General features: G+C 63.5%; 44 protein-coding genes (1 of these 44 running past the window's edge). 24 read left to right on the top strand and 20 right to left on the bottom strand.

The genetic code is table 11. The annotated features are described in order from the left end of the window. Positions 1-512, bottom strand: the 5' portion of a protein-coding gene (locus ACIP1G_RS14440) for an acyltransferase (RefSeq protein ID WP_400738035.1). Its footprint begins 376 nt before the window's first position; 512 of the gene's 888 nt are visible here — the first part of the coding sequence; the start codon lies at positions 510-512; the stop codon falls past the left edge of the window. A 182-nt stretch (positions 513-694) separates the two neighbouring features. On the opposite strand from ACIP1G_RS14440, the gene ACIP1G_RS14435 reads away from it, so the two are divergent. The 4 genes from ACIP1G_RS14435 to creD all read left to right on the top strand — a co-directional run bounded on the left by ACIP1G_RS14435 (position 695) and on the right by creD (position 5,031). Beyond that, positions 695-1,195 carry an ATP-dependent zinc protease gene (locus tag ACIP1G_RS14435; RefSeq protein WP_400738032.1) on the top strand — a complete coding sequence of 167 codons (501 nt, stop codon included), beginning with the start codon at positions 695-697 and terminating at the stop codon, positions 1,193-1,195. Positions 1,196-1,381: 186 nt separating this feature from the next. Next, complete coding sequence (gene creB / locus ACIP1G_RS14430) at positions 1,382-2,062, top strand: two-component system response regulator CreB (protein ID WP_400738029.1); 681 nt, start codon at positions 1,382-1,384, stop codon at positions 2,060-2,062. Continuing rightward, positions 2,062-3,495: a two-component system sensor histidine kinase CreC gene (creC, locus tag ACIP1G_RS14425; protein ID WP_400738026.1), complete on the top strand. Its 1,434-nt coding sequence runs from the start codon at positions 2,062-2,064 to the stop codon at positions 3,493-3,495. The genes creB and creC overlap by 1 nt, the downstream gene beginning before the upstream one ends. 207 nt (positions 3,496-3,702) lie before the next feature. After that, on the top strand, positions 3,703-5,031 hold the full coding sequence (gene creD / locus ACIP1G_RS14420) for a cell envelope integrity protein CreD (RefSeq protein WP_400738023.1): 1,329 nt from the start codon (positions 3,703-3,705) through the stop codon (positions 5,029-5,031). A gap of 148 nt (positions 5,032-5,179) precedes the next feature. Here the strand turns inward: creD and ACIP1G_RS14415 are convergent, their stop codons facing one another. From ACIP1G_RS14415 to aceE, 5 genes are all read right to left on the bottom strand, one after another. Further along, positions 5,180-5,803, bottom strand: a complete 624-nt coding sequence (locus tag ACIP1G_RS14415; RefSeq protein ID WP_400738020.1) for a glutathione S-transferase — start codon at positions 5,801-5,803, stop codon at positions 5,180-5,182. A 3-nt stretch (positions 5,804-5,806) separates the two neighbouring features. After that, positions 5,807-6,475 (bottom strand): peptide-methionine (S)-S-oxide reductase MsrA, encoded by a 669-nt coding sequence (gene msrA / locus ACIP1G_RS14410; protein ID WP_400738017.1) that lies wholly within the window; start codon positions 6,473-6,475, stop codon positions 5,807-5,809. A gap of 164 nt (positions 6,476-6,639) precedes the next feature. Further along, positions 6,640-9,330: a putative bifunctional diguanylate cyclase/phosphodiesterase gene (locus tag ACIP1G_RS14405; protein WP_400738014.1), complete on the bottom strand. Its 2,691-nt coding sequence runs from the start codon at positions 9,328-9,330 to the stop codon at positions 6,640-6,642. A 376-nt stretch (positions 9,331-9,706) separates the two neighbouring features. Beyond that, positions 9,707-11,347: a dihydrolipoyllysine-residue acetyltransferase gene (gene aceF, locus ACIP1G_RS14400; RefSeq protein WP_400738011.1), complete on the bottom strand. Its 1,641-nt coding sequence runs from the start codon at positions 11,345-11,347 to the stop codon at positions 9,707-9,709. A 13-nt stretch (positions 11,348-11,360) separates the two neighbouring features. Then, a complete protein-coding gene (gene aceE / locus ACIP1G_RS14395; RefSeq protein WP_400738008.1) occupies positions 11,361-14,006 on the bottom strand; it encodes a pyruvate dehydrogenase (acetyl-transferring), homodimeric type in 2,646 nt (881 codons plus the stop codon). 383 nt (positions 14,007-14,389) lie between these two features. Here aceE and glnE point away from each other — a divergent pair, with 383 nt between their 5' ends. The 8 genes from glnE to ACIP1G_RS14355 all read left to right on the top strand — a co-directional run bounded on the left by glnE (position 14,390) and on the right by ACIP1G_RS14355 (position 24,506). Then, a complete protein-coding gene (gene glnE / locus ACIP1G_RS14390) occupies positions 14,390-17,323 on the top strand; it encodes a bifunctional [glutamate--ammonia ligase]-adenylyl-L-tyrosine phosphorylase/[glutamate--ammonia-ligase] adenylyltransferase (protein ID WP_400738005.1) in 2,934 nt (977 codons plus the stop codon). Positions 17,324-17,545: 222 nt separating this feature from the next. Beyond that, on the top strand, positions 17,546-18,595 hold the full coding sequence (gene waaF / locus ACIP1G_RS14385; protein ID WP_400738002.1) for a lipopolysaccharide heptosyltransferase II: 1,050 nt from the start codon (positions 17,546-17,548) through the stop codon (positions 18,593-18,595). After that, positions 18,596-19,654: a lipopolysaccharide heptosyltransferase I gene (gene waaC / locus ACIP1G_RS14380; protein ID WP_400737999.1), complete on the top strand. Its 1,059-nt coding sequence runs from the start codon at positions 18,596-18,598 to the stop codon at positions 19,652-19,654. It begins immediately after the preceding gene. Beyond that, on the top strand, positions 19,654-20,778 hold the full coding sequence (locus ACIP1G_RS14375; RefSeq protein ID WP_400737996.1) for a glycosyltransferase family 4 protein: 1,125 nt from the start codon (positions 19,654-19,656) through the stop codon (positions 20,776-20,778). Before waaC ends, ACIP1G_RS14375 begins: the two co-directional genes overlap by 1 nt. Beyond that, on the top strand, positions 20,775-21,581 hold the full coding sequence (gene rfaP / locus ACIP1G_RS14370; protein WP_400737994.1) for a lipopolysaccharide core heptose(I) kinase RfaP: 807 nt from the start codon (positions 20,775-20,777) through the stop codon (positions 21,579-21,581). The genes ACIP1G_RS14375 and rfaP overlap by 4 nt, the downstream gene beginning before the upstream one ends. Next, positions 21,581-22,315, top strand: a complete 735-nt coding sequence (locus ACIP1G_RS14365; RefSeq protein ID WP_400737991.1) for a lipopolysaccharide kinase InaA family protein — start codon at positions 21,581-21,583, stop codon at positions 22,313-22,315. The genes rfaP and ACIP1G_RS14365 overlap by 1 nt, the downstream gene beginning before the upstream one ends. Then, positions 22,312-23,064 (top strand): lipopolysaccharide kinase InaA family protein, encoded by a 753-nt coding sequence (locus ACIP1G_RS14360; RefSeq protein ID WP_400737988.1) that lies wholly within the window; start codon positions 22,312-22,314, stop codon positions 23,062-23,064. The genes ACIP1G_RS14365 and ACIP1G_RS14360 overlap by 4 nt, the downstream gene beginning before the upstream one ends. Then, positions 23,064-24,506 (top strand): lipopolysaccharide kinase InaA family protein, encoded by a 1,443-nt coding sequence (locus ACIP1G_RS14355; protein ID WP_400737985.1) that lies wholly within the window; start codon positions 23,064-23,066, stop codon positions 24,504-24,506. The genes ACIP1G_RS14360 and ACIP1G_RS14355 overlap by 1 nt, the downstream gene beginning before the upstream one ends. On the opposite strand, the gene ACIP1G_RS14350 is transcribed toward ACIP1G_RS14355, so the two are convergent. From ACIP1G_RS14350 to ACIP1G_RS14315, 8 genes are all read right to left on the bottom strand, one after another. Beyond that, a complete protein-coding gene (locus ACIP1G_RS14350; RefSeq protein ID WP_400737983.1) occupies positions 24,467-27,493 on the bottom strand; it encodes a hypothetical protein in 3,027 nt (1,008 codons plus the stop codon). The genes ACIP1G_RS14355 and ACIP1G_RS14350 overlap by 40 nt on opposite strands. Before the next feature lie 70 nt (positions 27,494-27,563). Next, positions 27,564-27,740, bottom strand: a complete 177-nt coding sequence (locus tag ACIP1G_RS14345; RefSeq protein WP_400737981.1) for a hypothetical protein — start codon at positions 27,738-27,740, stop codon at positions 27,564-27,566. Beyond that, positions 27,737-28,849 (bottom strand): PepSY-associated TM helix domain-containing protein, encoded by a 1,113-nt coding sequence (locus ACIP1G_RS14340; protein WP_400737979.1) that lies wholly within the window; start codon positions 28,847-28,849, stop codon positions 27,737-27,739. Before ACIP1G_RS14340 ends, ACIP1G_RS14345 begins: the two co-directional genes overlap by 4 nt. Positions 28,850-28,990: 141 nt before the next feature. After that, positions 28,991-31,423, bottom strand: coding sequence for a TonB-dependent siderophore receptor (locus ACIP1G_RS14335; protein ID WP_400737976.1), 2,433 nt, complete (start codon positions 31,421-31,423; stop codon positions 28,991-28,993). Positions 31,424-31,624: 201 nt separating this feature from the next. Continuing rightward, a complete protein-coding gene (locus ACIP1G_RS14330) occupies positions 31,625-32,581 on the bottom strand; it encodes a FecR domain-containing protein (protein WP_400737974.1) in 957 nt (318 codons plus the stop codon). After that, complete coding sequence (locus tag ACIP1G_RS14325) at positions 32,578-33,123, bottom strand: RNA polymerase sigma factor (RefSeq protein ID WP_400737971.1); 546 nt, start codon at positions 33,121-33,123, stop codon at positions 32,578-32,580. The genes ACIP1G_RS14330 and ACIP1G_RS14325 overlap by 4 nt, the downstream gene beginning before the upstream one ends. Positions 33,124-33,381: 258 nt before the next feature. Next, positions 33,382-34,092, bottom strand: coding sequence for a PolC-type DNA polymerase III (locus ACIP1G_RS14320; protein ID WP_400737968.1), 711 nt, complete (start codon positions 34,090-34,092; stop codon positions 33,382-33,384). Further along, on the bottom strand, positions 34,089-36,026 hold the full coding sequence (locus ACIP1G_RS14315) for a DUF294 nucleotidyltransferase-like domain-containing protein (RefSeq protein WP_400737965.1): 1,938 nt from the start codon (positions 36,024-36,026) through the stop codon (positions 34,089-34,091). Before ACIP1G_RS14315 ends, ACIP1G_RS14320 begins: the two co-directional genes overlap by 4 nt. A 116-nt stretch (positions 36,027-36,142) precedes the next feature. Here ACIP1G_RS14315 and ACIP1G_RS14310 point away from each other — a divergent pair, with 116 nt between their 5' ends. After that, a complete protein-coding gene (locus tag ACIP1G_RS14310) occupies positions 36,143-36,682 on the top strand; it encodes a response regulator (RefSeq protein ID WP_400737964.1) in 540 nt (179 codons plus the stop codon). Positions 36,683-36,810: 128 nt separating this feature from the next. Here ACIP1G_RS14310 and ACIP1G_RS14305 read toward each other — a convergent pair whose 3' ends face one another. Beyond that, positions 36,811-38,988 (bottom strand): malate synthase G, encoded by a 2,178-nt coding sequence (locus tag ACIP1G_RS14305; protein ID WP_400737962.1) that lies wholly within the window; start codon positions 38,986-38,988, stop codon positions 36,811-36,813. A 451-nt stretch (positions 38,989-39,439) separates the two neighbouring features. Here ACIP1G_RS14305 and ACIP1G_RS14300 point away from each other — a divergent pair, with 451 nt between their 5' ends. After that, on the top strand, positions 39,440-39,958 hold the full coding sequence (locus ACIP1G_RS14300; RefSeq protein ID WP_400737960.1) for a glycine cleavage system protein R: 519 nt from the start codon (positions 39,440-39,442) through the stop codon (positions 39,956-39,958). A gap of 333 nt (positions 39,959-40,291) precedes the next feature. Here the strand turns inward: ACIP1G_RS14300 and rarD are convergent, their stop codons facing one another. From rarD to ACIP1G_RS14280, 4 genes are all read right to left on the bottom strand, one after another. Continuing rightward, positions 40,292-41,179, bottom strand: coding sequence for an EamA family transporter RarD (rarD, locus tag ACIP1G_RS14295; RefSeq protein ID WP_400737957.1), 888 nt, complete (start codon positions 41,177-41,179; stop codon positions 40,292-40,294). Positions 41,180-41,243: 64 nt separating this feature from the next. After that, entirely contained in the window at positions 41,244-42,218 is a 975-nt protein-coding gene (locus tag ACIP1G_RS14290) for a serine/threonine protein kinase (protein WP_400737955.1), read from the bottom strand. A 163-nt stretch (positions 42,219-42,381) separates the two neighbouring features. Further along, entirely contained in the window at positions 42,382-43,146 is a 765-nt protein-coding gene (locus ACIP1G_RS14285; protein WP_400737952.1) for a TOBE domain-containing protein, read from the bottom strand. Positions 43,147-43,317: 171 nt separating this feature from the next. Beyond that, entirely contained in the window at positions 43,318-44,049 is a 732-nt protein-coding gene (locus tag ACIP1G_RS14280) for a ComF family protein (protein WP_400737949.1), read from the bottom strand. Positions 44,050-44,138: 89 nt separating this feature from the next. On the opposite strand from ACIP1G_RS14280, the gene bioB reads away from it, so the two are divergent. The 9 genes from bioB (at position 44,139) to ACIP1G_RS14235 (ending at position 54,673) form a co-directional block, all read left to right on the top strand. Next, complete coding sequence (bioB, locus tag ACIP1G_RS14275; protein WP_400737946.1) at positions 44,139-45,197, top strand: biotin synthase BioB; 1,059 nt, start codon at positions 44,139-44,141, stop codon at positions 45,195-45,197. Position 45,198: 1 nt separating this feature from the next. After that, on the top strand, positions 45,199-46,371 hold the full coding sequence (gene bioF, locus ACIP1G_RS14270) for an 8-amino-7-oxononanoate synthase (RefSeq protein ID WP_400737943.1): 1,173 nt from the start codon (positions 45,199-45,201) through the stop codon (positions 46,369-46,371). Then, positions 46,364-47,095, top strand: a complete 732-nt coding sequence (locus tag ACIP1G_RS14265; RefSeq protein ID WP_400737941.1) for an alpha/beta fold hydrolase — start codon at positions 46,364-46,366, stop codon at positions 47,093-47,095. Before bioF ends, ACIP1G_RS14265 begins: the two co-directional genes overlap by 8 nt. Continuing rightward, positions 47,088-47,906 (top strand): malonyl-ACP O-methyltransferase BioC, encoded by an 819-nt coding sequence (bioC, locus tag ACIP1G_RS14260; RefSeq protein WP_400737938.1) that lies wholly within the window; start codon positions 47,088-47,090, stop codon positions 47,904-47,906. Before ACIP1G_RS14265 ends, bioC begins: the two co-directional genes overlap by 8 nt. A 10-nt stretch (positions 47,907-47,916) precedes the next feature. Further along, positions 47,917-48,597, top strand: a complete 681-nt coding sequence (bioD, locus tag ACIP1G_RS14255) for a dethiobiotin synthase (RefSeq protein WP_400737935.1) — start codon at positions 47,917-47,919, stop codon at positions 48,595-48,597. Positions 48,598-48,809: 212 nt separating this feature from the next. Then, positions 48,810-49,106, top strand: coding sequence for a pyrroloquinoline quinone biosynthesis protein PqqE (locus ACIP1G_RS14250; protein WP_400737932.1), 297 nt, complete (start codon positions 48,810-48,812; stop codon positions 49,104-49,106). A 290-nt stretch (positions 49,107-49,396) separates the two neighbouring features. Beyond that, complete coding sequence (locus ACIP1G_RS14245) at positions 49,397-51,202, top strand: phenylacyl-CoA dehydrogenase (RefSeq protein WP_400737930.1); 1,806 nt, start codon at positions 49,397-49,399, stop codon at positions 51,200-51,202. Positions 51,203-51,486: 284 nt separating this feature from the next. After that, positions 51,487-52,770: a diguanylate cyclase gene (locus tag ACIP1G_RS14240; RefSeq protein WP_400737927.1), complete on the top strand. Its 1,284-nt coding sequence runs from the start codon at positions 51,487-51,489 to the stop codon at positions 52,768-52,770. A gap of 124 nt (positions 52,771-52,894) precedes the next feature. Then, positions 52,895-54,673 carry an acyl-CoA dehydrogenase C-terminal domain-containing protein gene (locus ACIP1G_RS14235; RefSeq protein ID WP_400737925.1) on the top strand — a complete coding sequence of 593 codons (1,779 nt, stop codon included), beginning with the start codon at positions 52,895-52,897 and terminating at the stop codon, positions 54,671-54,673. A gap of 360 nt (positions 54,674-55,033) precedes the next feature. On the opposite strand, the gene ACIP1G_RS14230 is transcribed toward ACIP1G_RS14235, so the two are convergent. Continuing rightward, complete coding sequence (locus ACIP1G_RS14230) at positions 55,034-55,957, bottom strand: LysR family transcriptional regulator (protein ID WP_400737922.1); 924 nt, start codon at positions 55,955-55,957, stop codon at positions 55,034-55,036. Between the two features lie 210 nt (positions 55,958-56,167). Between ACIP1G_RS14230 and ACIP1G_RS14225 the strand changes: the two genes are divergently transcribed. Continuing rightward, positions 56,168-57,448: an aspartate aminotransferase family protein gene (locus ACIP1G_RS14225; RefSeq protein ID WP_400737919.1), complete on the top strand. Its 1,281-nt coding sequence runs from the start codon at positions 56,168-56,170 to the stop codon at positions 57,446-57,448. The last annotated feature ends 223 nt before the right edge of the window (positions 57,449-57,671 follow it).

The following is a 57,671-nucleotide window of genomic DNA, read 5'->3' as shown; positions in this document are numbered from 1 at the left end:
GTCACCGGCTGGCGCTTGAACAGCTCGCAGGCCGCCTTGGTGATTTCCAGGTCCTTGCCCTTCAGCTCCGGGTGCTTCTCCAGAAACGCCTTGCTGTAGCGCTTCATGAACGGGTAATCCAGCCCCCACCAGGCCAGCCCCAGCAGCGGCACCCAGATCAGCTCTTTCTTCAGGAAGAATTTGAAGAACGGCGTGCGGCGGTTGAGGCTTTCGATCAGTGCCGGAATGTCGACCCAGGTCTGGTGGTTGCTCACGGCCAGGTAGGAGGTGTCCTTGCGCAGGTTCTCCACGCCGCGGATGTCCCACTGGGTGGGGATGCACAAGGCGAAGATCGCTTTGTCGATTTCCGACCACGCCTCGGCCACCCACATTACCGCTGCAGAGGCATAGTCTCGCCACCGGCCCGGCAACACCAGCTTGAGCAGGGCGAAGACCAGCAGCGGGCAGATCATCACCACAGTGTTGAGCAGCAGCAGGGTGGTTGTAAGAATGCCGGTCAGCAGGCGACGCATAAAGAGACTCTTGTTGTGGGAGATAAACGGTTGGCAATGATAAGCAGCGCCGTGGCCTACGCCAAATATCCGATGCCCGACGGCGGGGACAAATGTTTCACATTATGTTGGTTAGGCTTGTTTCATCGAACCTATCCTGCCAGTGCAGTCTAAGCACTGACCCTTCTCAAGGAAGCCTGCTTGTGAAATCTCTGTTTGCCATATTGTCGCTGTTGGCATTGCCGGTAATGGCCGCCGAACCCACGATCTACGGTCGGTACGAGAACATCGCCCTGCCCGAACTGGGCGAAACCCTGAAAGCCAAGATGGACACCGGTGCCTTTACTGCGTCGCTGTCGGCCAAGGACATCGAGCTGTTCACCCGTGATGGTGACGAGTGGGTGCGCTTCCGCCTGGCGACCAAGGATTCGGATGGCAAGGTGTACGAGCACAAGGTCTCGCGCATCAGCAAGATCAAGGGCCGTGCCGATGAAGAGGAGGAAGGCGATGCACCGGAAATCTCCAAGCGCCCGGTGGTCGACCTGGAGCTGTGCCTGGGTGACGTGAAGCGCACCGTGGAAGTGAACCTCGTGGACCGCAGCAGCTTCAACTACCCTCTGCTGATCGGCTCCAAGGCGCTGCGCGAGTTCAAGGCGGCAGTGAACCCGGCGAAGAAGTTTACGGCTGGCAAGCCTGGCTGCTGACCCAAAGCCAGACTGGCCCCGCTTTTTGTAGGAGCGGCCTTGCGTCGCGATAGGGCTGCAACGCAGCCCCGGCAATTCATGCGTTATCGTTGAATTCCGAGGGGCCGCTCTGCGGCCCTATCGCGACACAAGGCCGCTCCTACACTATAAGGCGTCGCCATAGAGACCTGCACAGGCCCGGACGCCATGCCCCATATCCTCATCGTCGAAGACGAAGCTGCCATCGCCGACACCCTGGTCTACGCCCTGCAGGCCGACGGCCACAGCACCGAATGGGTGACCTTGGGCAGCGCCGCCCTCGACCAGCAGCGCCAGCGCCCGGCTGACCTGATCATCCTCGACATCGGCCTGCCCGATATCAGCGGCTTCGAGACCTGCCGCCAACTGCGCCGCTTCAGTGAAGTACCGGTGATGTTCCTCAGCGCCCGCGACGGTGAAATCGACCGGGTGGTAGGCCTGGAGATCGGTGCTGACGACTACGTGATAAAACCCTTCAGCCCGCGTGAAGTGGCCGCACGTGTAAGGGCGATTCTCAAGCGCATGGCTCCCAGGGCCGAGCCTGCCAATGAAGCCGCACTGTTCCAGCTCGACACCCTGCGCATGCAGATCACCTACCGCAGCCAGGCCCTGACCCTGACCCGTCACGAATTCCGCCTGCTGCAATGCCTGCTGGAACAGCCGCAGCGGGTGTTCAGCCGCGAACAGCTGCTCGACGCCCTGGGTGTGGCCTCCGACGTGGGCTACGAGCGTACCATCGACAGCCATATCAAGAGCCTGCGCGCCAAGCTGCGCCAGGTGGCCAGCAGCGCCGAGCCAATCCAGACCCACCGCGGCCTCGGTTACAGCTACAACCCGGAGCATGCCTGATGCGCCTGGGTATCCGGATATTCCTGGTGTACTTCCTGTTCGTCGGCCTGGCGGGCTACTTCCTGCTCAACACGGTGCGCGAGCAGATCCGCCCGGTGGTGCGCCAGTCTTCCGAAGAAACGCTGGTGGACACCGCCAACCTGTTGGCCGAGATCCTGCGCGATGACGTCAAGGCCGGCACCCTGAACCAGGGCCGGCTGCCCGAGGTACTCAAGGCCTACGGCTCGCGCAGCCCGGGCGCGCAGATCTGGGGGCTGGCCAAGAACCAGGTCAGCCATCGTATCTATGTCACCGACGCCAAGGGCATTGTGCTGCTGGACTCCAGCGGTGAGGCCCTGGGCAAGGACTATTCGAAGTGGAACGACGTGCTACTGACCCTGCGTGGCCAGTATGGCGCCCGCTCCACCCGCAGCGACCCCAACGATGAAAGCACCTCGGTGATGCACGTTGGCGCCCCCATCCTCGACGACGGCAAGATCATCGGCGTGGTCACTGTGGCCAAGCCCAACAGCTCGCTGCAGCCGTACATCGACCGCTCCGAGCAGCGGTTGCTCATCCTGGGCCTAGGGCTGATCGGTTTGGGCTTGCTGATTGGCGCGGTGCTGTCGTGGTGGTTGGCGCGCTCGCTGCGCAAGTTGGCGGCTTATGCCCAGGCGGTCAGTGAAGGTGAGCGTGCGGAACTGCCGCATTACAAGGGCGGTGAGTTGGCGAACCTGGCACAGGCGGTGGAACGCATGCGCACCCAGCTGGAGGGCAAGGCCTATGTCGAACGCTACGTACATACCTTGACCCACGAGCTGAAGAGCCCGCTGGCGGCCATTCGGGGTGCTTCCGAGTTATTGCAGGACGACATGCCAGCCGAACAGCGCGTGCGCTTTGCCAGCAACATCGAGCGGGAAAGCGACCGCTTGCAGCAGATGATCGAGCGCTTGCTCAACCTGGCCCGGGTGGAGCAGATGCAGGCGTTGGAAGACGAACAGCAAGTGGCGCTGGCGGCGTTGGTGGACGAGTTGCTGCTGGCCCATGCGCCGCGCATTGAAAGCGCCAATTTGCAGGTGCGTCAGCGGGTGCCGGCTGGTATGCGTTTGTTGTGTGATCCGTTTTTGATGCGCCAGGCGCTGGCCAACCTGCTCGACAACGCGCTGGACTTTACCCCGGAGGGTGGCGCGCTGCTGTTCGACCTGGAGCGCGATGGCGAGCGGGTGGCGTTGAGTTTGTTCAACCAGGGGCAGGCAATTCCGGCGTATGCCATTGGCCGGGTGAGCGAGCGGTTCTATTCGCTGCCGCGGCCGGGGAGTGGGCGCAAGAGCACCGGGCTGGGGCTGAATTTTGTGGCGGAGGTGATGCAGCTGCATGGTGGGGCGTTGGCGGTGGATAACGTTGATGGCGGGGTGCGGGTGAGGTTGTGGCTGCCGCTGCGGCGGATCAGCTGAGATAGCCGGGGCTGCTTTGCAGCCCATCGCGACGCAAGGCCGCTCCTACAGGGACCGCGCAATGTCGGGTTTTACGCGGTCCCTGTAGGAGCGGCCTTGCGTCGCGACGGGCCGCAAAGCGGCCCCAAATACACTCAAATCCCACACGGTCTCCACAAAGCCTCCACGCAAGGCGCAGACACTGCGCCCACTGCCACAGGAGGCCCCATGAACAAGACCCTCGGTTTCAAACTCGGCATGATCACCATGCTGATCTTGCTGCTGCTCATCCCGCTACTGCTGATCAACGGCCTGATCGACGAACGCCAGGCCCTGCGCGACAGCGTGCTGCGCGATATCGCCCAGAGCGCCAGCTTCGACCAGCAACTCAGCGGCCCGCTGCTGGTGGTGCCTTACCGCAAGTACCAGCGCCGCTGGATCGACAAAGACGGCGAGCGCACCCAGGAGACCAGCACTATCGCCGGCCACCTGTACTTCCTGCCGGAAACCTTCGACGCCGACCTTGGCGTAGACACCGAACTGCGCGCCCGTGGTATCCACCAGGCCCGGCTGTTCCATGCCAAGGGCCGTATCAGCGGCCGCTTCAAGCTCCCGGAGCGCTGGGGCATCGACAAGGACTTCGACGATTACCGTTTCGACAAACCGTTCCTGGTGGTGGGCATCAGCGATATCCGCGGTATCGAAAACGGCCTTGAACTGAGCATGGACGAGCAAAAGGTACCGTTCGAAGCCGGCACCCAGCTCGACTGGATGCGTGGCGGTGTGCACGCCAGCCTGCCTGGGCTGGATGGCCTGCAGGCGCGGGAGTTCAGCTACGGCTTCGACCTGGCGCTGCAAGGCACCGGTCAGTTGCACGTGGTGCCGGTGGGCCGTACCAGCAGCGTGGACATGCGCGCCAACTGGCCGCACCCGAGCTTTGTTGGCAGCTACTTGCCCAGCCGCCGCGACATCGACGCCCAGGGGTTCACAGCCCATTGGCAGACCTCGTTCTTTGCCACCAACCTTGAAGACGCCCTGCGCCAGTGTGCCGGGGCCGGGCAGTGCGCCGAGTTCAGCGAGCGCAGCTTCGGCGTCAGCTTCGTTGACCCGGTGGACCAGTACCTGAAGAGCGAACGGGCGATCAAGTACGCCTTGCTGTTCATTGCCCTGACCTTTGCCGGCTTCTTCCTGTTCGAAGTGCTGAAGAACCTCAGCGTGCACCCAGTGCAGTACATCCTGGTAGGTGTGGCGCTGGCGTTCTTCTACTTGTTGCTGCTGTCGTTGTCCGAGCACATCGGATTTGGCTTGGCCTATGGGCTTTCGGCTGCGGCGTGTGTGCTGCTGATTGGCTTTTACCTGAGCCACGTGCTGCGCAGGGCTGGGCGTGGGGTCGGGTTCGCGGCGGGGCTGGCGGCGTTGTATGCGCTGCTTTATGGGCTGTTGAGTGCCGAGGACTATGCGCTGCTGATGGGTTCGCTGCTGTGCTTTGGCTTGCTGGGGGTGTTCATGGTGCTGACCCGGCGGCTGGACTGGGCGCGGGTGGGGAGGGCGGCATGAGGGAGGATAAAGAGATCGGGCGGTGGTTGGCCCTCAGGATTGGTTTGCTGTTTCCTGTGATATAGAGGTAAGGCCTTCGCGGGTGAACCCGCTCCTACAAAGACAGTGTTGACCTTTGTAGGAGCGGGTTTACCCGCGAAGAGGCCCTTCAGGCCACCGGAGAAGTGGCGACCATCGACGGCCGCTTGGCCACCTCGGCATACCACGCCGCCAGCCCAGGCTGGCGCTCACGCCAGCCAAACTCCGGCTGACGCAAATCCAGATACCCCAGTGCACAGGCCACGCCAATCGCCGCCAGGTCAAACCCGGACATCAGCTCGGGCAGGTGCTCCTGCTCCAGGTTGGCCAGGCTACGGCGGATCTTCTCGCCCTGCGCCTGCAGCCAACCATCCCAGCGCTTGTCTTCAGGCCGCAGGAAGCTCTCATAGCGGCTCGACACCGCCGCATCCATGATTGCATCCGCCTGCGACACCAAGGTCATGCGCCGCCAGCGCGCCGAGCCTTCGCGTGGCAGCAGCGGCAGGCCGACGTGCTGCAGGTCGAGGTACTCACAGATCACTCGGCTGTCATGCAGCACGGTGCCGTCGTCCAGGCGCAGGGCCGGGATCTTGCCGATCGGGTTGTCCTGGTTGAGCTGCGGGTCGCCGCTCACCGGGCTGATGTTCACCGGCTGCAGCGTTATCCGCTCAAGCTGGCCGGTCTCGTGCAGCACCACCATGACCTTGCGCACGAAAGGCGACAACGGCGAGTGGAACAGGGTCATCGTGCTCATGCGTCAGTTACCTTGCAGGCTCGGTGGCAGGCACACGCCGGTGCCGCCGATACCGCAGTAGCCGTCCGGGTTCTTTGCCAGGTACTGCTGGTGGTAGGCTTCGGCGAAGTACACGGTTGGCGCCTGGTCGATTTCGGTGGTGATCTCGCCGAAGCCAGACTTTTGCAGTTCAGCCTGGTACTCGGCTTTGCTGGCTTGCGCCTCTTTCAGCTGTTCCGGGCTGGTGCAGTAGATAGCCGAGCGGTACTGGGTGCCGATGTCGTTGCCTTGGCGCATGCCCTGGGTCGGGTTGTGCAGTTCCCAGAACATCGCCAGCAGCTCGCGGTAGCTGACCTTGTCCTTGTCGAACACCACCAGCACCACTTCGGTGTGGCCGGTCAGGCCCGAGCAGACTTCTTCGTAGGTAGGGTTTGGTGTGAAGCCGCCGGCGTAGCCGACCACGGTGCTGACCACACCTTCACGCTGCCAGAAGCGGCGCTCGGCGCCCCAGAAGCAACCCAGGCCGAAGATGGCGAAGTCGATGGCGCCCTCGAAGAACGGGCCGAGCAGTGGGGTGCCTTCGAACACGTAGTGGAACTCGGGCAGGCTCATTGGCGTGTCGCGGCCAGGCAGGGCCTGTTCCGCGGTAGGCATGACGTTTTTGTTCACCAGGATTTCCGAACGCAGGACCATGGCCGTTCCTCTGTATGTCTTTGAGATGGGGGCTGGGGCATTCGCGGGTAAACCCGCTCCTACAGGTACACCACGGTCTCGAATACTGTGGTGTACCTGTGAGAGCGGGTTCACCCGCGAAGGGGCCCGTATGGTCTCTATAGTGCCCGAGGTTTAAGTCGCTGTCAGGCCACCGGGCCACGCGGGTAGCGCTTCAACCGCTCAGCCAGTTCGCGCCCGGGGATCGGCCGGTCGAACAGGTACCCCTGGCCCACATCACAGCGGTGCCGGCGCAGGAACGCCAGCTGCTCCGGCGTCTCGATCCCCTCGGCCACTACCTTCAGCTTCAGGTTATGTGCCATGGCCACCACCGCCGAGGTGATTTCCATGTCGTCCTGGTTATCCGGGATTTCGTTGATGAAGCTGCGGTCGATCTTGAGGATGTCGATCGGAAACTTCTTCAGGTAGCTCAACGACGAATAACCGGTACCGAAGTCGTCCATGGCCAGGGTCAGGCCCAGGGCCTTCAGCTCGTCCAGCTGGCGGTGAGTATCTTCGCTGGCTTCCAGCAGCAGGCCTTCGGTCAGTTCCAGCTCCAGCAGGTGCGCAGGCAGGTCTTCTTCTGTGAGGATGGTGCTGATCGACGCCACCAGGTCCGGGTCGGAGAACTGCTTGGGCGACAGGTTGATGGCCACATGCAGGTTGCCCATGCCCGCCTCGCGCAGTTGCTGGCTCATGCGGCACGACTGGCGCACCACCCATTTGCCGATGGGGATGATCAGGCCGGTCTCTTCGGCCACGCTGATGAACTGGTCCGGGCGGATCATGCCGCGCTCGGGGTGGTTCCAGCGCAGCAGCGCTTCCAGGCCCAGCAGGCGGCCGCTGCGCAGGCACAGCTTGGGCTGGTAGAACACTTCCAGCTCGTTCTGGGTCAGGGCGCGGCGCAGGTTGTTCTCGACGAACAGCTTGTAGCTGGCTTCGGCGTTGAGCACTTCGGTAAACACCTGCACCTGGTGCTTGCCGTTGGCCTTGGCCTTGTGCAGTGCCAGGCCGGCGTTTTTCATAAGGCTGGCGGGGTCGGTGCCGTGCAGCGGCGCACAGGCGAGGCCGACCGAGGCGGTGACGTTGATCAGCTGGTTGTCGACGAACATCGGCTTGTCGAGGGTGCGCAGCAACTGCTGGGCAACGCCCTGGCCATCCTCCAGGCTGGTGTCGTCAAGCAGCACGGCGAACTCGTTACTGGCAAACCGCGCCAGGATGCCGCCGGTGTGCAGGCTGTTGCGCAGGCGCCTGGCCAGGCTGATCAGCAGCTTGTCGCCGGTCTGGTGGCCGAGGCTGTCGTTGATGCGCTTGAAATTGTCGATGTCCACCAGCAGCAGGCACATGGTGTTTTCGCCATCCCGGGCAAAGCGTTCGTCCAGGCTGCGGATGAACGCCGGGCGGTTACCCAGGTTGGTCAGGTTGTCGGTGTAGGCCAGGCGTTCGATACGCTGCTGCGCCAGCTTGGTCTGGGTGACGTCTTCGTAGATGCCGATGTAGTGGGTCAGCTCACGGTTGTCGCCGTACACCTTGGAGATCGACAACTGGCCCCAGTAGGGCTCCAGGTTCTTGCGCCGGCTCTTGAACTCGCCCTGCCAGCTGTTGCCCATGGCCAGGCTGGATGGCGAATCGAACAGCAGTTCGCTGAGGTTCTCCAGTGCTGGCAGTTCGCCCAGGTGGCGGCCCTGCACTTCGTCGGTGCTGTACTGGGTGATCGCGGTGAAGCTTGGGTTGACGTACTCCACCCGGCCATCGCGGTTGACCAGCAGAAAGGCGCTGGCGCTTTGCTCGACCGCACGCTGGAACAGGTGCAGGGCGTTGGCTGCGGCGCGCCGGTTGTGGTTGGTAATGACCTGGGCAAACTGGTCGGCCAGCTCGCCGGCAAAGGCTATTTCGTCCGACTGCCAGGCCCGTGGCTGGCAGGTTTGCTCCAGGCACAGCACGCCAACAACCTGGCCATCGACGCGGATACTGGCATCGAGCATGGCCTTGTTTTCTGGGCGCAGGCTTTGTGTCAGGGCGCGGGTGCGTGGGTCGTGGCCGGCGTTGTGGGCGTCGATGGCGCGGCTGGCATGCAGCGCGTCGAGGTAGTCGGGGAAGCGGCTGGCATCGATGGCTTCGGGCTGGCGGTGCTCCTGCGCCTCGCGGTACCATGCGATGATCGGCTCCAGGCGCTGGTCTTCCAGGTGCCAGATGCTGGCGCTGTCGACCTTGTAGATTTCGCAGGCGCTCTGGGTAATCAGCTGGGCGGCTTCGAGCAGCGAGTTGCCGGCGCTGTAGCGCTGGCGGGCCAGACGCAGGATCAGGTCTTGCTGGCCGCGCACCCGCTCCAGGTGCTCAAGTTGTTCCTGCTGCGCGCGCTGGTTCAGTTGCAGGGCCAGTTGCAGGCGGTTGTTGCGCGACTCAAGGTCGCTGGCATCGCCCTCGCCGGTATCTTCGGCCTGGTCGTCGAGAACGCTCAGGTAGCCGCGCAGTAGCTGGCGGTTGTGCTGCTTGAAGGCTTCACCGGTCTCCAGCAGGCGCAGCGACGCGCTTGGCGTGTGCAGGGTGTAGCGCACGCGGTAGTAGCCGCACTGGGCCAATTGCAGCTGGATCTCGTCATGCAGCCGGTAGCGTGCCTCGGGTTCCATCAGGCTGGCGTAGGGCGCGTCTACCAGGGCGCACAGGTCGCCGGCGTGCAAACCGAACTGGCGCTCGCAGGCCGGGTCGAGGTAAAGCATGGCCCAAGTGGCTTCGTTGAGCCTTTCGAAACGCAGCATGCCGAGCCGCGAGGGCACGGGTAACTGCGTGACGACCTCGGCCGCCACACGGCTGGCGGCATCGGGTTGGCTTTTCATCGAAGACTCGCTTGAAGAGGGGACGCGGCCTTGGGGCGGCGGCGGGTTCGGCAAGGTTGCATCATGTCCCGAGGGCTGGCAAGCGGCCATGCGTGATGCTGTGTACGGGTTATCGGCGGTTTGGCCGGAATCTGTAGCTTGGCTGGGGATTTTGGGGCAACTGTGCGGCCTGTGGGAGCGGGTTTACCCGCGAACACCGGCATAGCCGGTGCCATGTACCGAGTTGGAATCTTCGCGGGTGAACCCGCTCCCACAGAGGGCGCAGCCCTCGCAAAATATCCAGGCAAAAAAAGCCCCGCCAATTGGCGGGGTTGAGGTACGAGCGTGGCAGCTCGAAAAGGGTACTGCCCCTCGCAGGGAGGGGCAGTGTGCTGCCTTACAGCAGCATGGTGCGGATATCGCCCAGCACGTCGCCCAGGCGCTTGGTGAAGCGCGCGGCAGCAGCGCCGTTGATCACACGGTGATCGTAGGACAGCGACAGCGGCAGCATCAGCTTCGGCTGGAAAGCCTTGCCATCCCAGACTGGCTGCATGGTCGCCTTGGAGACGCCCAGGATAGCCACTTCCGGCGCGTTGACGATCGGCGTGAAGCCGGTGCCGCCAATGTGGCCGAGGCTGGAGATGGTGAAGCAAGCGCCCTGCATCTCGTCAGCCGACAGCTTCTTGGTGCGGGCTTTTTCAGCCAGCGCCGCCGCTTCGGCAGCCAGTTGCAGCAGGCTCTTCTGGTCGACGTTCTTGATCACAGGGACCAGCAGGCCGTCCGGGGTGTCCACGGCGAAGCCGATGTGCACGTACTTCTTGCGGATGATGGCCTTGCCGCTTGGCGCCAGCGAGCTGTTGAAGTCCGGCAGTTCCTTGAGCAGGAAGGCGCAGGCCTTGAGCAGCAGTGGCAGCACGGTCAGCTTCACGCCAGCCTTCTCGGCCACGGCCTTCTGCGCAACGCGGAAGGCTTCCAGCTCGGTGATGTCGGCGGAGTCGAACTGGGTCACGTGCGGCACGTTCAGCCAGCTGCGGTGCAGGTTGGCAGCACCGACCTGCATCAGGCGGGTGAGGGCCACTTCTTCCACTTCACCGAACTTGCTGAAGTCCACGGCCGGGATCGGCGGGATGCCGGCGCCGCCGGTTGCGCCAGCGGCTGCTGGTGCCTCCTTGGCCTTCTGCATCATCGCCTTGACGTAAACCTGCACGTCTTCTTTCAGGATGCGGCCGTGCGGGCCGGTAGCAGCAACAGCGCCCAGCTCGACACCGAATTCACGGGCCAGCTGACGAACAGCCGGGCCTGCGTGAACCTTGGAGTTGTTGCCGGCAGCCGGTGCGGTAGCAACCGGTGCAGGGGCAGCAGCAGGGGCGGCAGCGGCAGGTGCGGCAGCCGGAGCCGCCTCAGCCTTGGCCGGGGCAGCAGCGGCAGGTGCCGGAGCGGCAGCCGGTGCAGCACCAGCGACTTTCAGCTTGAAGATCAGGTCGCCAGTGCCGACTTCGTCTTCCAGCTTGCACAGGACTTCTTCAACCACGCCGGCAGCCGGCGAAGGGATTTCCATGGAGGCCTTGTCGGACTCCAGGGTAATCAGCGACTGGTCGGCTTCGACGGTGTCGCCGACCTTGACCAGCACTTCGATGATCTTGGCCTTGCCCGACGAGCCGATGTCCGGCACGTGGATGTCCTGCACGCTGGCGGCAGCCGGGGCTGCGGCCGGAGCAGGGGCAGGGGCGGCTTCAGCGGCTGGCGCTGGAGCAGCAGCCGGGGCAGCAGCGGCGGCCGGGGCCTCGGGGGCCGCCGCAGCGGCGCCCTCGGCTTCCAGTACCAGCAGCTCGTCGCCTTCTTTCAGGCGGTCGCCCAGCTTGACCTTGAGTTCCTTGATGACGCCGGCCTTGGGGGCCGGGATCTCCATGGAGGCCTTGTCGGACTCCAGGGTCAGCAGGCTCTGGTCAGCCTCGATACGGTCACCGACCTTGACGAACAGCTCGATGATTTCACCTTCACCGCTGCCGATGTCAGGTACGCGAATGAGTTCGCTCACTTAAAAATACTCCTCAGCAGTCCAGTGGGTTGCGCTTGTCCGGGTCGATACCGAACTTGACGATAGCGTCTGCAACAACCTTTGGTTCGATCTCGCCACGGTCAGCCAGGGCTTCCAGGGCAGCCAGCACCACGAAGTGGCGGTCGACTTCGAAGAAGTGACGCAGCTTCTTGCGGCTGTCGCTGCGACCGTAACCGTCGGTACCCAGGACTTTGAACTCTTTGCTCGGTACCCACTGGCGAATCTGCTCGGCGAACAGCTTCATGTAGTCGGTGGAGGCAATGACCGGGCCTTTGCGGCCAGCCAGGCACTCTTCGACGTAAGTCCGCTGTGGCTTCTGGCCAGGCTTCAGGCGGTTGGCGCGTTCTACGGCCAGGCCGTCGCGGCGCAGTTCGTTGAAGCTGGTGACGCTCCACACGTCGGCACCGACGTTGAACTCTTCACGCAGGATCTTCGCGGCTTCGCGGACTTCGCGCAGGATGGTGCCGGAGCCCATCAGCTGTACGTGGTGCGCGGCTTCGCGGGTGTCTTCTTCCAGCAGGTACATACCCTTGATGATGCCTTCCTCGACACCGGCCGGCATGGCTGGCTGCTGGTAGGATTCGTTCATCACGGTGATGTAGTAGAAGATGTCCTGTTGCTCTTCGGTCATCTTCTTCATGCCGTCCTGGATGATCACCGCCAGCTCGTAGCCGTAGGTTGGATCGTAGGTGCGGCAGTTCGGGATGGTGCCCGCCATCATGTGGCTGTGACCGTCTTCGTGCTGCAGGCCTTCACCGTTGAGGGTGGTACGGCCGGCGGTACCGCCGATCAGGAAGCCACGGGTGCGGCTGTCGCCAGCGGCCCAGGCCAGGTCGCCAATACGCTGGAAGCCGAACATCGAGTAGAAGATGTAGAACGGCAGCATCGGCTGGTTGTGGCAGCTGTACGAGGTACCGGCAGCGATGAACGACGACATGGCGCCGGCTTCGTTGATGCCTTCCTCGAGGATCTGGCCCTTCTTGTCTTCGCGGTAGAACATCACCTGGTCTTTATCGACTGGCTCGTAGAGCTGGCCGACCGACGAGTAGATGCCCAGCTGGCGGAACATGCCTTCCATACCGAAGGTACGGGCTTCGTCCGGGATGATCGGAACGATGCGCTGGCCGATTTCCTTGTCCTTGACCAGCTGCGCCAGAATACGCACGAAGGCCATGGTGGTGGAGATTTCGCGGTCGCCCGAGCCGTCCAGGATCGCTTTCAGCGTTTCCAGTGGCGGGGTCGGAATGCTGAAGCTCTTGGCGCGGCGCTGTGGCACGAAACCACCCAGGGCGTTGCGGCGCTCGGCCAGGTACCTGGCTTCGGCAGAACCTTCTTCCGGCTTGAAGAACGGCAGGTTCTCAAGGTCTGCATCCTTGACCGGGATGTCGAAGCGGTCACGGAAGTGACGCAGGCTGTCGACGTCGACCTTCTTGGTGTTGTGCGCGGTGTTCTTGGCTTCGCCAGCACCGGTACCGTAACCCTTGATGGTCTTGGCCAGGATGACGGTAGGCTGGTCTTTGTGGTTGACCGCCTGGTGGTACGCCGCATAGACCTTGTACGGGTCGTGGCCGCCACGGTTGAGCTTCCAGATCTCGTCGTCGGACAGGTCTTCGACCATGGCCTTGAGTTCTGGGGTGTTGAAGAAGTTTTCACGAACGTACGCGCCGTCTTTGGCTTTGTAGTTCTGATACTCGCCGTCGATGACTTCGTCCATGCGGCGCTGCAGGGCACCGTTGGTGTCCTTGGCCAGCAGAGGGTCCCAGAAGCGGCCCCAGACGACCTTGTTGACGTTCCAGCCACCGCCACGGAACACGCCTTCGAGTTCCTGGATGATCTTGCCGTTGCCGCGAACCGGGCCGTCGAGGCGCTGCAGGTTGCAGTTGATGACGAAGATCAGGTTGTCCAGCTTCTCGCGGCCGGCCAGGGCGATTGCGCCCAGGGATTCCGGCTCGTCGCACTCGCCGTCGCCCATGAAGCACCAGACTTTCTGCTTGCCGGCCGGGATGTAGCCACGGGCTTCCAGGTACTTCATGAAGCGTGCCTGGTAGATGGCCTGGATCGGGCCCAGACCCATCGAAACGGTCGGGAACTGCCAGAAGTCAGGCATCAGCCATGGGTGCGGGTACGAAGACAGGCCGTTGCCGTCCACTTCCTGACGGAAGTTGTTCATCTGGTCTTCGTTGATGCGGCCTTCCATGAAGGCACGGGCATAGACGCCTGGCGAAGCGTGGCCCTGGAAGAAGATCAGGTCGCCGCCGTGTTCTTCGGTCGGGGCCTGGAAGAAGTAGTTGAAGCCGATGTCGTACAGGGTGGCACTGGAGGCGAAGCTGGAGATGTGTCCGCCCAGGTCCGAGTCTTTCAGGTTGGTGCGCATGACCATGGCCAAGGCGTTCCAACGCACCATCGAGCGAATGCGGCGTTCCATGAACAGGTCGCCAGGCATGCGTGCTTCGTGGGTGACAGGGATGGTGTTGCGGTATGGCGTGGTGATCGCATACGGCAGCTGGGAGCCACTACGGGTGGCCAGCTCGCCCATACGGGTCATCAGGTAATGAGCGCGGTCTTCGCCTTCTTTGTCGAGGACCGACTCCAGGGCATCCAGCCATTCCTGGGTTTCGATTGGATCGAGGTCTTGCATGGCTTGCTCCAGGGCGGAAAGGCAACCAGAATCGATTGCCTGAGATTGCGACTGGCCTTATGGGCAGACGTCGTGAATTCTTGGATTACCGGGGTGTCTTCCGGCGCGTTGTAGTTTTACTACATTTGCTTTCGCATTTCATGCTTTTACACGACATGAGTAGTAGTAAAACTACATTTGTGCGACGTTTGGTCGCACCTTGGCTTGTGAGGAAAAACGTTCATGTTGGTTGGCATTGTGTCGCGAACGGGTGGTTCTTGATGTTTGTTGCCAATTATTTGTTTTTTTCAGCTATTTCCAACTTTTGTACGACAGTCCAACCGTGGTCCGGCTTCCCCTTGGCCGCTTTTTCCCCTCTCTTTCACGCCGATCAAGGATAGACCATGCGCCTACCTTTGCCGTCCGACCTGCCCGCCACCCTGCAGCCGCTGATCACTCGCAACCAGCAGTTCATCAGTGATGCGGTGGCCTCCCACCCCGAACTCGACATTAAGGCCTGGAGCCCGCTGCAGCGGCAACAGTTCGATCAGGTTGCTGCCGCCAGCGACTTCGTACTCAGCCTGGCTCAGCGCGAGCCGGCCATGCTGTTCGCCCTGCTGGCCAGTGGCGAGCTGGAGCGGCGTTATGCCCCGGGTGAGCTGCGCAGGCAAATCGCCGCGGCAGCCCAGGCAGCGCAAAGCGAGGACGAGCTGGCGCGCAACCTGCGCCGCGAGCGCAACCGTCAGCAGCTGCGCATTATCTGGCGCGACATCACCCGCCAGGCCGAGCTGGGCGAAACCTGCCGTGACCTGTCCGACCTTGCCGATGGCGCCATCGACGAAGCCTACCAATGGCTGTACCCGCGCCATTGCCAGCAGTTCGGCACGCCCATCGGCAACCGCAGCGGCCAGCCGCAGCACATGGTGGTGCTGGGCATGGGCAAGCTGGGTGCGGTGGAGCTGAACCTGTCGTCGGACATCGACTTGATCTTCGGCTTCCCCGAAGGCGGTGAAACTGAAGGGGTGAAGCGTTCGCTGGACAATCAGGAATTCTTTACCCGCCTGGGCCAGCGGCTGATCAAGGCGCTGGACCCGGTTACCGTCGACGGCTTTGTGTTCCGCGTCGACATGCGCCTGCGCCCTTATGGCTCTGCCGGCTCGCTGGTGCTCAGCTTCAATGCGCTGGAGCAGTACTACCAGGATCAGGGCCGCGACTGGGAACGCTATGCGATGATCAAGGCGCGGGTGGTGGCCGGTGACCAGGCGGCCGGCGCGCAGTTGCAAGAGATGTTGCGCCCGTTCGTGTACCGCCGCTACCTGGACTTTTCCGCGATCGAAGCGCTGCGCACCATGAAGCAGCTGATCCAGCAGGAAGTGCGGCGCAAGGGCATGGCCGACAACATCAAGCTGGGAGCCGGTGGCATCCGCGAGGTGGAGTTCATCGCCCAGGCCTTCCAGCTGATTCACGGCGGGCGCGACCTCAGCTTGCAGCAGCGGCCATTGCTCAAGGTGCTAGCCACGCTGGAGGGCCAGGGTTACCTGCCGCCAGCGGTGGTTGCCGAGCTGCGCGAGGGTTATGAGTTCCTGCGCTACACCGAACACGCCATCCAGGCTATCGCCGACCGCCAGACGCAGATGTTGCCGGAAGGCGAGACCGACCAGGCGCGGGTGGCCTACATGCTCGGCTTTGCCGACTGGCAGAGCTTCCACGACCAGTTGATGTACTGGCGTGGCCGTATCGACTGGCATTTCCGCCAGGTGATCGCCGACCCGGATGATGAAGACGGCGAAGGCGAACTGGTGGTGGGTGGTGAATGGTCGCCGCTGTGGGAGCAGGCGCAGGATGAAGAAGCCGCTGGCCGCCAGCTGCAAGAGGCTGGCTTCAAGCAACCCGCCGAAGCCCTGCGGCGCCTGGCCGGGCTGCGCTCCAGCCCGCAGCTGCGCTCGATGCAGCGTATTGGCCGGGAGCGCCTGGATGCCTTTATCCCGCGGCTGCTGGCCCAGGCGGTGGAGCATGCCAACCCTGACCTGGTGCTTGAGCGGGTGCTGCCACTGGTCGAGGCCGTGGCGCGGCGTTCTGCCTACCTGGTACTGCTTACCGAAAACCCCGGCGCCTTGCGCCGCCTGTTGACCCTGTGCGCCGCCAGCCCGTGGATTGCCGAGCAAATCGCCCTCTACCCGCTGCTGCTTGACGAACTGCTCAATGAAGGCCGCCTGTTCAGCCCGCCACTGGCGCCAGAACTGGCCAGCGAACTGCGTGAGCGCCTGACGCGCATTCCCGAGGATGACCTGGAACAGCAGATGGAGGCGCTGCGCCACTTCAAGCTGGCCCACAGCCTGCGTGTGGCGGCCTCGGAAATCAGCGGCAACCTGCCCTTGATGAAAGTCAGCGACTACCTGACCTGGCTGGGCGAAGCGATTCTCGACCAGGTGCTGGCCCTGGCCTGGCGCCAGACCGTGGCCCGCCACGGCCAACCCAAGCGCAGCGACGGCAGCCTGTGCGACCCGGGCTTCATCATCATTGGTTATGGCAAGGTTGGCGGCCTGGAACTGGGCCACGGCTCGGACCTGGACCTGGTGTTCATTCACGATGGCGACCCGCAGGCCGAGACCGACGGCGCCAAGCCCATCGACAGCGCGCAGTTCTTCACCCGCCTGGGGCAGCGCATCATTCACCTGCTGACCACCCAGACCAACTCGGGCCAGCTGTATGACGTGGACATGCGCCTGCGCCCGTCCGGCGCTTCGGGGCTGCTGGTCAGTTCGCTGGGCGCGTTCGAACGCTACCAGCAGAACGAAGCCTGGACCTGGGAGCACCAGGCCCTGGTGCGGGCCCGCGTGCTGGTGGGTTGCAAGCAGGTGGGCGCGGCGTTTGAAGGTGTACGCGCCAAGGTGCTGGGCCAGGCCCGCGACCTGGAAAAACTGCGCAGCGAAGTGAGCGAAATGCGCGCCAAGATGCGCGACAACCTCGGCACCAAGGCCACGGCTGCCGGTACTGCGGCCAATGCTTTCGAGGCGGGCGTACCCTTCGATATCAAGCAGGATGCCGGCGGTATCGTCGATATTGAATTTATGGTGCAATACGCCGCTTTGGCCTGGTCCCACGACCACCCGGCCATACTCCGATGGACCGATAACATCCGCATTCTGGAAGAGCTGGAGCAGGCAGGTTTGATGCCGGCCAGTGACGCGGTGCTGTTGCGTGAAGTGTACAAGGCGTTCCGCTCGGCCTCGCACCGCCAGGCCCTGCAGAAGCAGGCTGGGGTGATCGATGCGGCGCAGTTTGCCGATGAACGCCGCGAAGTGCGGCGGATCTGGGGTGAATTGGGCCTGACCTGAAGCCCCCGCCAGCCCTGTGGGAGCGGGTTTACCCGCGAAGAAGGCGACGCGGTGCATGGCACCGGCTTCGCCGGTGTTCGCGGGTGAACCCGCTCCCACAGGGTCTGCGATCAGCGGCAGATATGCCTGAGTGGTACACTGTCCGCCACATAGCCTGAATATAAAGAGGGGAGGCCAGGCTGTACGTAGCCTGTAGCCTCCCCGAGCGTTTCTGGACTAAGCATGAGAATACTGATCATTGGCCCCAGCTGGGTCGGCGACATGGTGATGGCGCAGACCCTGTTCCAGTGCCTGAAACAGCAGCACCCCGACTGCGTGATCGACGTGCTGGCCCCTGAGTGGAGCCGGCCGATACTTGAGCGCATGCCCGAGGTGCGTCAGGCCCTGAGCTTCCCGCTCGGCCACGGCGCGTTGGAGCTGGCCACGCGGCGGCGCATCGGCAAGTCGCTGGCCGGCCAGTACGACCAGGCCATCCTGCTGCCCAACTCGCTGAAGTCGGCGTTGGTGCCGTTCTTCGCCGGCATCCCCAAACGCACCGGCTGGCGCGGCGAAATGCGCTTCGGCCTGCTCAACGACGTGCGCAAGCTGGACAAGGCTCGCTACCCGCTGATGATCGAGCGCTTCATGGCCCTGGCCTACGCGCCCGGTGCCGAGCTACCGCAGCCGTACCCGCGTCCCAGCCTGCAGATCGAAGCGCAAAGCCGCGAGGCCGCCCTGGCCAAGTTCGGCCTGGAGCTTGACCGCCCGGTGTTGGCACTGTGCCCTGGTGCCGAGTTTGGCGAGGCCAAGCGCTGGCCGGCCGAGCACTATGCCGCCGTGGCCGATGCAATGATCCGCCAGGGCTGGCAGGTATGGTTGTTCGGCTCGAAGAACGATCACCCGGTCGGTGAGCAGATCCGCGACCGGCTGATCCCGGGTTTCCGTGAAGAATCGTCCAACCTGGCCGGGGAGACTTCTCTGGCCGAGGCTATCGACCTGATGTCCTGCGCGCACGCCGTGGTGTCCAACGACTCCGGCCTGATGCATGTGGCCGCCGCGCTGAACCGCCCGTTGGTGGCAGTGTACGGCTCGACCTCGCCAGGCTTCACCCCGCCACTGGCCGAGCAGGTAGAAGTGGTGCGCACCGGTATCGAGTGCAGCCCGTGTTTCGACCGCACCTGCCGTTTCGGCCACTACAACTGCCTGCGCCTTCTGGAGCCGGGCAAAGTCATCGCCGCCCTGCACAGCCTTAGCGGGCCGGATCTGATCGATACCGTGGTAGAGGCCGATTAAGTGCGGGTACTGATCATCAAGACCTCGTCGCTGGGTGATGTGATTCACACCCTGCCGGCGCTCACCGATGCCGCCCACGCCATCCCGGGCATTCGTTTCGACTGGGTGGTGGAAGAAGGCTTCGCTGAAATCCCCAGCTGGCACCCGGCGGTCGACCAGGTTATCCCGGTGGCCATCCGCCGCTGGCGCAAGAACCTTTGGCAAACCATCAAGAGTGGCGAGTGGAAGGCGTTGAAGCAGCGTGTGCGCGAGCACAAGTACGACCTGGTGATCGACGCCCAGGGCCTGGTCAAGTCGGCCTGGCTGACCCGTTTGGTTAAAGCCCCGGTAGCCGGCCTGGACCGCTACTCGGCCCGCGAAGGCCTGGCCAGCCGCTTCTATGACCGGCGCCTGTCGGTTGCGACCGGCCAGCACGCCGTGGAGCGGGTGCGCCAGCTGTTCGCCATGGCCCTGGCCTACGACCTGCCGGAAGGCATCGGCAACTATGGCCTGGACCTTGAGCGCCTGCAGCTGCCGCCGGCCGCGCCGTACGTGGTGTTCCTGCATGGCACCACCTGGGTGACCAAACACTGGCCCGAAGCCTACTGGCGCGAGCTGGCCGAACGCATGGGCCAGCGCAAGCTGGAAGTGCGCCTGCCCTGGGGCAACCAGGCCGAGAAGGAACGGGCCGAGCGCATCGCCCAGGGCTTGAACAACTGCCAGGTGCTCCCCAAATTGAACCTTGCCGGCGTCGCGCGCGTATTGGCGGCGGCAAAAGCCTGTGTGGCAGTCGATACCGGCCTCGGCCACCTGGCGGCGGCACTCGATGTGCCCACCATTTCGCTGTTCGGCCCGACCAACCCGGGCCTTACCGGCGCCTACGGACGGACCCAGATTCACCAGGCCAGTGACTGGCCTTGCGCTCCTTGCCTGCAGAAGAAGTGCACTTATAAACCGAGCGCCGATGACCTGGCCCGGTTCGATCTGAAACGCGAGTGGCCGCTGTGCTTCACTCGCCTGAATCCCGAGCATGTGGCGAGCCGCTTGAGCGCGCTGCTGCTGGCTGAGGATGTCCGTTGATGCAACTGGCTTTCGTGCTTTACAAATATTTCCCCTTCGGCGGGCTGCAGCGCGATTTCATGCGCATTGCCCTGGAGTGCCAGAAGCGGGGCCACCAGATCCGTGTCTACACGCTGATCTGGGAGGGTGACATTCCGCCGGGCTTCGAGGTTCTGGTGGCGCCGGTGAAGGCGATTTTCAACCACCGCCGCAACGAGAAGCTCAGCGCCTGGATGGCGGCCGACCTGGCCAAGCGCCCGGTCGACCGCCTGATCGGCTTCAACAAGATGCCGGGGCTGGACGTGTACTACGCCGCCGACGGCTGCTTCGAGGACAAGGCGCAGACCCTGCGTGGCGGCCTGTACCGTCGCTGGGGCCGCTACCGGCACTTTGCCGAGTACGAGCGCGCGGTGTTCGGCAAGGACGCCCATACCGAAGTGCTGATGATTTCCGAAGTGCAGCAGCCGCTGTTCATCAAGCACTACGGCACCCCCCAAGAGCGCTTCCACCTGCTGCCACCGGGTATTTCCCAGGACCGCCGCGCACCGGCCAACGCCGCCGAAGTCCGCGCCGAGTTCCGCAAGGAATTCAACCTGGGTGATGACGACCTGCTGCTGGTGCAGATTGGCTCGGGCTTCAAGACCAAGGGCGTGGACCGCAGCCTCAAGGCCCTGGCCGCGCTGCCGTCGGCCCTGCGCAAGCGCACGAAGTTGATGGTGATCGGCCAGGACGACCCCAAGGTGTTCCAGTTGCAAAGCGCCACGCTGGGCCTGGGTGACCAGGTGCAGTTCCTCAAGGGCCGCAGCGATATCCCGCGCTTCCTGCTGGGCGCCGACCTGCTGATTCACCCGGCGTACAACGAGAACACCGGCACGGTGCTGCTCGAAGCGCTGGTGGCCGGCTTGCCGGTGCTAGTGTCCAAGGTGTGTGGCTACGCCCATTACATTGCCGAGGCCGACAGCGGCCTGGTGCTGGACGAGCCGTTCGAACAGGAGCAGCTCAACGGCTACCTGCAGCGCATGCTCGAAGACCCGCAGGCCCGTGCCAGCTGGTCGCGCAACGGCCTGGCATTTGCTGAAACCGCCGATCTGTACAGCATGCCGCAACATGCTGCCGACGTGATCCTGGGGCAGAAAACCGCATGAAGCTGATACTGGCCGAACCCTTCAAACGCCTGTGGGCCGGGCGTGATGCCTTCGACGCCGTAGAGGCGCTGCAAGGCGAGGTCTATCGCGAGCTGGAAGGGCGCCGCACGCTGCGTACCGAGGTGGCTGGCGAGGGCTTTTTCGTCAAGATCCACCGCGGCATCGGCTGGGGCGAGATCTTCAAGAACCTGTTTACCGCCAAGCTGCCGGTGCTCGGCGCCGGCCAGGAATGGCAGGCCATCCAGCGCCTGCATGAAGTCGGCGTGCCGACCATGACTGCAGTCGCCTACGGCGAGCGCGGCAGCAACCCGGCCACGCAGCACTCATTCATCATCACCGAAGAACTGGCGCCGACCATCAGCCTGGAAGACTTCAGCATCGACTGGGTCAAACAGCCGCCCGAGCCACGCCTCAAGCGTGCGCTGATTGCCGAAGTGGCGAAGATGACCGGCGGCATGCACCGCGCCGGGGTCAACCACCGTGACTGCTACATCTGCCACTTCCTGCTGCACACCGACCGCCCGGTGACGCCAGAAGACTTCAAACTGTCGGTCATCGACCTGCACCGCGCCCAGACCCGGGCGAAAATCAGCCGCCGCTGGCGCGACAAGGACCTGGCCGCGCTGTACTTCTCGGCGCTGGACATCGGCCTGACCCAACGCGACAAGCTGCGCTTCCTGCGTGGTTACTTCCAGCGCCCGCTGCGCCAGGTGCTGAAGGATGAGGCCGCGCTGCTTGCCTGGCTGGAGCGCAAGGCGCAGAAGCTCTACGATCGCAAGCTACGCTATGGGGATGCACTCTGATGGCGGGTTGGACACTGGCGCCGGGCTATGAACACCTGGCGGCGGACTTCGGCAGCCTCGATGCGGTATTTGCCCTGCAGGGTGAACGCCTGACCCACGACCCGCTCAGCGAAGTGGTGCGCATCAAGCGTGACGAGGTCAATTACTACGTCAAACGCTACACCGGTGCCGGCAAGCACATGCGCCGCTACCTGGGCCGGCCGCGCATCAAGGCCGAGTGGCAGAACCTCAAGCAGTTCGCCAAGTGGGGCATCCCCACTGCCGAAGTGGTGGCCTGGGGGCTGGAGCGCAATGGCCTGGCCTTTGGCCGTGGTGCGATGATCACCCGCGAACTGCCGCGCACCGAAGACCTGTCGGTGCTGGCCGAACGCAACGATGCACGCCTGGCCGACCGCGCCTGGGTCAACCATGTGAGTAGCCAGCTGGCGCACTACACACGGGTCATGCACCAGCACCGCTTTGCCCATAACGACCTGAAGTGGCGCAACCTGCTGGTCGACGACCAGGGCACGCTGTTCTTCATCGACTGCCCCACCGGCGACTTCTGGCGCGGCTTCATGTGGCGACACCGGATGATCAAGGACCTGGCGTGCCTGGACAAAGTGGCCAAATACCACCTGTCGGCCACCCAGCGACTGCGTTTCTACCTGCAATACCGTGGCCGCGACCGGCTGAATGTGCGTGACAAGAAGCGCATTCGCCAGGTGCTGGGCTTTTTCGAGGGAAGGGAATGACCGATTACCTGGCCAGCGCGGACCTCGCGCTGCTCAAACGCCATGGCCTGGACGACTTCGAGGCGCTATGGGCGCTGCAGCTCGATGCCGTGGACGAACCCAACACCGGTCGTGGTGGCTGGAGCAGCGTGTTCCGCCTGGAACTCGAAGGCAAGGGCTATTACCTCAAGCGCCAGTGCGACTACCTCACCCGTACCCTGCATCGGCCGTTCGGCGAGCCCACCTTCGCTCGTGAATTCCGCAACATCAGCCGTTACCAGAAACTGCACATTCCAGCCTTGCAGGCGGTGTTCTATGGCGAGCGCAAGCAGGGCGGCAAACACCGCGCCATCCTGATGACCCGTGCCCTGGACGAGTGGGCCGACCTCGACAGCCTGCTGGCCCAATGGCCACAGCTGGGCGATGCCGAGCGCAATGGCGTCCTGCAGGCCTGCGGCCAGCTGGCGCGCACCCTGCACAGCGCCGGCCAGGTGCACGGCTGCTTCTACCCCAAGCACATCTTCCTGCGCCAACGCCGCGAAGGCTGGGACGCGCAACTGATCGACCTGGAAAAGACCCGGCCATTGCTGTTCGGCATGCGTGACCGCCTCAAGGACCTGGAGCCGCTGCTGCGCCGCGCGCGGGCCTGGAGCGAGGCCGATGTACGCACGCTGCTGGCCACCTACCTAGCGCAGCCGGCTGACGGAACGCTGGTCGATACCTGGCTGCAACGCCTTACGCAACGCCGTCGTGAAAAAGAGGCCCGCTGATGCGCTTGTCTGAATTGAAAGATGCCGGGCGCAGCCCGTCGTTGCCGCTGAGCATCACCCTGGCCGATGCCGCTGGCAGCGCCGACTTGCAACTGCTCAGCCTGCTGCGTGTGCTGCCGGGCCAGCGTTATGTGGGTGCTGGCGTGTGGCGTGGTACCCCGGTGCTGGCCAAGCTGCTGGTTGGGGGTAGCGCGGCGCGGCATTTCCAGCGTGAGCTGCAGGGTGTGAAGCAGCTGGCCGAGCAGGGCCTGACCACGCCGAAGCTGCTGGCCGACGGCCTCAAGGAAGGCGAGGGCGGCTGGCTGCTGTTCGAGTTCCTCGACGGCGCCGAAAGCCTGGCCGATGCCTGGGCGGCAGTGGAGAACCTGCCGGTGCTGGCCGACGAGCAGCACCTGGTGCTGGGCGAAGCGCTGACTGCCGTTGCGCACATGCACGCCCAAGGCCTGTGGCAGGAGGACCTGCACCTGGACAACCTGCTGCGTCATGGCGGCAAGCTGTACCTGATCGATGGCGCCGGCATCAAGGCCGAGACGCCTGGCCAGCAGCTGTCACGCCCGCGCGTGCTAGAAAACCTTGGGGTGTTTTTCGCCCAGTTGCCCAAGCGCCTGGAGCCGTTCATCGAAGAGCTGTTGGTGCACTACCTGCTGGCCAATGCCGAGCATGCACTGCCACTGGAAGCCTTGCAGAAGCAGGTGGACAAGGTGCGCAGTTGGCGGCAGAAGGACTACCTGGAAAAGGCCGGTCGCGAGTGCAGCCTGTTCAGCGTCGAACGCAGCCTTTCGGGCCTGCGGGCGATCCGCCGCAGCGAGGTCGAGGCCATGCTGCCGGTACTGGAGCAGGCTGATGCGTTGATCGACAAGGGCCACCTGTACAAGACCGGTGGTGCTGCCAGTGTGGCGCGCATCGAGGTTGATGGCCGCCAAGTGGTGCTCAAGCGCTACAACATCAAGAACACTGCCCATTGGTTCAAGCGCTTCTGGCGCCCGAGCCGGGCCTGGCATTCGTGGATCGAAGGGCACCGCCTGGAGTTCCTCGACATCGCTACGCCGCGCCCACTGGCGGTGCTGGAGCAGCGGGTGATGGGCCTGCGCAGCCGCGCCTACCTGGTCACCGAATATGTCGATGGCCCGGACCTGACCGCGTGCTTTGCGCCCTACGTGGAAAATGGTGATGCACCTGAAGAACAGGTCGATGCCTTGGTGCATGTCATGCAGCAGCTGATTCGCGAGCGCATCAGCCATGGCGATTTCAAGGGCCACAACCTGTTCTGGGACAACGGCCAGTGGTCGCTGATCGACCTTGACGCCATGTGCCAGCACGCCACCCAGCTCAGCTTCGCCCCGGCCTACGCCCGTGACCGGGCGCGGTTGTTGCGCAACTGGCCGAGCAGCAGTGCCTTGCATCAGCGGCTGGACCGGCTGTTGCCACGGCTTTCGGAGTAATCCGCCGGCAGTGCCAGCCAGTCGCTGCCGCGGCCGGGCTGGCGCACGCGGATGCGCCATTCGCCATCCTGATGGCGCAACACCGCCCAGGCGGGCACTGCGCCAGTCAGACTATCGGACAAGACCAGGTGATAGTGCCCAGTCAGCAGGTGGCGGCGTACCGGTAGCTGATGGTTGCGCAGCTGCAGGTACAGCATGCTGCCGTGGCTGAACAGGTGCTGATCCTTATCATCTACGGCGCTCTGAAGTGGCGTTGCCAGCCGGCACTGCTCAAGCAGTTGCGCGATGTCTGGCAAACCGTCATGCCAGAGCACGGGAGAGTCCACTATCCAGCTGCCATCCAGATTTCGCTTTATCGGCAGCTTAAGGTAGGCATAGGGCTGGTCGGGGTCGGTGGCTCGCCAGCGTGCACCGTCAAAACTGACATTGAAATAGCGACCCAGGTTATCCCGGACGAAGTACTGGGTCAGGCCCGGCGTGGCGGACAGTTGTTCATAGACAGCCTCGCCATGGGCCGAGTCGATCCGGTAGCGCAACCTGGCCAGGTCGGGCGCGGCTTCGTAGTGTTTCGGTAGTGGCACCGGGGGTGGTTTGGGCAGCCCCCGCAACGTCCGGCGCATCAGGCTGGAGCCTGCCATTTCAGTTAGCCCAGCGGTAGCGTGGCCGAGGGCGGCCACGGCATGGTGCAAGGCGCCCGAGTGGTCATCCTGCTCGAATGCGTCGAAGCCGTCCCAGATGGAAATCGCCATGCGGCCGAACGCCAGGGCTACCAATGCCCGTTGCGGCAGCACGAAGGTGACTATGTCCAGTATCAGCCTGAGCACGTTTACCGAGAACTCCCCCAGCAGTTCCTGGTTACTGCGGGTGACAGTATCCGTCTGGGCGATCAGGGCTTTGACTTCTGCGCGGTAAAGCGCGTGATACAGATTGCCGGTGATGGTCTGCCGGGTGATAAGCGCGCCTAGTCGGCCCTTGAGCAAACGTGCCTTGAGCTTTTTCCCGCTGGCCTGCGGCAGACGCTGGACCAGGTAGTCTTGCAGCGCCAGGTCACTGCGGATGGCGCGGATAAGTGCTTTGACATCGCTGTACTCTCGCCAATAGCGCCTGTCGGGAACGTCAGGGCAGTAAACGACTATGCGCTTCGAGCTTTCTGGCGAAATCAGCAGCAAGACGCCCATCAGCGTGTCGCCCTGCACGAGCAGTTGTTGGACCACGACCTGCTGCTCGTTGGCGTGCGGGCGTGCATGGCTGTCGGGGGCGTGGATGAGCGTGCTGGCCCATCCATAACCTTGTTCGAATGTGTCGTTGAGGAAATGGCCGACATAGCGAGCTTTCACGGCTTCGGCATTCAGCCGGGCACGGCTGATCTGCGCATAGGCCGTCTGGCGCCAACGGCCTTCGGGCGAGTCGAGCAGTTGGGTGTGCAGGTAAGCCGAGTAACCGCTGCCGGCATTCAGGCGCCTTACGATCTGCTTTACCCGTAGAGGGGTGAGCGCTGGCAACGGTTGATCACCATAAAGGTAAACACGAGCGGTCAGCCAATAGTCCACATCGAACCAGCTGATGTTCAACAAGGCCAGCTCGTCGAGCCGGTAGGTGTGCTTCACCAGCTCGATGGTGCCACCTACCTGGTGTCGGCTGACTACCGGAACGTAGCCCACGGTACTGCCCAGAGGCAGCGGGTTCAGGATCGGCCCGACCTGACGGGCAAGGGTGACACTGATGGTGATATCACGCGGGTCGCAGTCCAGGCCCGGATCGCGTTGTAGGTACTCGCGCAGGCGCAGGTTCAACCAGCTCAGCAGGGAGTGCCGCTGGGTGAATTGCTCCAGGGTCAGGATGCCGGGGGCGCTGGCTGCTTCGATGGCCAGAATCTGTTCTTGCATGGCCTGCATGATGTGAGCGACGCCTTGCTGCGATGTAGCGCGCAACCAATTGGGCAGGTGCTTTTCAAGCAGCAGGCCGTAGCGGTTGGCAAGGGGGCCACGGCTGCCGACGGCTCTGCGTATGTCCAGCGCCGTGGTCAATACGTCGTCCAGCTGTTCGATATCCCGCTGTTTGCCCTGTTGCCATGCCTTCTGCCAGGCATGGCTCAAGTGCTTGGCCTGGGCATCACGCAGGGTCGAGGCCAGGTATTCAGCCAAGTCCTCGGCATACCAGTCATAACGTAAACGTTCCGAGCGACGAGCGCGTTGCTGGTCATCGGGATCAATCATGAGCTTGAGCAGGTGCTCGCTTTGCTGCGGGTCTTCCAGGCGCTCGCACAGTTCCTGATGAAGATCGGCCAGGCTGTCGAATGCTTCGATCCCGTGAGCAACGCTGCACAGTAGCGCTCGGCCAACCGGCTCTTGGTGTTCGAGCATTTGCCCTTCAGCGCCTTGTTCGGTGAGTACCAGGAAACCCGGCACATGGCTGCGCCAGTTGGGGGCGCTGCTGGTAAGCAACAAGCGATAGACCTGTGGGCGCATGGTGATTGGCAAATGCCGCCGTTGCCAGGCCTGTGGCAGTTCCAGGCACGTTCTGAGTAGTTGGGCATGCGCCGCCGACAGGGTCTGGTCGGTGTGACGCAGGCGGATTTCTGCATCCAGTTGATCACGGTACAGCGATGCCAGGCGAACGGTGCGGGTCAAACCTTTGCTGTCACGCTCCATCCAATAGGCCGCCAGGCGGGCGTGCAGCGCCTGGCGAAGGGTTTTGCAGAAGCTGTCGATACGGTTGTTGAAGTCATGCGGCAAGCTAAGGGCCGGGTAGTCGGCATGCCTTGGCCGGCTACCCGCGAGCAGGCGAAAAGTACCGCCGTCGATCAGATGAAAGCCCACCAGTTGCAATAAGTGATGATTGCCGAAAAACAATGTGCGGGCACTAATGGCAAGCCCCGGGAACAGTTGGGAAAGCGTCAGGTCAAGGCTGTGCTCGACGCCGTGCAGGGGCGGTAGCAGTGCATCAAGCTGGTTATCCAGCGTCTGGAAGTTTGGCGGGATGGTCATGGTCCGGCTCCTGTTGCGGGGCGGACCATGCTGCGCCAAGGCGCCAGGGCAGCTGCGTTAGCCGGCTACCTCAGCGGCGCCACAGGCCGCGTATCGAGAACCACGCGGGTAGGCCCAGGCCTAGCCAGGACAGGCCATCGCACCAGCCGTCACCGAGCAAGGCGGCGAACAGCCCCAGTGCGCTCAGCAGGGCGATCAGCGCAGGCCAGGCGAAAAGGCGCGCAGTGGATTGCGACTTGTGGCTCATGCGCGTGCCTCCCTGGCTTTGCGCTGCTTGCCCCACCACAGGTACAGGCCGCTGCCGAGCACGATGATGGTCAGCACGTCGAGTACTGCCCAGAGGATCTGCATTGGCCGGCCACCGTAGTCACCGAAGTGCAGTGGTTGCGACAGCCCCATGGCGTCCATGTACCAAGGGCGTTCGCCGACCGCAGTCACCTCCAGCGTGCGGGCATCAATCAGCACTGGCGTGAAAAGGTGTGAACTCAGGTGCGTGGCGCCGTTCATGAATACTGCGTAGTGGTGTTCACTGGAGAAGCGCGTGCCGGGGAAGGCGATGAAATCCGGGCGCATGCCGGGTGCAGCTTGCTCGGCGATATCCAGCAGGCGGGTAGCCGGGGCGCGTTCGGTCAGCGGCGGGGCATCACGGTAGGGGGCAACCATGGCGGCCAGGCTGTCATTGCGCCAGGCGGCGATGACCAGGTCGGACAGGGCGCTGATCACGCCGGTTACGCCAACGGTGAGCGCCCAGGCCAGGGTAACCACGCCAATCAGGTTGTGCAGGTCGAGCCAGCGCAGGCGGCGGGATTTGTCGTGGCGCACGGTGCCGAATTCCAGGCGGCGCATGAACGGCGCATAGAGCACGGTACCGGAGACGATCGCGACGATGAACAGTACGCCCATGAAGGCCAGCAGCAATTTGCCGGGCAGGCCGGCGAACATGTCCACGTGCAGGCGCAGCATCAGCATCATGAAGCCGCCGTTGGCTGCCGGCATGGCCACGGCTTCGCCGGTGCGCGCGTCGAGCATGAAGGTGTGCGACAGGTTGGGGTCGGTGCCGGCGGTGGCGGCGGTGATGGCGACCACGCCGTTGGGTTCGTCTTCGTCGTAGCCGAAGTACTGCATGACTTCGCCGGGGCGGTGCTGCTGCGCTTTCAGTACAAGCTGCTGCAGGTCGAGGTGTAGGGTGCCTGCCGGCATTTCACGCAGTTCGGGGGCGTCGCCGAGCAGGTGTTCGAGTTCGTGGTGGAAGATCAGCGGCAGGCCGGTGACTGCCAGCAACAGCAGGAACAGGGTGCAGACCAGGCTGCTCCAGGTGTGGACCACGGACCAGCGGCGGATGGTTGGGCTTTTCATCACGGTACCGTTTTTTGTCTGTTGGAACCTGGGGCTGCTTTGCAGCCCATTCGCAGCGCAAGGCTGCTCCTACAGGGGATCGCGTTCTCATGTAGGAGCAGCCTTGTGCTGCGAATGGGCCGCAAAGCGGCCCCCGCTCACTCAGAACTTATACGTGGCGCTGGCCACGACGCTACGCTCGTCGCCGTAGTAGCAGTAGAACGAGTCACAGGTGGACAGGTAGTCCTTGTTCAGCAAGTTGGTGGCATTGACCGCCACCGACGCGCCTTTCAGGCTGCCGCTCAGGCGACCCAGGTCGTAGTGCACCGACGCATCGAACACCGTGTAGGCCTTGGCCTTGCCCAGGTAAGTGTTGCCTTGGTCGCCATAGGTATTGCCGGTGTAACGTGCGCCCAAGCCAATGCCGAAGCCGTCGAGCACGCCAGAGTGCCAGGTGTAGTCAGTCCATACCGAGGCTTGCTGGTTCGGCATCAGTTGCAGGCGGTTGCCTTTATACAAGCCGTCCTGCACTTCAGATTTGGCCAGGGTGTAAGCGGCAATCACCTTCAGGTTGTCGGTAACGTCGGAAACCGCTTCAAGCTCCAGGCCCTGGACTTTCACTTCGCCGGTCTGGCTGGTTACGGTTACGCCACCTACGTTGTTGGTAACCGAGACGTTTTTCTGGGTCAGGTCATACACGGCTGCCGACAGCAGGGTGTTGGAGCCCGGTGGCTGGTATTTGATGCCCAGTTCCCACTGCTTGCCTTCGGTAGGCTTGAACGACTCGGTTGCAGAAGCGCTGGCATTGCTGGCCGGTTGGAACGACTCGGCATACGACAGGTAGGGCACAAAGCCCGAGTCGAATACGTAGCTGATGGCCGCGTTGCCGCTGAACTTCTTGTCGCGTTGGGTATTGGTGGCATCACCCTGGTTGAGGTACTTGGTACCGGTATGCACCCAGTCTTCACGCCCGCCCAGGGTCAGGCGCCAGTTGCCCAGCGCCATCTGGTCCTGGACATACAGGCCGGTCTGGCGGGATTTCTGGTTGTAGTCGTAGAACGCCGTGGAGCGGTCCGGGCGGGTGATCGATACCCCGTAGACCGGGTTGTTGACGTTACTGTCCGGCACGTTGAAGCCGAAGATCGACAGGTAGTTGGTGTTGATGCGCTGATGGTCCAGGCCCAGCAGCAGTGTGTGGGTAACGTCGCCGGTGGCGAAGTCGGCCTGGAAGTTGTTGTCCACGGCGAACTGGCTGATGTCTTCGTCGGTGTTGGTCGACATGCGGCTGACTGTGCCGTCGTCTTGCACCGGAGGGTTGTCCTGGTTGTAGCTACCGGGCGTGATGGTCTGGAACGCCAGGTCCGACTTGGTATAGCGCAGGTTCTGGCGGAACTGCCACACGTCGTTGATGCGGTGCTCGAAGGCGTAACCCAGCGCGTAGTAGGTGCGGTCGTAGAACTCGTAGTCCGGGTCACCCAGGTTCTTGTGGTGCGAGATCTTGCCGAACGGCATGTCGATCTTGGTACCCTGAATTGGCCTGAACTGGCTGGTGGCACCGGTATCGTCGCGGGTGAACTGGGTCAGCAAGGTCAGCGTAGTGTCCTCGTCGATGTTCCAGGTCAGGCTCGGGGCGATGTTGTAGCGCTTGTCGTCGATGTGGTCGATCTGCGTGCCGCCATCGCGAATTACGCCACTGACGCTGTACAGGAACTGGCCCTGGTCGTCGATCTTGCCGGTGCTGGCGAAGTTGATCTGGCGGTGGTTGTCGCTACCGTACTGCAGTTCGATTTCGTTGGCGCTTTCGGCTTGCGGGCGGCGGCTGACCATGTCCAGCAGGCCGCCAGGCGGGGTCTGGCCATACAGCGAGGAGGCCGGGCCGCGCAGCAAGGCAAGGCGATCGAGGTTCCAGGTTTCGGCTTTCGGGTTGGCGTACACACCGCGTGGCAGCGGCAGGCCATCGAGGAACTGGGTTGGCTCGAAGCCGCGCACGCGCATCCAGTCATACCGGGTGTCGCTGCCGAAACTGGCGGAGACGATGCCCGGCATGTAGCGCACGGCATCATCCAGGCTGTGCACGCCGCGGTCTTTCATCTGCTCGCGGGTAGCGACGGAGATGGAGCGGGGGACTTCGACCAGTGCGGTGTCGGTCTTGGTGCCAGCGGCAGTGCGCTTGGCCAGGTAGCCTTCAACCGGGCCCCAGGCGCTTTCGCTGGCGCTGTCGGCATTCACTGTGGTTTCCGGCAGTGCCAAGGTACCGTCCGGGACCGCCACCAGGCTGTAGCTGCCCACGCTGCTTTGTTGCAACTGCAAACCCGTGCCGCGCAGCGCGGCTTGCAGGGCGCCGAGGCCGTCGTACTGGCCGTTCACCGGGGCCGAGGTGCGGCCGCTGACCAGTGCCGGGTCGATGGCCAGGGCGATACCGGCCTGGCTGGCGATCTGGTTGAGGGTGGTGGCTAGTGGCGCGCTGGGCAGGTTGTAGGCGCGCGGAGCGGATTGCTCGGCGGCGAACAGGGCAGGGCTGGCCAGCGGCGCGGCCACGGCAATGGCCAGGGCCATCAGGCTGGGGCGCAGGATACGATCAACGGCACGGGACATGCGGCGGTTCCTCGACGGATAAGTGCTTACTGCTTCCTTGCCGAGCGAGATTTGAAAAGTGACAGAGCGAATCTGAAAATTGTTGAGAATTATTTGAAGGTGGGTTTTGCCTGTGCCGGCCTATTCGCGGGTGAACCCGCTCCTACAACGGGTGGAGGTCCCTGTAGGAGCGGGTTCACCCGCGAATAGGCCGGCACAGGTTTACTTGGAAGTGACCTTCACCCACCACTGGGTATGCCGCTCGATCTTCACCGGCAAGGCCGGCACCAGCGACGCCAGCGCCAGGTCGGTGTCGGTCAGCGGGAAGCTACCGGTCACGCGCAGGTCGGCGACCTCGGCGTCGACCCCGAGGTAGCCGCTGCGGTACTTGCCCAGCGCGGCCAGCAGGTCGCCCAGGCGTACGTCGTCCACCACCAGCATGCCGCGGGTCCAGGCATCGGCACCGGCCGGCACGGCACCGACCTGGCCTAGGCCGTTGGCGTTCATCAACACCTGCTGGCCTTCGCGCAGCACTTGTTCGTCACCGCTGTTATGCGGCATGGCGGCAACCGAGGCTTGCAGCACTTCCAGGCGCGTACCCTCGGCTTCACGGCGTACCAGGAAACGTGTGCCAAGCGGGCGCAGGCGGCCATCGTCGGTGCGTACCAGCAGTGGGCGAGGGTCCTGGTGGCCGGTTTCGACCGAAATCTCGCCCTGGTGCAGCACGATTACCCGCTGCTCGCCCTGGTAGTCGATGTCCACGGCGGTGTGGGTGTTCAGGCTAAGCAGCGTGCCGTCTTCCAGGCGCAAGGTGCGCAGCTCGCCGGTGGCGGTGCGCTGGTCGGCCAGCCAGTAGCTGGGCGCCAGCGACGGTGCGCCGACCCAGGCCAGCAGCGAACCCAGCAGGAACATGCCGGCCAACCCGCTGCCGGCCTTGCCGATGCGTCGGCGCAGGCTGACACGCGATTGCAGCAGGGCCTGGCGTGCCGGGCCGGCCGCCGCGCTGACGCGCTGGTCCATTGCGCCGAGTTGGCGCCAGGCGCGCGCGTGTTCTTCGCTGGCGGCATGCCAGCGCATGAATTCATTGCGCTCGTCGGGCGTGCCGCTGGCGTCGCCGAGGCTGAGTTTCCAGGCGATGGCAGCTTCCAGCACCCGGGACGAAACCGGCGCGTTGTTCACGTTGGCTCCCCATACAGGGCCACGTAGCACTGGCGCATACCTTGGGCGATGTACTGGCGCACTCGCGAAACCGAAACGCCCAGGTGCTCGGCGATTTCAGCATGGCCCATGCCATCCAGGCGGTTGTGCAGGAAGGCTGCGCGGGCCTTGCTCGACAACTTGCCGAGCAGGCGGTCGATGGCCTTGAGGTCTTCGAGGATCAGGTGCTGCACTTCCGGCGAGGGGTGCTCGGCTTCCGGGACCAGTGCCAGTTCGGCCAGGTAGGCCTGTTCCAGCGCGGCGCGGCGGAAGTGGTCGAACATCAGGCCCTTGGCCACGGCGGCGAGGAAGGCGCGGGGTTCGCGGGGCGTGTCCAGCTGCTCACGGCCGAGCAGGCGCACGAAAGTGTCCTGGCTCAGGTCTTCGGCACGTTGGCGGCAGGCCATGCTGCGTTGCAGCCAGGCAAGCAGCCAGCCGCGATGGTCGCGGTACAGCGCACCGACCAGATCGGCGTGTGGGCTCTGTGCAGAAGACAAGCAGCGTCCCCCCTGGAACGTATGCATTAACTAACGATAATTATTCGCGATTGTTGCAGAGGGGAGGGGGTGGGTGCAATGGACGCTTATCGGATTGCCAGCATTTGGCCTCATCGCGGGAGTGTTTAGCAAACGCGGTCGATGTAGGGGCGGCCTTGTGTCGCGATAGGGCTGCAAAGCAGCCCCGGCGATATTTGCAACGAAGCTGAAAATGTGGGGCCGCTGCGCGCCCCTTTCGCGACACAAGGCCGCTCCTACAGGATCTTCACTCGGGCTGAAAGAGTGTTACAGGCCGTGATTGTGGGCATTGCGCCGCCGCCACCCACGCAACCGCTGTTCCAGCTGCAACGGGCTGTCCAGCTGCTGGCGCCGGGCCTGGCTGAACAGGATCAGCGCCAGTTCGGCGGTTACCTGGGCATCGGCACTGGCATGATGGCGCTCTTCCACCTGCAGGCCAAAGCGCGCCACCCAGTCATCCAGCCCGGCCTCGCGCAGCACCGTGTCGGGGTTGAGCATCGGTGCCAGTTCGGCAACGTCAAGGAACGGCGACTGCAAGCGGTAACCCAGGCTTTCTTTCAGCGCCCGGGCCAGCATGCGCTGGTCGAAGGGGGCATGAAACGCCAGTACCGGGCTGTTACCCATGAAGTCGAGCAAATCGAGCAACGCCTCGGCCGGGTCGCAACCTGCGGCCAAGGCGCTAGGGCCCAGGCCGTGGATCAGCACACTGGCGTTGGTCTTCTGCAAAGGCCTGTGCAAGGTACGTTCGAACTGCTGGGCAAAGTCGATGGCGCCATCTTCGATCGCCACCGCCCCGATCGACAGCACCTGGTCACGGTTGGGGTTCAGGCCGCTGGTTTCCAGGTCCAGCACCACCCAGCGCTGCTCGCGCAGTGTGCACACCCCCAGGGGCGCAGCCTTGGGCTGCTGGGCCAGGCGCTGGCGCTTGGCGTGGTCCAGTTCGGGCGCACTGGGGCGCAGCCAGGCGAACAGGCTCATAACTGGTACCGCAGGGCCAGGCTGCTTTGCAGGCGCTGGGCCTGGCGCAGGGACTCGCGCAGGATGCGCCGGTCCAGGTGGTTGAGGTTGTCTGGGTCGAGCCGGTTGGAAAACGGCAGGTTGTCGCGGGTCTGGCGCTGGTGCTGCTGCATGCGGGTTTGCTGGATGAAGTGGTAGGCCTCTTCATAGGCTGCGCCGTCCAGCGGCTCGATGACGCCCTTGGCCACCAGTTGGCGCAGGCGTTCCAGGGTATTGCAGGCGCCGATGCCATTGGCCAGGGCCAGCAGCCGGGCACCGTCGACGAAGGGTGTCAGGCCCTGGACCTTGAGGTCGAGGGTGGCGGCCTTGTCGTTGCCCTGGCGGGTCAGCACGAACTCGCGCAGGCGCCCTACTGGTGGGCGTTGGCGCAGGGCGTTGTCGGCCATCATGCGCTGGAAGATGCGGTTATTGGCCACCTGTGCCAGCAGGTCCTGGCGCAGCTGCTCGCAGCCTTGCTCGTCGCCCCACACCACCCGCAGGTCGAAGTAGATGCTCGAACCCAGCAGGTTCTCCGGGCTGGCTTCGCGAACAAAGCCGGCAAAGCGCCGCGCCCACTCGCTGCGCGACAGGCACAGCTCGGGGTTGCCGGCCATGACGTTGCCTTTGCACAGGGTAAAGCCGCACTGGGCCAGGCATTGGTTGATGTACTGCGCCAACGGCAGCAGACGGGCGCGGGTGGCTTCAGCTTCGGCGCTGTCGGCGGCTTCGAAGAGGATGCCGTTGTCCTGGTCGGTGTGCAGGGTCTGCTCGCGTCGCCCTTCGCTACCAAAGCACAGCCAGCTGAACGGCACGCCCGGGTCGCCACGTTCGGCCAGCGCCAGTTCGATCACCCGGCACACGGTATGGTCGTTGAGCAGGGTGATGATCTGGGTGATCTGCGTGGACGACGCGCCGTGGGCCAGCATGCGCTCGACCAGTTGGCTGATTTCGCCGCGCAGCGAGACCAGGTTGTCCAGCCGGGGCGCATGGCGAATGGTGCGCGCCAAGTGCACCAGGTCGACCCGTTGCAGGGAGAACAGGTCGCGCTCCGAAACCACGCCGCACAGGCGCTGGTTTTCCACCAGGCACACGTGGGCGATATGCCGTTCGGTCATGGCCATCGCCGCGTCGAAGGCGCTGGCCTGGGGGCTGAGGTAGAACGGATTGGCGGTCATGTGCCGCTCGATGGGCGCGCCCAGGTCGGCATCGGCCGCAGCCACCACCTGGCGCAGGTCACGCAGGGTAAAAATGCCGGTGGGGTAGCGCTGTGGGTCGACCACCACGATGCTGCCGACCTGCTGCTCGTGCATCAGCCGCACGGCGTCGCGCAGTGGGGTGTCGGGGCTGCACACCACCGGGTGGCGCATGGCCAGCTCACCCAAGGGGGTGTTCAGCGAATACTGGGTGCCGAGGGTTTCCACCGCGCGCTGGCGTACCTGCTGGTTGACCTGGTCGAGCAGGCTGCTGACCCCGCGCAGTGCAAAATCCCGAAACACTTCAGACATCGAGAACACGCGGATGAACGCCGCCTTGTTCAGCTGCAGGCAGAAGGTGTCTTCACCGGCCAGGTGCTCGGTGCGGGTGGCGCGCTCGCCCAACAGGGCCGCCAGCGGGAAGCATTCGCCGCTGGTGATTTCGAAGGTGGTCTCGACACCGGGTTTTACCAGGTGCTGGCGCTCGCCGACCACGCGGCCTTGCTTGACGATGTAGAAGTGCTCAACCGGGCCATCGGCGGGTTTGACGATGCTCTCGCCACTGGCATAGAAGCGCAGCTGGCATTGCTCGACCAGAAAGGCCAAGTGGCTGTGCTCCATCTGGTTGAACGGCGGAAAGCGCTGCAGGAACTGCAGCGTGCCCTGGATGTTCTGTAGCACTGCCGTCCTGCCCGCCTGGCTGTAGGCGTCCTTTTTGCTCATGAAACTGACCGTATCGCTATGCCGAACTATATATATCTATATATAGGTGCCGGCCATGTTGTTCTCTGCCTCCATGGTCGGCTTGCGGCGGGGTGGTGCCCATTGGACGTAAGTCTATGAGCGCCCCTGTCAAAGACCCGACGAAAGGCGAAACGGGTTACGCAAGTTCTGCGGTCCTACAGCTGAAGCGGAATTTTTTTGACGAGATGACCATGCCTGAGCACACCGACATCTTGAGCGACGCCGAGCGCGAGGCATTGGCCGTGGTAAGTGCGCCTGTGGCGCTCAAGCCTTTGGTGCTGGTGGTAGATGACAATGCAGTGAACCGCGAGGCGCTGATCCTGTACCTGAAAAGCCGGGGTATCGACTGCGTGGGCGCGGATGGTGCCGAAGAGGCCAGGTTGTACCTGCATTATCAGCAGCGGATCGGTTTGATGATCACGGATCTGCGCATGCAGCCCGAGGATGGCCTGGACATGATCCGCAAGATTCGCGAGTCGGAGCGGGCGGCGTTGTCGATCATCGTGGTGTCGGGTGACACCGATGTGAAAGAGGCGGTGGACGCGATGCACCTGGGGGTGGTGGATTTCCTGCTCAAGCCGGTGGACCTGGGCAAGTTGCTGGAGTTGGTGAAGAAAGAATTGAAGATCGGGTGAGGCGGATAGGGGCTGCTTTGCAGCCCATTCGCGGCACAAGGCCGCTCCTACAAGGGTTTGCGTTCCCCTGTAGGAGCGGCCTTGTGTCGCGATCGGGCCGCAAAGCGGCCCCCGTTCGCAGGTGTTACTTACAACCCGTTACGCGCCTTGAACTCGCGGCGACGGCGGTGCAGTACCGGCTCGGTATAACCGTTCGGCTGCTTGCCACCTTCCACCACCAGCTCCACCGCCGCCTGGAACGCGACGTTGTCGTCGAAGTTCGGCGCCATCGGGCGGTACAGGGCGTCGCCAGCGTTCTGCTGGTCAACCACCACGGCCATGCGCTTGAGGCTTTCCAGCACCTGCTCCTGGCTGACCACGCCATGGCGCAGCCAGTTGGCCAGCAGCTGGGCCGAGATGCGCAGGGTGGCGCGGTCTTCCATCAGGCCGACGTTGTTGATGTCTGGCACCTTCGAGCAACCCACACCCTGGTCGATCCAGCGCACTACATAGCCGAGGATGCCCTGGGCATTGTTGTCCAGTTCGTTGCGGATCTCTTCGGCCGACCAGTTGGTGTCGGCAGCCAGTGGGATGGCCAGGATGTCGTCCACCGAGGCCGGGGTACGCGAGGCCAGTTCACGCTGGCGTGCCTGTACGTCAACCTTGTGGTAGTGCAGGGCGTGCAAGGTGGCGGCAGTTGGCGACGGCACCCAGGCGGTGTTGGCACCGGCCAGCGGGTGGGCGATCTTCTGCTCAAGCATGGCGGCCATCAGGTCCGGCATGGCCCACATGCCCTTGCCGATCTGTGCACGGCCTTGCAGGCCAGTGGCCAGGCCAACGTCGACGTTGTTGTTTTCGTAGGCGCCGATCCATTTCTCGTTCTTCATGGCGCCCTTGCGCACTACGGCGCCGGCTTCCATCGAGGTATGGATTTCATCGCCAGTGCGGTCGAGGAAGCCGGTATTGATGAACGCGACGCGCTCGGCGGCTGCCTTGATGCAGGACTTGAGGTTGACCGTGGTACGGCGCTCCTCGTCCATGATGCCGACCTTGACGGTGTTGCGCGGCATGCCCAGCAGGTCTTCGACCTGGCTGAAGACTTCGGCGGCGAAAGCCACTTCTTCAGGGCCATGCATCTTCGGCTTGACGATGTACACGCTGCCGCTGCGGGTGTTCTTGCGGCTGGTGTTGCCGTTGAGGTTGTGCAGGGCGATCAGGTTGGTGAACAGGCCGTCCTGGATACCTTCCGGGATTTCATTGCCCTGGGCATCGAGCACGGCCGGGTTGGTCATCAGGTGGCCAACGTTGCGCACGAACAGCAGCGAACGGCCATGCAGGGTCACGCTGCCGCCGTTGGGCGCGGCGTACTCGCGGTCCGGGTTCATGGTACGGGTGAAGGTTTTGCCACCCTTGCTAACGCTTTCGGCCAGGTCGCCTTTCATCAGGCCCAGCCAGTTGCGGTAGACGATCACCTTGTCGTCGGCATCGACGGCGGCAACCGAGTCTTCGCAGTCCATGATGGTGGTCAGCGCCGATTCCATCAGGATGTCTTTGACGCCGGCGGCGTCGGTGCTGCCGACCGGGGTGCTGGCATCGACCTGGATTTCGAAGTGCAGGCCGTTGTGTTTCAGCAGCACGGCAGTCGGAGCAGCGGCGTCGCCGTGGAAGCCGATCAGCTGGGCGTCGTCACGCAGGCCGCTGTTGCTACCGCCTTTCAGGGCAACCACCAGCTTGCCGCCTTCGATGCGATAGGCGGTGGAGTCGACATGCGAGCCGGCTGCCAGTGGCGCGGCCTCGTCGAGGAAGGCGCGGGCAAAGGCGATGACCTTGTCGCCACGCAGCTTGTTGTAACCCTGGCCTTTTTCGGCGCCGCCTTCATCGCTGATGGCGTCGGTGCCGTACAGCGCGTCGTACAGCGAACCCCAACGGGCGTTGGCGGCGTTCAGGGCGAAACGGGCGTTCATCACCGGAACAACCAGCTGCGGGCCGGCCATGTGGGCGATTTCTTCGTCCACGTTCTGGGTGGTGGCCTGGAAATCGTCGGCTTGTGGCAGCAGGTAGCCGATTTCCTGGAGGAATGCTTTGTAGGCTATGGCGTCGTGGGCCTGGCCTTTGCGTGCCTGGTGGTAGGCGTCGATCTTGGCTTGCAGCTCGTCGCGCTTGGCGAGCAGGGCTTTGTTCTTTGGAGCGAGGTCATTGATGATCTTCTCTGCACCCGCCCAGAACTGCTCGGCGACGATGCCGGTCCCGGGGATGGCTTCGTTGTTCACGAAGTCGTACAGGACCTTGGCGACCTGAAGGCCACCGACTTGAACGTATCCAGTCATTGCTTGCCTCACTCTGCTCAGCTATTTCGCTCTTCTGTATTAAGCCTGTAGCGCTTCTCTAAACACGGCACCAGTGCATGCTCCCGGGGCTGACCCGAGCGCGGCTGGGTGCGGCCTGCCAGACTGGCTGGCGGGCAGTGTGCGTATTTTCACAGGCGCCTTGGCAGACATCCAAACGACGTTTTGTAGTCCGCGCCACGGGATACTACATGAAGCAGTAGGCGGGGCAAAATCAGACTAAAAGCGCCGTTATGCGACCCGTTGGTCGCGTATGGTCACGCTGGGAGTAGGTATGTTCGCAAAAAACAGGTGGATTGTTCCAGATAAATCTTGAAACAGTACACGATTGGTTGTGCGGAATGCCCTGCGGCAGGTTGCCGCGCCTTGCCTATACTGAGTCGATCCCCCGTTTTTTCTGCCGCCCGGCGCGGTCCGACACGAGGAAGGGCTTGTGGATCATCTTGTACTGACTGTTATTGCCCCTGACAAGGCTGGCCAGGTCGAACGCATTGCCCAGTGCATCGCCGACCACAGTGGCAACTGGCTGGAAAGCCGCATGTCGCGCATGGCCGGGCAGTTTGCCGGCATCCTGCGGGTGGCGGTGCCGGCTGAAAATTACGATGAACTGGTGGCGTCGCTGCAGGGGCTGGCCAGGTATGACATTCGTGTGCTGATTGCCGAAAGCGGCATCGAGCCATCGTGCACCTGGAAGCCGATTGCCATGGAGCTGGTGGGTAATGACCGGCCGGGAATCGTGCGTGACATTACCCGGTTGCTGGCTGAGCTGGGGGTTAACGTCGAGCGGTTTTCCACAGAGGTGCGGCCGGCGCCGATGAGCAGCGAGCCGTTGTTCCATGCTGATGCGTTGCTGGCGTTGCCGTTGACCTTGCCGCTGGATGAGCTGCAGCAGCGGCTGGAAAGCCTGGCGGATGATTTGATGGTGGAGTTGCAGTTGCGGGCGGAGGATTGATTCGAGATTGCCGGGGCCGCTTTGCGGCCCATTCGCAGCGCAAGGCTGCTCCTACAGGGAGAATGCATAACCCTTGTAGGAGCAGCCTTGTGCTGCGAATGGGCTGCAGAGCAGCCCTGCGGTTATCCCGATATCACGGGGAAGGCCTTGTGGATAACCTGGGGGCTCACCTCTCCAGCCCAGGCACTACGTGCCTTACACCGCTTTGCTCAAAAAACACCCAAAAATCAGCAGCTTGTGCACAAAGCACGGGGACGAGGGTGTGGATAACCTTTGGAGATGTCTCTGCAGGCCACGAGCCATAAGGCCTGCAGAGTTTTGATCGTTTTTTGATCAGCTACGCTTGCGCAAATTCCACCAGGCATCGACGCTATAAATTGCCAGACCCGCCCAGATGAACATGAACGCCACCAGGTTGCTCGACGACAAATGTTCATCGAACAGCAGCACCGCCTGCAGCAGCACCAGGGTCGGCGCCAGGTACTGCAGGAAGCCCAGCGTGGTATACGGCAGGTGCCGCGCCGCCGCGTTGAAGCACACCAGCGGCACCAGCGTCACCGGCCCTGCAGCCATCAGCCACAGCGCCTCGCTGCTGGTGTAGAACGTGCCTTGGGCACTCATCGCCGTTGGGTGCAGCAATAGCCAGCCAAGGGCCAGCGGCACCAGCATCCATGTTTCCACCACCAGCCCCGGCAACGCTGCCACCGGCGCCTGCTTGCGGATCAACCCATAGAAACCAAAGCTCAGCGCCAGCACCAGCGACACCCAAGGCAGGCTGCCTACTTGCCACACCTGCTGAGCCACGCCCACGGCGGCCATGGCCACTGCAAGCCATTGCAGGCGGCGCAGGCGCTCGCCAAGAATCAGCATGCCCAGCAGCACATTGATCAACGGGTTGATGTAGTAACCCAGGCTGGCCTCGAGCATGCGGCCGTTGTTCACCGACCACACGTAGGTCAGCCAGTTACCAGCGATCAGCGCCCCGCTCAGGGCCAGGATGCCCAGCCGGCGCGGGTTGTCGCGCAGTTCGCGCCACCAGCCGGGGTGTTTCCACACCAGTAGCAGCAGTGAGCCGAACAGTGCCGACCAGAGCACCCGGTGGACAATGATCTCCACCGCCGGGACGCTCTGGATCGCCTTGAAGTACAGGGGGAACAAGCCCCAGATGATGTAGGCGCTCAGGCCCAGTATGTACCCGCGACGCGGGTTTGCGGCGTGCATGCAGAATCCTTGCTTAGGTAGCTAAATAAAGCGACGCTTATTGTAGACAGAGGCGGGCATGCTTCTAGAACAATTTCAGCGGTGCTTCATCCAGGGCCGCCATTTGTTCGCGCAGGGCGAGAATCTGGTCGCCCCAGTAGCGGGGCTGGCCGAACCACGGGAAGCTGGGCGGGAATGCCGGGTCGTCCCAGCGCCGTGCCAGCCAGGCGCTGTAGTGCAGCTGGCGCAAGGCGCGCAGGGGTTCGATCAGGGCCAGTTCACGCGGGTCGAAGTCGTGGAACTCGTTGTAGCCGTCGATCAGCTCGGCCAACTGCCCCAGTCGTTCTTCGCGGCTACCGGCCAGCATCATCCACAGGTCTTGCACGGCTGGGCCCATGCGGCAGTCGTCGAGGTCAACCACGTGGTACACCTCGTCGCGGTGCATCAGGTTGCCGGGGTGCAGGTCGCCGTGCAGGCGGATGAGTTGGTGCGGGGTGCGGGCGTAGATGTCTTCCACCCGCTTGAGCAGGTCGCGTGCTACGGACTCAAACGCCGGCAGCAGCTCGCGGGGGACAAAACCGCCTTCCAGCAAGGTGTTCAGCGAGGCGTGGCCGAAGTTGTCCACAGCCAGGGCTTCGCGGTGTTCGAACGGTCTGCTGGCGCCCACGGCATGCAGGCGGCCAAGCAGCTGGCCGAGACGGTACAGCTGGTCGAGGTTGCCCGGCTCCGGGGCGTGGCCGCCACGGCGTGGGAACAGGGTGAAGCGGAAGCCCTTGTGCTCGAACAAGGTGCGGCCGTCGTGCTGCATGGGCGCAACCACCGGGACTTCGCAGTCGGCCAGTTCGGCGGTGAAGCTGTGTTCTTCGAGGATGGCCGCATCGCTCCAACGGCCTGGGCGGTAGAACTTGGCGATCAGTGGCTGCGCATCTTCGATGCCCACCTGGTAGACGCGGTTCTCGTAGCTGTTCAATGCCAGCACCCGGGCGTCACTCAGAAAGCCAATGCTCTCCACGGCGTCCAGGACCAGGTCGGGGGTGAGGGTGTCGAAGGGGTGGGACATGGGGGCTCCGGGGGTAAGCGGCATGGTGCCCATGGTACAGCGTTATACCGGTGCGGGCCTCTTCGCGGGTGAACCCGCTCCCACAGGTACGGCGCAGACTTTGAGACCTGCACATAACCTGTAGGAGCGGGTTTACCCGCGAACCGCGCACAGCGCGGCCAGGCTACGCAGGAACCCCGATCAACACATAAGACGGATGAAACTGCACCCGCACCGCGCTGCCATCCACCATCTGCTGGCCGACCAACCAATCCGCCTCGGCAATGGCACACAATGTCTGCCCATTACCCAACGCCAGCCTGACTTCACTGGGGCCATCAACAGCTGTCAGCACTTGATCCACTGTCGCCCGCAGGCAATTACTCCCCACTTCAGGCTCTTCCCCCTCCGCCAGCAACCGTACCCACCCTGCCTTGAGCAGCGCCACCACCATGCTGCCCAGCGTCAGCTCCAGCCGCGCAGTACTGTCGTGGGTAATCAGCGCATCGATCTCCAACCCGCCACCCAGCGCCAGACTGACCCGGTCATAGCGGCCTTCACGGCGCAGGCCGCTGACTTGGCCCTGCAGCTGGTTACGTGCACTGGTGCGCAGCATCAGGCGCCCGAGCAGGTCGAGGTCGCTGGACTCTTCAGCGGCCTCGAGGATTTGCGCCTGCAGCGCCTGCAACCTTTGATACAGGCGCAGCACCCGCTTGCCTTCCTCCGACAAGCGCGCACCACCACCGCCGCGGCCACCGGTGCTGCGTTCAACCAAGGGCTGGCTGGCCAGGTTGTTGAGCTCGTCGATGGCGTCCCAGGCGGCCTTGTAGCTGATGCTGGCAGCCTTGGCGGCGCGGGTGATCGAGCCTTGCTCGGCAATGTGCTGCAGCAGCGCGATGCGCTGCGGGCGGCGGGCGATGTGCTGGGTGAGTAGGGAGGGTAGGGGCATGGGCAGTCAGTCGATGTGGGGCCTGTGGGTGGATAGTGTGTAGGAGCGGCCTTGTGTCGCGAAAGGGGCGCGAAGCGGCCCCAGGGTTTCTGCCTCGGCGAATATCGCAGGGGGCTGCTGCGCAGCCCGATCGCGACACAAGGCCGCTCCTACACACAGCGATGCGCCAGGTCATACATACCCCGGCTTTGGCGTACGCGCCAGGCAATACACATCCACCCGCCGCGCCCCGGCCTTGCGCAGCACCTGGGCGATAGCCTGCGCGGTGGCGCCCGTGGTCAATACATCATCGACTATGGCGACATGCTTGCCCGTCAGCTCACCCGTGGCCGCAAACGCCTGGCGCAAATTGCGCCGCCTTGCCTTGGCGTCCAGGCGTTGCTGCGCAGGTGTTTCCCGCGTGCGCAGCAGCAACCGCTCGTCGCAAGGCAGCCCAAGTTGCGACGCCAACCAGCGCGCGAGCATCCCGGCCTGGTTGAACCCCCGTTCGCGCAGTCGACGCTTGGCCAAGGGTACAGGCAACAGCAAGTCGGGGCGGGGCAGGTCTTCGGCAAAGCGATGCAGCAGCCCATGCCCAAGCAACTCGGCCATCAACCGCCCCAAAGGCCATTGGCGATTGTGCTTGAAGCGGCTGATCAACGTGTCCACCGGAAAACCGAAATGCCACAGCGCAAATACCTGCTCGAAGGCCGGCAAGCGGCGGCAGCACTGGGCGCATGTCAGGCCGGCCATGGGCAAGGGCAGGGCGCAGCGCGAGCAGTGATCGCCCAGCCAGGGCAGTGCCTGCTCGCAGGCGATGCACAGCGGGTAGGCCTGCTCGGCAGGCTCATCACACAGCAAACACAATTGATTAATAAGTGAGCAGTTGTAAACCAGTCTTTTCCAATGCGGTTGACAGTTCATAGGCCTTCCATGACTATGCGAGCTATCCGTGATGCGCTGGCGGGCTTTCCTGTCCCGGCGCCAGCTTCAGCCTAAACAAGGAAACGCCGATGAGCGCCAGCACAACTGCAACAACACGTCACGACTGGTCCCTGGCCGAGGTCAAGGCGCTGTTCCAGCAACCGTTCAATGACTTGCTGTTCCAGGCGCAAACCGTGCACCGCGCGCATTTCGACCCCAACCGCGTGCAGGTTTCGACCCTGCTGTCGATCAAGACCGGCGCCTGCCCGGAAGATTGCAAATATTGTCCGCAGTCCGGCCACTACAACACCGGGCTGGAAAAACAGAAGCTGATGGAAGTGCAGAAGGTGCTGGAAGAAGCCGCCCGCGCCAAAGCCATCGGCTCTACCCGCTTCTGCATGGGCGCGGCGTGGAAGCACCCGTCGGCCAAAGACATGCCATACGTGCTGGAGATGGTCAAAGGCGTGAAGGCCATGGGCCTGGAAACCTGCATGACCCTCGGCAAGCTTGACCAGGAGCAGACCACGGCCCTGGCCCAGGCCGGCCTGGACTACTACAACCACAACCTCGATACCTCGCCGGAGTTCTACGGCAGCATCATCACCACCCGCACCTACAGCGAGCGCCTGCAGACCCTGGCCTACGTGCGCGATGCCGGGATGAAGATCTGCTCTGGCGGCATCCTGGGCATGGGCGAGTCGCTGGACGACCGCGCCGGCCTGCTGATCCAGCTGGCCAACCTGCCCGAGCACCCGGAGTCGGTGCCGATCAACATGCTGGTCAAGGTTGCCGGCACGCCGCTGGCCGAGGAAGAGGATGTCGACCCGTTCGACTTCATCCGCATGCTGGCCGTTGCCCGTCTGCTCATGCCCAAGTCGCACGTGCGCCTGTCTGCCGGCCGTGAGCAGATGAACGAGCAGATGCAGGCCCTGGCCTTCATGGCCGGCGCCAACTCGATCTTCTACGGCGAAAAACTGCTGACCACCGCCAACCCGCAGGCCGACAAGGACATGCAGCTGTTCGCGCGCCTGGGTATCAAGCCCGAAGCGCGTGAAGAGCATGCCGACGAAGTGCACCAGGCCGCCATCGAGCAGGCGCTGGTCGAGCAGCGCAGCAGCGAGATGTTCTACAACGCCGCGACAGCCTGAGATGGCCTTCGACCTGGCGGCGCGCCTGGCCGAACGGCGCGCCGCAGACCTGTATCGGCAGCGGCCACTGTTGGAAAGCCCGCAGGGGCCGGAAGTGGTGGTCGACGGCCAGCGCTTGCTGGCCTTCTGCAGCAATGACTACCTGGGCCTGGCCAACCACCCCGAGGTGATCGCCGCCTGGCAGGCTGGTGCCGAGCGCTGGGGTGTCGGTGGTGGCGCCTCGCACCTGGTGATTGGCCACAGCACGCCGCACCACCAGGTGGAAGAGGCACTGGCCGAACTCACCGGCCGCCCGCGTGCGCTGTTGTTCTCCACCGGCTACATGGCCAACCTGGGCGCCATCACCGCGCTGGTAGGGCAGGGCGACACCGTGCTGCAAGACCGCCTTAACCACGCCTCGCTGCTGGATGGCGGGCTGCTCAGTGGTGCCCGCTTCAACCGTTACCTGCACAACGACCCGGCCAGCCTGGCCAGCCGCCTGGAAAAGGCGGTCGGCAATACCCTGGTGGTGACCGACGGTGTGTTCAGCATGGACGGCGACCTGGCCGACCTGCCGGCGCTGGCCGATGTCGCCCGTGCCCGTGGTGCCTGGCTGATGGTCGACGACGCCCATGGCCTGGGCACCCTGGGCGCCCAGGGTGGCGGCATCGTCGAGCACTTTGGCCTGGGCATGGATGATGTGCCGGTGCTGATCGGCACGCTGGGCAAGGCATGCGGTACTTCCGGTGCCTTTGTTGCCGGCTGCGAAGAGCTGATCGAGGCGCTGGTGCAGTTCGCCCGCCCGTACATCTACACCACCAGCCAGCCACCGGCGCTGGCCTGCGCCACGCTCAAGAGCCTGGAACTGCTGCGCCGTGAAACCTGGCGACGCGAGCACCTGGCGGCGTTGATCCGCCAGTTCCGCGAAGGTGCGCAGCAGATCGGGCTGGAGTTGATGGACAGCCCGACGCCGATCCAGCCGATCGTCATCGGCGACAGTGCACAGGCCCTGCGCCTGTCACGCATGCTGCGCGAGCGTGGCTTGCTGGTCACAGCTATACGCCCACCCACCGTGCCGGCTGGCAGCGCACGCCTGCGGGTGACCTTGAGCGCCGCACACAGCGCGGCGCAGGTGCAGCTATTGTTGAATGCATTGGCCGAGTGTTATCCACAGTTGGAGAACGCCGATGCGTAATCGCCTTGTACTGCTGCCCGGCTGGGGCCTGGGCACTGCTTCCCTCGAGCCGCTGGCGGCCAGCCTGCGTGCCCAGGATGCCCGCTTGCAGGTAGAGCTGATGCCCCTGCCGGAATTGCCCCATAGCGACGTTGACGCCTGGCTTGACCACCTCGACCGCAAGCTGCCGGACGATGCCTGGCTGGGCGGCTGGTCGTTGGGGGGCATGCTCGCCAGCGCACTGGCGCACAAGCGTGGCGACCACTGCTGTGGCCTGCTGACCCTGGCCAGCAACCCCTGTTTCGTCGCCCGCGCGGACTGGCCGCATGGCATGGCCGAAGACACCTTTGGCACCTTCCTCGACGGCTGCCGCAGCCATACCCAGCACACCCTCAAGCGCTTCCGCAGCCTGTGCAGCGATGGCGCCCTGCAACCGCGTACCTTGCTGCGCCAGCTGGCTGTCGGGGTACCAGACACCGACCCGCTGTACCTGGCCACCGGCCTTGAGGTTTTGGCCCAGCTCGACACCCGCGCAGCACTGCAGGCCTATGACGGCCCGCAACTGCACCTGTTCGCCGGCAGCGATGCGCTGGTGCCGGCAGAGGCGGCAAAGGCGCTGAGCGAGTTGCTGCCCGATGTTGAAGTAGGCCTGGTCGAAGACAGTTCCCACGCGTTCCTGCTGGAGTACCCGCAGGAGCTGGCGGCGGGCATCAAGAGTTTCCTGCATGAGAGTGGCGATGACTGACCTTTCCCATCCGACCCTGCCCGGCGCATTACCCGACAAACGCCAGGTGGCGGCCTCGTTCTCCCGCGCCGCAGCCAGCTACGACAGTGTGGCGGCCTTGCAGCGCGCGGTGGGTGTGAGCTTGCTGGAGCAGTTGCCGGCAGGCCTGCAGCCGTCGCGCTGGCTGGACCTGGGCAGCGGTACTGGTCATTTCAGCCGCATCCTGGCCGAGCGTTTCGCCAAGGCCAGTGGTGTGGCGGTGGACATCGCCGAAGGCATGCTGCGCCATGCCCGCAACGAACAGGGTGGGGCGCAGTACCACGTAGCCGGCGACGCCGAGCGTTTGCCGCTGCGTGATGCCAGCGTCGACCTGGTGTTCACCAGCCTGGCCGTGCAATGGTGCGACCAGTTCGCCAGCGTGCTGGCCGAGGCACAGCGGGTGTTGCGACCGGGCGGTGTGCTGGCCTTCAGCAGCCTGTGCGTAGGCACCCTCGACGAACTGCGTGCCAGTTGGCAGGCGGTGGATGGCCTGGTGCATGTGAACCGCTTCCGCCGCTTTGAGGACTACCAGCGCCTGTGTGCCGCCAGTGGCTTCGAGCAGCTACAGCTGCAGCGTTGCCCGCACGTGCTGCACTACCCGGATGTCCGCAGCCTGACCCACGAGCTGAAGGCTTTGGGCGCACACAACCTGAACCCTGGCCGCCCTTCCGGCCTTACCGGCCGGGCCCGCATGCAGGGCCTGTTGCAAGCCTATGAGGCATTTCGCCAGCCCGAGGGGCTGCCAGCCACCTATCAGGTGGTCTATGGTGTGTTGCGCAAGCCACAGGCGTAAGGGGAGCGAAATGAGCCAGGCCTATTTCATTGCCGGTACCGATACCGATGTCGGCAAGACCACCATCGCCGCCGGGCTTTTGCATGCGGCGCGCTCGCAGGGCATGAGCACGCTGGGCGCCAAGCCGGTGGCCTCCGGTTGCACAATGACGCCGAAAGGGCTGCGCAACAGTGACGCCCAGGCGTTGATCGATGAAAGCACGATCAAGTTGCCTTATGAACAGGTTAATCCGTTTGCCTTCGAACCTGCCATTGCACCGCATGTAGCGGCGCGCGAGGCGGGGGTCACGCTGGCCGTGCCCGAGCTGCTGGCGGCAATGCACAACGTGCTGCAACAGAACGCTGATTTCACCTTGATCGAGGGGGCTGGTGGCTGGCGCGTGCCGTTGGCGGGCCTGGAAAACCTGTCTGACCTGGCTGTGGCTTTGCAGTTGCCAGTGATTCTGGTGGTGGGGGTGCGCCTGGGTTGTATCAGCCATGCCTTGCTCAGCGCTGAGGCGATCGAGCGGGATGGGTTGCAGTTGGCGGGATGGGTGGCGAATATCATTGAGCCACGTACCTCAAGGCTGGAAGAGAACCTGGCCAGCCTGGCCGAGCGCTTGCCCGCGCCATGCCTGGGGCGGGTGCCCAAGCTCAAGCAGGCCAGTGCCGACATGGTGGCTGAGCATTTGCAGCTGGATTTGCTGGATTAGTGGTTTGCAGGTCCGGCCTCTTCGCGGGTAAACCCGCTCCTACAAGGGAACGCGTACCGTTGTAGGAGCGGGTTCACCCGCGAAGAGGCCGGCCCAGGAATACCCAAGGCCTATCAACTGGCACCAAGCCATTAGGGATTTAAACGGGCCTTTTCACCCCTGGGCTGCTTTAATTGGGCTTGTTTGTTATCCAGCGTCAATGGAGTCCTGACATGGAAATCACCGGTAGCTCCGCCTACTACGCGGGCCTGAGCGCAATCCAGACCGGCCAGTACCGCGTCGATCAGGCCGCCGGCCAGATCGCCAACACCAGCGCCGAACGTACCGCCACCAGCCAGTCCAGCGATTTTCAGGCTGAACGCCTGCGCGCGGTCGACCGCAGCCAGCAGATGGACCTGGCCACCAGTATCGTGCAACAGGCGGTGGGCAAAACCGAAGTCGAGCTTGGCGCGAAAGTGGTCAAGGCATCCGACGAAATGCTCGGCCGGATCATCGATACCTACGCCTGATCCCTCGCGTATTCCCCTATTTCAACGCCTGCCCTGTTGTAGGAGCGGGTTCACCCGCGAATGCGTCAGCCCGGACAACATTGTTTTCAGGGCTGGCCTCTTCGCGGGTAAACCCGCTCCTACAACGGTTTGTGTCATGCCTTGGCTGTTTTGCCATTTTTCGTGGCGTAAATGGCACTATAGTACCTCCTTGACATAAGTCGGAGCTAAACGTAAGTTTCAAACAAGTGTTTGATAAGCGGCCGCCAAGCGCTGCTCACTCCCCAGAACTCACACAGAGGTTCATCGCAATGCCTGACTACAAAGCCCCCTTGCGTGATATCCGCTTCGTTCGCGACGAACTGCTCGGTTATGAGGCGCACTATCAGAGCCTGCCGGGCTGCCAGGACGCTACGCCCGACATGGTCGACGCGATCCTTGAAGAGGGCGCGAAGTTCTGTGAGCAGGTGCTGTCGCCGCTGAACCGAGTGGGTGACCAGGAAGGCTGCACCTGGAGCGAAGCGGGCGTGAAGACCCCGACCGGCTTCAAGGCGGCTTACGAGCAGTTCGTCGAAGGCGGCTGGCCAAGCCTGGCGCATGACGTCGAGCACGGCGGCCAGGGCCTGCCAGAGTCGCTGGGCCTGGCCCTGAGCGAAATGGTCGGTGGTTCGAACTGGTCGTGGGGCATGTACCCAGGCCTGTCGCATGGCGCGATGAACACCATCTCGGCGCACGGCACTGCCGAGCAGCAGCACACCTACCTGACCAAGCTGGTGTCCGGCGAGTGGACCGGCACCATGTGCCTGACCGAGCCACACTGCGGTACTGACCTGGGCATGCTGCGCACCAAGGCCGAGCCACAGGCCGACGGCAGCTACAAAGTGTCGGGCACCAAGATCTTCATTTCGGCCGGTGAGCACGACATGGCCGATAACATCGTCCATATCGTCCTGGCCCGCCTGCCCGATGCACCGGCCGGCACCAAGGGTATTTCGCTGTTCATCGTGCCGAAGTTCCTGCCCAACACCGAAGGCGGTGTGGGCGAGCGCAACGGCGTGAGCTGCGGCTCCATCGAGCACAAGATGGGCATCCACGGCAACGCCACCTGCGTAATGAACTTCGACGCAGCGACCGGCTACCTGATCGGCCCGGCCAACAAAGGCCTGAACTGCATGTTCACCTTCATGAACACCGCTCGCCTGGGTACCGCGCTGCAAGGCCTGGCCCACGCCGAGGTGGCCTTCCAGGGCGGCCTGAAATACGCCCGCGAGCGCCTGCAGATGCGCTCCCTGACCGGCCCGAAAGCACCGGACAAGGCTGCCGACCCAATCATCGTCCACCCGGACGTACGTCGCATGCTGCTGACCATGAAGGCCTTCGCCGAAGGCAACCGCGCGATGGTGTACTTCACCGCCAAGCAGGTGGATATCGTCAAGTACAGCCAGGACGAAGAAGAGCGCAAGAAGGCCGACGCCCTGCTGGCGTTCCTGACCCCGATCGCCAAGGCGTTCATGACCGAAGTCGGCTTCGAAGCCGCCAACCACGGTGTGCAGATCTACGGCGGCCACGGCTTCATCGCCGAATGGGGTATGGAGCAGAACGTGCGCGACAGCCGTATCTCCATGCTGTACGAAGGCACCACCGGCATCCAGGCCCTGGACCTGTTGGGCCGCAAAGTGCTGATGACCCAGGGCGAAGCACTCAAGGGCTTCACCAAGATCGTGCACAAGTTCTGCCAGGCCCAGGAAGGCAACGACGCGGTCAAGGAATTCGTCGAGCCGTTGGCGGCCATCAACAAGGAGTGGGGCGAGCTGACCATGAAAGTGGGCATGGCTGCCATGAAGGACCGTGAAGAAGTGGGTGCGGCCTCGGTCGATTACCTGATGTATTCCGGCTACGCCTGCCTGGCCTACTTCTGGGCCGACATCGCCCGCCTGGCGGTCGAGAAGCTGGCAGCCGGCACCAGTGAAGAGGCGTTCTACACCGCCAAGCTGCAGACTGCGCGCTTCTACTTCCAGCGTATCCTGCCGCGTACCCGTACCCATGTGGCGACCATGCTCTCGGGTGCCAACAACTTGATGGCGATGGACGAGGAAAACTTCGGCCTGTCTTACTGATTCGAACGCTGTAGCCAAAACCCGCCTGCCCTCACCGGCAGGCGGGTTTTTTATTGAGGTTTCTGCATGCGACACAATTCCATGTAGGAGCGGGTTCACCCGCGAACACCGGCTAAGCCGGTGCCATGCACCGCGTCGCATTCTTCGCGGCTAAAGCCGCTCCTACAAGGATCGCACGCAGGCAGGAATTTCCTTTATCCAACCGCAAATTCAACTGTTCATGTGCACTGCCGATGAAGTAAGGGCACAATGCCATCATTGATCTGCCGGGTTGGAGATTACCCTTGTTTCGTTTTAACGCTGTTCGCGCAAGCCACTTCCTGCCATCGTTGTTCTTGTTACTGGCAGGGCTCGCTGCGGCCTACGTGAGAGACCTCAGTGTCTTTTTCACATCGTTGTTCAACGTGTTGCCTACCTTGGTCCTGCTGCTGGGCGGCGCCTATTGCGCCGTGTACCGCCGCCAGCGTGAGCTGTTCCTGATGCTCACGGTGTATATCGCCTACTTCCTGCTCGATACCCAGACCGACTTCTATCGTGATAACGGCCGCGTGCGCGAGGACGCGGCAGTGACCTTCCACCTGGTTTGCCTGTTGCTGCCGGCCCTGTTCGGCCTGTACGGCGCCTGGCAGGAGCGCACCCACCTGCTGCAGGACCTGGTCGCCCGCGGCGCCGTGCTGTTCGCCGTGGGCAGCGTGGCAATAGGCCTCGAACAAAGCTACCCCGAGGCGTTACTGACCTGGCTGGCGGAGATCCGCTGGCCGGCCTTGCATGGCCAGTGGATGAGCCTGATCCAGATGGTCTACCCGCTGTTCCTCGGGGTGTTCATCCTGCTGGTGGTGCAGTACCTGCGCGCACCACGGCCGTTGCACGCGGCGCAGCTGATCGGCCTGCTGGGGATTTTCTGGATGCTGCCGCAAACATTCATCCTGCCGTTCACCCTGAACATCATGTGCAGCCAGGTGATGCTGATGATTGCCGCAGCAGTAGCGCACGAAGCCTACCAGATGGCCTTCCGCGACGAACTGACCGGCTTGCCGGGGCGCCGTGCGCTGAACGAGCGCATGCAGCGCCTGGGGCGCAACTATGTGATTGCCATGACTGATGTCGACCATTTCAAGAAATTCAACGACACCCATGGCCATGACGTGGGCGACCAGGTGCTGCGCCTGGTCGCCAGCCGCTTGTCCAAGGTCTCCGGCGGTGGCCGGGCCTACCGTTATGGCGGCGAGGAGTTTGCCTTGGTGTTCGCTGGCAAGACCGCCGAGGAATGTGTGCCGCATGTGGAAGCCGTACGTGAAATGATTGCCAACTACGTGATGCGCCTGCGCGACCCGGACAACCGCCCGCAGGATGATACCGCCGGGCGCCAGCGCCGGGCGGGCAGCAGCGGCGGCACGGTATCGGTCACCATCAGCATCGGCGTGGCCGAGCGCCAGGTCGATCATCGCAACCCCGATGCGGTGCTGAAATCCGCCGACCAGGCGCTGTACAGCGCCAAAGGCGCGGGGCGCAATTGTGTCATGGTGCATGGGCAACAATCGCAGCGTGGGGCAGTGCGTACGGCGTGACCGAAACAGACTTGGCGGTCTAGTGATGACCCTATGTCTCGTAAAAGTTGTTCGGTTACACTGCAAGCAACCCCAGTGTCGCGGTTCCCCGAGACCGCCCCGACCCGACTAGCGAGAGGTTGTCATGGCTGACTATAAAGCGCCCCTGCGCGACATGCGCTTCGTACTGAATGAAGTCTTCAACGTGGCCGAGCAGTGGGCACAGTTGCCCGCGCTGGCCGAGGTTGTCGACGCCGACACGGCCATGGCTGTGCTGGAGGAAGCCGGCAAGGTTACCGCCAAGACCATCGCACCGCTCAGCCGCGCTGCCGATGAAGAGGGCTGCCACTGGGACAGTGGCGCGGTACGCACACCGGCCGGCTTCATCGAGGCCTACAACACCTACGCCGAAGGCGGCTGGGTAGGTGTGGGCGGCGACCCGCAGTTCGGCGGCATGGGCATGCCCAAGGTCATCTCGGCCCAGGTCGAGGAAATGGTCAATGCCTCCAGCCTGTCCTTCGGCCTGTACCCGATGCTGACGGCCGGCGCCTGCCTGTCGATCAACGCCCACGCCAGTGAAGCGCTGAAGGAAAAGTACCTGCCGAACATGTACGCCGGCGTGTGGGCCGGCTCCATGTGCCTGACCGAGCCGCATGCCGGTACCGACCTGGGCATTATCCGCACCAAGGCCGAGCCCCTGGCCGACGGCAGCTACAAGGTAAGCGGCACCAAGATCTTCATCACCGGTGGCGAGCACGATCTGACCGAGAACATCATCCACCTGGTGCTGGCCAAGCTGCCGGACGCACCGGCGGGGCCGAAAGGCATTTCGCTGTTCCTGGTGCCGAAGTTCCTGGTCAATGAAGACGGCAGTCTCGGCGCACGCAACCCGGCCACCTGCGGCTCGATCGAGCACAAGATGGGCATCCAGGCTTCGGCCACCTGTGTCATGAACTTCGACGAAGCCGTCGGCTACATCGTGGGTGAGCCGAACAAGGGCCTGGCGGCAATGTTCACCATGATGAACTACGAGCGCCTGGGGGTTGGTATCCAGGGCCTGGCCTCGGCCGAGCGCTCTTACCAGAATGCGGTGGAATACGCCCGCGATCGTCTGCAGAGCCGCGCCCCGACCGGCCCGCAAGCCAAGGACAAGGCCGCCGACCCGATCATCGTCCACCCGGATGTGCGCCGCATGCTGTTGACCATGAAGGCGCTGATCGAGGGTGGCCGTGCGTTCTCCACCTACGTGGCCATGCAGCTGGACAGTGCCAAGTACAGCGAAGACGCCAGCGTGCGCAAGCGTAGCGAAGAGTTGGTAGCGCTGCTGACCCCGGTAGCCAAGGCGTTCCTCACCGACCTTGGCCTGGAGTGCACGGTGCACGGCCAGCAGGTGTTTGGCGGGCATGGCTACATCCGTGAGTGGGGGCAGGAGCAGTTGGTGCGTGATGTGCGCATTACCCAGATCTACGAAGGCACCAACGGTATCCAGGCCCTCGACCTGATGGGGCGCAAGGTGGTGGCCAGCGGTGGGGCGTACTACACGTTGTTCTCCGACGAAATTCGCCAGTTCATTGCCAGCGCGGGTAGCGAGCTGGAGGAGTTTGCCAAGCCTCTGGCGGCTTCGCTCGACCAGCTCGACGGGCTGACCGAGTGGGTGCTGCAGCAGGCCAAGGGCAACCCGAATGAGATCGGCGCGGCGTCGGTCGAGTACCTGCATGCCTTTGGTTATGTCGCCTATGGCTACATGTGGGCACTGATGGCCCGGGCGGCGCAGGCGGGTGAGGGGGATGCGGCGTTCTACTCGGGCAAATTGGGGACAGCGCGTTTCTACTTTGCGCGGTTGCTGCCGCGGGTGGACTCGCTGGTGGCTTCGGTGAAGGCGGGGAGTGAGTCGTTGTACCTGCTGGATGCTGAGCAGTTCTGACATTTTTTGGGGCTGCTTTGCAGCCCATCGCGACACAAGGCCGCTCCTACACAGGTACAGCGCAAGCCGTAAGGGTGATGCGGTCCCCTGTAGGAGCGGCCTTGTGTCGCGATGGGCCGCAAGGCGGCCCCAATTCCCTGTGTAAGCTTTTTCCTACACGACGTGGTGACTTTTCACCACTGTTCTCAGATTGGATCCACGGTTAATCTTTACCACATGGACGTTGCGCAGGAAGCGCAAAGGACAGATCAAGGATGACAACGAAGGACCACCTGCCAGGACGGTGGGGCGATACGGATGTCACAGGGAAACAGTCTGGGAAACCCCGCTTCGGCGGGGTTTTCTTTGTGCGCATGTTTTTCAGGCCAGCACGTCCAGCGGTGATGCCCCCAGCAAGCGGGCGTCCGTTTCTTCTTCCAGCAGCGTGCGCAGCAGCTCTACAGAGGCCTGCTGGCGCTGGGCATCGCGGAACACCAGGCCGACCTTCAACGGCACCCGCGGCTCGCTCAACGGCTTCCACAGCAGGCCCTGGTCATCCTCCGCCGCCTCCTTGGCCCGCCCGGGCAAAATGGTTGCCAGCGCCGTATGCGCCAGGCTGTCGAGAATCCCCGCCATGTTGTTCATCTCTGCCTGCACCTGCGGCCGCCGGCCCTGGCTGGCCAGTAGCGCCTGCCAGATCTGGCGGATCTGGAACTCTTCGCCAAGCATCAGCATGGGCAACTCGGCAGCCTGGCGGATGGAAACCTTCTTGAAGTCCTTCAGCGGGTGGGTATCGGGGATGACCAACTGCAGTTCATCTTCATACAGCAGCAGGCCATGCAGCCCAGGCTGGCGTGGCGGCAGGTAGCTGATGCCGATGTCCAGGCTGCCGTTGAGCAGGCGCCGTTCGATCTCCAGCCCCGACAACTCGTAGATCTGCACCACAAGGTGCGGCTGTGCCTTGCGCAGCCGTTCGAGCAACTGCGGCACCAGGCTCGGGCGCACGGTCTGCAACACGCCGATAGCCAAGGTGCGCAGCGACTGGCCCTTGAAATTGCGCATGGCCTCATGGGCACGCTGCAGGCCGTCGAGCAACGGCAAGGCATGGTTGTACAGGGTATGGGCAGCCAGGGTCGGCAGCAGGCGCTTGTTGCTGCGTTCGAACAGGCTCAGGTCGAGGCTGTGTTCCAGTTGGCGGATCTGTTGGGAAAGCGCTGGCTGGGACAGCGACAGGCGCTCGGCGGCGCGGCCCACATGGCCTTCTTCATACACCGCGACGAAATAACGCAGTTGGCGGAAATCCATAAGTAACACTTATCGAAAATGCTGGAAAAACGAAATGGTCGAAAACCCTTGCGAGGCCTAGTCTATCGCCGTATTCCAACGGGTTACAGCGATGAATTGGTCGATTGTTACCCCGGATGAAAAACACTTTTGATAGGCAAGGCAAAATAACGAGTGCTGGCATAAAGATCGCACCGTGGCCGCCCTTTACCGTGATTGGCTGGAGCCCTGATGAACCTGTTCAACCTGCGCCGCTCGGCGCCTGCTGCGGCCGCTGAGCCCAAGCGCGCGCCGGTGATCGTGCCGCCAGCCGCCGAGCTGTCGCGTGATCGCCTGATGCCCAGCGCCGAACGCGCAGCGCAGGTATTCGTGCGTGGTCAGGGCTCCTGGTTATGGGACAGCGAAGGGCATGCCTACCTGGATTTTACTCAGGGCGGCGCGGTCAACAGCTTAGGCCACAGCCCCAGCGTGCTGGTGAAAGCGCTGGGCAACCAGGCCCAGGCGCTGATCAACCCGGGCGCGGGCTTCCACAGCCGTGGCCTGCTGGGGTTGGTCAACCGCCTGTGCCAGAGCACCGGCAGCGACCAGGCCTACTTGCTCAACAGCGGTGCCGAAGCCTGCGAAGGCGCGATCAAGCTGGCACGCAAGTGGGGCCAGCTGCACCGCAACGGCGCCTATCACATCATCACCGCCAGCCAGGCCTGCCACGGCCGCAGCCTGGGGGCGCTGTCGGCTTCCGACCCGCTGCCGTGCAACCGCTGCGAACCTGGCCTGCCGGGTTTCAGCAAAGTGCCGTTCAATGACTTGGCGGCCCTGCACGCCGAGGTGGACTCGCGCACCGTGGCGATCATGCTTGAGCCGATCCAGGGCGAGGCAGGGGTGATCCCGGCCACCCAGGAATACCTCAAGGGCGTGGAAACGCTGTGCCGCGAGCTGGGCATCCTGCTGATCCTCGATGAAGTGCAGACCGGTATTGGCCGTTGTGGTGCGCTGTTGGCCGAAGAGACCTATGGCGTGCGTGCCGACATCATCACCCTGGGCAAGGGCCTGGGCGGTGGCGTGCCGCTGGCAGCCTTGCTGGCCCGGGGCACGGCATGCTGCGCCGAGCCTGGCGAACTGGAAGGCAGCCACCACGGCAATGCGCTGATGTGCGCCGCTGGCCTGGCCGTGCTGGATACCGTGCTGGAGCCTGGCTTTTTTGCCCAGGTGCAGGACCACGGCCGCCACCTGCGCGAAGGCCTGAGCCGCCTGGCCGGGCGTTATGGCCAGGGCGAAGTACGCGGGCAAGGCCTGCTGTGGGCGCTGCAACTGAAAGAAAACCTGGCCCGCGAACTGGTGGCCGCGGCCCTGCACGAAGGCCTGTTGCTCAACGCGCCGCAAGCGGATGTGGTGCGTTTTTCGCCGGCATTGACCGTGAGCAAGGGCAACATTGACGAAATGCTGCTGCGCCTGGCGCGCGCCTTTGCCCGCCTGCATGCCCAGCAGCAGGCCCGTCGCGAAATGCCGGCTTAGTGGCCTGCTGAAGAATTCTACGAACCGTCTGGCGTTCCTGCGCATCGCCCCTGGCCTGTTTCATTCGGCCCGGGGCGTTTTTTTTGCCGGATCAGATAAAGCATCTCGGCTGAGAGGTGCTTGGCATAACATTTTTATCGCCTTTGAGATCGAGCGCCGCCCGCGCGGCGCTTCGCAGCACAAGGCTGCTCCTACATCTGTTTCGGGCCAGTCACGCCTGTGA

Origin of the sequence: Pseudomonas sp. NPDC089392 (genome assembly GCF_044749595.1) — a bacterium.
Taxonomy (GTDB): Bacteria; Pseudomonadota; Gammaproteobacteria; order Pseudomonadales; family Pseudomonadaceae; genus Aquipseudomonas.
Note: the sequence above shows the minus strand (reverse complement) of the source record. Positions and strands in the feature narration are given on the sequence as shown.

Coding starts and splice junctions, on each gene's coding strand:
- ACIP1G_RS14355 (WP_400737985.1), top strand. CDS start 23,064: ATGCGCTTGTCTGAATTGAAAGATGCCGGGCGCAGCCCGTCGTTGCCG.
- ACIP1G_RS14250 (WP_400737932.1), top strand. CDS start 48,810: ATGGAAATCACCGGTAGCTCCGCCTACTACGCGGGCCTGAGCGCAATC.
- ACIP1G_RS14365 (WP_400737991.1), top strand. CDS start 21,581: ATGGCGGGTTGGACACTGGCGCCGGGCTATGAACACCTGGCGGCGGAC.
- creB (WP_400738029.1), top strand. CDS start 1,382: ATGCCCCATATCCTCATCGTCGAAGACGAAGCTGCCATCGCCGACACC.
- ACIP1G_RS14230 (WP_400737922.1), bottom strand. CDS start 55,957: ATGGATTTCCGCCAACTGCGTTATTTCGTCGCGGTGTATGAAGAAGGC.
- ACIP1G_RS14345 (WP_400737981.1), bottom strand. CDS start 27,740: ATGAGCCACAAGTCGCAATCCACTGCGCGCCTTTTCGCCTGGCCTGCG.
- bioB (WP_400737946.1), top strand. CDS start 44,139: ATGAGCGCCAGCACAACTGCAACAACACGTCACGACTGGTCCCTGGCC.
- ACIP1G_RS14375 (WP_400737996.1), top strand. CDS start 19,654: ATGCAACTGGCTTTCGTGCTTTACAAATATTTCCCCTTCGGCGGGCTG.
- ACIP1G_RS14285 (WP_400737952.1), bottom strand. CDS start 43,146: ATGCCCCTACCCTCCCTACTCACCCAGCACATCGCCCGCCGCCCGCAG.
- ACIP1G_RS14265 (WP_400737941.1), top strand. CDS start 46,364: ATGCGTAATCGCCTTGTACTGCTGCCCGGCTGGGGCCTGGGCACTGCT.
- ACIP1G_RS14335 (WP_400737976.1), bottom strand. CDS start 31,423: ATGTCCCGTGCCGTTGATCGTATCCTGCGCCCCAGCCTGATGGCCCTG.
- creC (WP_400738026.1), top strand. CDS start 2,062: ATGCGCCTGGGTATCCGGATATTCCTGGTGTACTTCCTGTTCGTCGGC.
- ACIP1G_RS14415 (WP_400738020.1), bottom strand. CDS start 5,803: ATGAGCACGATGACCCTGTTCCACTCGCCGTTGTCGCCTTTCGTGCGC.
- ACIP1G_RS14305 (WP_400737962.1), bottom strand. CDS start 38,988: ATGACTGGATACGTTCAAGTCGGTGGCCTTCAGGTCGCCAAGGTCCTG.
- ACIP1G_RS14290 (WP_400737955.1), bottom strand. CDS start 42,218: ATGTCCCACCCCTTCGACACCCTCACCCCCGACCTGGTCCTGGACGCC.
- ACIP1G_RS14340 (WP_400737979.1), bottom strand. CDS start 28,849: ATGAAAAGCCCAACCATCCGCCGCTGGTCCGTGGTCCACACCTGGAGC.
- ACIP1G_RS14320 (WP_400737968.1), bottom strand. CDS start 34,092: ATGAGCCTGTTCGCCTGGCTGCGCCCCAGTGCGCCCGAACTGGACCAC.
- glnE (WP_400738005.1), top strand. CDS start 14,390: ATGCGCCTACCTTTGCCGTCCGACCTGCCCGCCACCCTGCAGCCGCTG.
- waaF (WP_400738002.1), top strand. CDS start 17,546: ATGAGAATACTGATCATTGGCCCCAGCTGGGTCGGCGACATGGTGATG.
- creD (WP_400738023.1), top strand. CDS start 3,703: ATGAACAAGACCCTCGGTTTCAAACTCGGCATGATCACCATGCTGATC.
- ACIP1G_RS14315 (WP_400737965.1), bottom strand. CDS start 36,026: ATGAGCAAAAAGGACGCCTACAGCCAGGCGGGCAGGACGGCAGTGCTA.
- ACIP1G_RS14235 (WP_400737925.1), top strand. CDS start 52,895: ATGGCTGACTATAAAGCGCCCCTGCGCGACATGCGCTTCGTACTGAAT.
- ACIP1G_RS14325 (WP_400737971.1), bottom strand. CDS start 33,123: ATGCATACGTTCCAGGGGGGACGCTGCTTGTCTTCTGCACAGAGCCCA.
- ACIP1G_RS14360 (WP_400737988.1), top strand. CDS start 22,312: ATGACCGATTACCTGGCCAGCGCGGACCTCGCGCTGCTCAAACGCCAT.
- ACIP1G_RS14310 (WP_400737964.1), top strand. CDS start 36,143: ATGAGCGCCCCTGTCAAAGACCCGACGAAAGGCGAAACGGGTTACGCA.
- ACIP1G_RS14225 (WP_400737919.1), top strand. CDS start 56,168: ATGAACCTGTTCAACCTGCGCCGCTCGGCGCCTGCTGCGGCCGCTGAG.
- ACIP1G_RS14245 (WP_400737930.1), top strand. CDS start 49,397: ATGCCTGACTACAAAGCCCCCTTGCGTGATATCCGCTTCGTTCGCGAC.
- ACIP1G_RS14405 (WP_400738014.1), bottom strand. CDS start 9,330: ATGAAAAGCCAACCCGATGCCGCCAGCCGTGTGGCGGCCGAGGTCGTC.
- ACIP1G_RS14350 (WP_400737983.1), bottom strand. CDS start 27,493: ATGACCATCCCGCCAAACTTCCAGACGCTGGATAACCAGCTTGATGCA.
- bioD (WP_400737935.1), top strand. CDS start 47,917: ATGAGCCAGGCCTATTTCATTGCCGGTACCGATACCGATGTCGGCAAG.
- msrA (WP_400738017.1), bottom strand. CDS start 6,475: ATGGTCCTGCGTTCGGAAATCCTGGTGAACAAAAACGTCATGCCTACC.
- bioF (WP_400737943.1), top strand. CDS start 45,199: ATGGCCTTCGACCTGGCGGCGCGCCTGGCCGAACGGCGCGCCGCAGAC.
- rarD (WP_400737957.1), bottom strand. CDS start 41,179: ATGCACGCCGCAAACCCGCGTCGCGGGTACATACTGGGCCTGAGCGCC.
- rfaP (WP_400737994.1), top strand. CDS start 20,775: ATGAAGCTGATACTGGCCGAACCCTTCAAACGCCTGTGGGCCGGGCGT.
- bioC (WP_400737938.1), top strand. CDS start 47,088: ATGACTGACCTTTCCCATCCGACCCTGCCCGGCGCATTACCCGACAAA.
- aceE (WP_400738008.1), bottom strand. CDS start 14,006: ATGCAAGACCTCGATCCAATCGAAACCCAGGAATGGCTGGATGCCCTG.
- ACIP1G_RS14280 (WP_400737949.1), bottom strand. CDS start 44,049: ATGAACTGTCAACCGCATTGGAAAAGACTGGTTTACAACTGCTCACTT.